The 52,314-nt window shown below is 61.1% G+C and carries 42 protein-coding genes and 1 tRNA gene (1 of these 43 cut by a window edge); 24 read left to right on the top strand and 19 right to left on the bottom strand.

Annotation, left to right across the window (positions count from 1 at the left end; genetic code table 11):
- On the bottom strand, positions 1–2,649 hold the 5' portion of the coding sequence (gene alaS / locus A2I95_RS01075; RefSeq protein WP_291726852.1) for an alanine--tRNA ligase. It extends 3 nt beyond the left edge of the window; the window shows 2,649 of its 2,652 coding nt (coding positions 1–2,649); its start codon is at positions 2,647–2,649; its stop codon lies beyond the left edge, outside the window.
- 156 nt (positions 2,650–2,805) lie between these two features.
- Positions 2,806–3,873, bottom strand: coding sequence for a recombinase RecA (gene recA / locus A2I95_RS01080; protein ID WP_291726854.1), 1,068 nt, complete (start codon positions 3,871–3,873; stop codon positions 2,806–2,808).
- Positions 3,874–4,066: 193 nt separating this feature from the next.
- On the opposite strand from recA, the gene A2I95_RS01085 reads away from it, so the two are divergent.
- Positions 4,067–4,666: a gamma-glutamyl kinase gene (locus tag A2I95_RS01085; RefSeq protein ID WP_291726856.1), complete on the top strand. Its 600-nt coding sequence runs from the start codon at positions 4,067–4,069 to the stop codon at positions 4,664–4,666.
- Between the two features lie 52 nt (positions 4,667–4,718).
- Here A2I95_RS01085 and A2I95_RS01090 read toward each other — a convergent pair whose 3' ends face one another.
- The 3 genes from A2I95_RS01090 to guaB form a co-directional block, all read right to left on the bottom strand.
- Positions 4,719–7,034 (bottom strand): ATP-binding protein, encoded by a 2,316-nt coding sequence (locus A2I95_RS01090; protein WP_291726859.1) that lies wholly within the window; start codon positions 7,032–7,034, stop codon positions 4,719–4,721.
- 92 nt (positions 7,035–7,126) lie between these two features.
- Positions 7,127–8,302, bottom strand: coding sequence for an RsmB/NOP family class I SAM-dependent RNA methyltransferase (locus A2I95_RS01095; protein ID WP_291726860.1), 1,176 nt, complete (start codon positions 8,300–8,302; stop codon positions 7,127–7,129).
- A gap of 36 nt (positions 8,303–8,338) precedes the next feature.
- Positions 8,339–9,787 carry an IMP dehydrogenase gene (gene guaB / locus A2I95_RS01100; RefSeq protein ID WP_291726863.1) on the bottom strand — a complete coding sequence of 483 codons (1,449 nt, stop codon included), beginning with the start codon at positions 9,785–9,787 and terminating at the stop codon, positions 8,339–8,341.
- A 186-nt stretch (positions 9,788–9,973) separates the two neighbouring features.
- Between guaB and A2I95_RS01105 the strand changes: the two genes are divergently transcribed.
- The 4 genes from A2I95_RS01105 (at position 9,974) to A2I95_RS01120 (ending at position 14,819) form a co-directional block, all read left to right on the top strand.
- Positions 9,974–11,140: a CaiB/BaiF CoA-transferase family protein gene (locus tag A2I95_RS01105; RefSeq protein ID WP_291726865.1), complete on the top strand. Its 1,167-nt coding sequence runs from the start codon at positions 9,974–9,976 to the stop codon at positions 11,138–11,140.
- 145 nt (positions 11,141–11,285) lie between these two features.
- Complete coding sequence (locus A2I95_RS01110; protein ID WP_291726868.1) at positions 11,286–13,334, top strand: ASKHA domain-containing protein; 2,049 nt, start codon at positions 11,286–11,288, stop codon at positions 13,332–13,334.
- A gap of 72 nt (positions 13,335–13,406) precedes the next feature.
- Positions 13,407–13,480: transfer RNA gene (locus tag A2I95_RS01115), tRNA-Gly, on the top strand.
- An 856-nt stretch (positions 13,481–14,336) separates the two neighbouring features.
- Positions 14,337–14,819: a hypothetical protein gene (locus tag A2I95_RS01120; protein WP_291726871.1), complete on the top strand. Its 483-nt coding sequence runs from the start codon at positions 14,337–14,339 to the stop codon at positions 14,817–14,819.
- 45 nt (positions 14,820–14,864) lie between these two features.
- Here A2I95_RS01120 and pgi read toward each other — a convergent pair whose 3' ends face one another.
- The 3 genes from pgi to zwf are packed head-to-tail and all read right to left on the bottom strand — an operon-like array spanning position 14,865 to position 18,633.
- Entirely contained in the window at positions 14,865–16,472 is a 1,608-nt protein-coding gene (pgi, locus tag A2I95_RS01125; RefSeq protein ID WP_291726875.1) for a glucose-6-phosphate isomerase, read from the bottom strand.
- Positions 16,473–16,489: 17 nt separating this feature from the next.
- A complete protein-coding gene (gene pgl, locus A2I95_RS01130) occupies positions 16,490–17,161 on the bottom strand; it encodes a 6-phosphogluconolactonase (protein ID WP_291726877.1) in 672 nt (223 codons plus the stop codon).
- Positions 17,158–18,633, bottom strand: coding sequence for a glucose-6-phosphate dehydrogenase (gene zwf / locus A2I95_RS01135; RefSeq protein ID WP_291726879.1), 1,476 nt, complete (start codon positions 18,631–18,633; stop codon positions 17,158–17,160). The genes pgl and zwf overlap by 4 nt, the downstream gene beginning before the upstream one ends.
- 140 nt (positions 18,634–18,773) lie before the next feature.
- Between zwf and A2I95_RS01140 the strand changes: the two genes are divergently transcribed.
- A complete protein-coding gene (locus tag A2I95_RS01140; protein WP_291726881.1) occupies positions 18,774–19,727 on the top strand; it encodes a radical SAM protein in 954 nt (317 codons plus the stop codon).
- A gap of 25 nt (positions 19,728–19,752) precedes the next feature.
- Here A2I95_RS01140 and A2I95_RS01145 read toward each other — a convergent pair whose 3' ends face one another.
- Both A2I95_RS01145 and A2I95_RS01150 read right to left on the bottom strand, forming a co-directional pair.
- A complete protein-coding gene (locus A2I95_RS01145; RefSeq protein ID WP_291726883.1) occupies positions 19,753–20,883 on the bottom strand; it encodes a hypothetical protein in 1,131 nt (376 codons plus the stop codon).
- 163 nt (positions 20,884–21,046) lie between these two features.
- Entirely contained in the window at positions 21,047–21,316 is a 270-nt protein-coding gene (locus A2I95_RS01150; RefSeq protein ID WP_024090192.1) for an usg protein, read from the bottom strand.
- A 223-nt stretch (positions 21,317–21,539) separates the two neighbouring features.
- Here A2I95_RS01150 and gyrA point away from each other — a divergent pair, with 223 nt between their 5' ends.
- Positions 21,540–24,251 carry a DNA gyrase subunit A gene (gyrA, locus tag A2I95_RS01155; RefSeq protein WP_291726968.1) on the top strand — a complete coding sequence of 904 codons (2,712 nt, stop codon included), beginning with the start codon at positions 21,540–21,542 and terminating at the stop codon, positions 24,249–24,251.
- A gap of 127 nt (positions 24,252–24,378) precedes the next feature.
- On the top strand, positions 24,379–24,729 hold the full coding sequence (locus A2I95_RS01160; protein ID WP_259992323.1) for a DUF6614 family protein: 351 nt from the start codon (positions 24,379–24,381) through the stop codon (positions 24,727–24,729).
- 195 nt (positions 24,730–24,924) lie between these two features.
- Here A2I95_RS01160 and A2I95_RS01165 read toward each other — a convergent pair whose 3' ends face one another.
- Genes A2I95_RS01165 through A2I95_RS01175 form a run of 3 tightly spaced genes read right to left on the bottom strand, consistent with a single transcriptional unit; the run spans position 24,925 to position 28,357 of the window.
- Entirely contained in the window at positions 24,925–26,394 is a 1,470-nt protein-coding gene (locus A2I95_RS01165) for a carboxypeptidase M32 (RefSeq protein ID WP_291726892.1), read from the bottom strand.
- 4 nt (positions 26,395–26,398) lie between these two features.
- Positions 26,399–27,544: a heme A synthase gene (ctaA, locus tag A2I95_RS01170; protein WP_291726896.1), complete on the bottom strand. Its 1,146-nt coding sequence runs from the start codon at positions 27,542–27,544 to the stop codon at positions 26,399–26,401.
- Between the two features lie 60 nt (positions 27,545–27,604).
- Complete coding sequence (locus A2I95_RS01175) at positions 27,605–28,357, bottom strand: RNA methyltransferase (RefSeq protein ID WP_291726898.1); 753 nt, start codon at positions 28,355–28,357, stop codon at positions 27,605–27,607.
- Positions 28,358–28,523: 166 nt separating this feature from the next.
- Here A2I95_RS01175 and A2I95_RS01180 point away from each other — a divergent pair, with 166 nt between their 5' ends.
- Positions 28,524–29,156, top strand: coding sequence for a thiamine phosphate synthase (locus A2I95_RS01180; RefSeq protein ID WP_291726900.1), 633 nt, complete (start codon positions 28,524–28,526; stop codon positions 29,154–29,156).
- Between the two features lie 15 nt (positions 29,157–29,171).
- On the opposite strand, the gene A2I95_RS01185 is transcribed toward A2I95_RS01180, so the two are convergent.
- Positions 29,172–30,323 carry a HupE/UreJ family protein gene (locus A2I95_RS01185; protein WP_291726903.1) on the bottom strand — a complete coding sequence of 384 codons (1,152 nt, stop codon included), beginning with the start codon at positions 30,321–30,323 and terminating at the stop codon, positions 29,172–29,174.
- Here A2I95_RS01185 and A2I95_RS01190 point away from each other — a divergent pair.
- The 4 genes from A2I95_RS01190 to A2I95_RS01205 all read left to right on the top strand — a co-directional run bounded on the left by A2I95_RS01190 (position 30,322) and on the right by A2I95_RS01205 (position 33,783).
- A complete protein-coding gene (locus A2I95_RS01190; protein ID WP_291726906.1) occupies positions 30,322–31,131 on the top strand; it encodes a DUF4198 domain-containing protein in 810 nt (269 codons plus the stop codon). The two genes, A2I95_RS01185 and A2I95_RS01190, sit on opposite strands and share 2 nt — an antisense overlap.
- Before the next feature lie 41 nt (positions 31,132–31,172).
- Positions 31,173–32,081, top strand: coding sequence for a PfkB family carbohydrate kinase (locus tag A2I95_RS01195; RefSeq protein ID WP_291726908.1), 909 nt, complete (start codon positions 31,173–31,175; stop codon positions 32,079–32,081).
- Entirely contained in the window at positions 32,078–32,992 is a 915-nt protein-coding gene (locus tag A2I95_RS01200) for a pseudouridine-5'-phosphate glycosidase (protein WP_291726910.1), read from the top strand. The genes A2I95_RS01195 and A2I95_RS01200 overlap by 4 nt, the downstream gene beginning before the upstream one ends.
- An 80-nt stretch (positions 32,993–33,072) precedes the next feature.
- Entirely contained in the window at positions 33,073–33,783 is a 711-nt protein-coding gene (locus A2I95_RS01205; RefSeq protein ID WP_291726913.1) for a DUF502 domain-containing protein, read from the top strand.
- A 1-nt stretch (position 33,784) separates the two neighbouring features.
- Here the strand turns inward: A2I95_RS01205 and A2I95_RS01210 are convergent, their stop codons facing one another.
- Together A2I95_RS01210 and A2I95_RS01215 are read right to left on the bottom strand one after the other, a co-directional pair.
- Entirely contained in the window at positions 33,785–34,813 is a 1,029-nt protein-coding gene (locus A2I95_RS01210) for a patatin-like phospholipase family protein (RefSeq protein WP_291726915.1), read from the bottom strand.
- Between the two features lie 102 nt (positions 34,814–34,915).
- On the bottom strand, positions 34,916–35,689 hold the full coding sequence (locus A2I95_RS01215) for a 3-hydroxybutyrate dehydrogenase (RefSeq protein WP_291726917.1): 774 nt from the start codon (positions 35,687–35,689) through the stop codon (positions 34,916–34,918).
- Positions 35,690–36,115: 426 nt separating this feature from the next.
- Here A2I95_RS01215 and A2I95_RS01220 point away from each other — a divergent pair, with 426 nt between their 5' ends.
- The 5 genes from A2I95_RS01220 to A2I95_RS01240 all read left to right on the top strand — a co-directional run bounded on the left by A2I95_RS01220 (position 36,116) and on the right by A2I95_RS01240 (position 40,250).
- Positions 36,116–37,831 carry an extracellular solute-binding protein gene (locus A2I95_RS01220; RefSeq protein ID WP_291726920.1) on the top strand — a complete coding sequence of 572 codons (1,716 nt, stop codon included), beginning with the start codon at positions 36,116–36,118 and terminating at the stop codon, positions 37,829–37,831.
- A 70-nt stretch (positions 37,832–37,901) separates the two neighbouring features.
- Positions 37,902–38,738 carry a helix-turn-helix domain-containing protein gene (locus tag A2I95_RS01225; protein WP_291726923.1) on the top strand — a complete coding sequence of 279 codons (837 nt, stop codon included), beginning with the start codon at positions 37,902–37,904 and terminating at the stop codon, positions 38,736–38,738.
- A 22-nt stretch (positions 38,739–38,760) separates the two neighbouring features.
- Positions 38,761–39,237: an arsenate reductase ArsC gene (locus A2I95_RS01230; protein ID WP_291726925.1), complete on the top strand. Its 477-nt coding sequence runs from the start codon at positions 38,761–38,763 to the stop codon at positions 39,235–39,237.
- Positions 39,234–39,890, top strand: a complete 657-nt coding sequence (locus tag A2I95_RS01235) for an MIP/aquaporin family protein (protein WP_291726926.1) — start codon at positions 39,234–39,236, stop codon at positions 39,888–39,890. The genes A2I95_RS01230 and A2I95_RS01235 overlap by 4 nt, the downstream gene beginning before the upstream one ends.
- Before the next feature lie 129 nt (positions 39,891–40,019).
- Entirely contained in the window at positions 40,020–40,250 is a 231-nt protein-coding gene (locus tag A2I95_RS01240) for a hypothetical protein (protein WP_024090210.1), read from the top strand.
- 29 nt (positions 40,251–40,279) lie between these two features.
- On the opposite strand, the gene A2I95_RS01245 is transcribed toward A2I95_RS01240, so the two are convergent.
- A complete protein-coding gene (locus A2I95_RS01245) occupies positions 40,280–40,903 on the bottom strand; it encodes an XRE family transcriptional regulator (protein ID WP_291726929.1) in 624 nt (207 codons plus the stop codon).
- A 64-nt stretch (positions 40,904–40,967) separates the two neighbouring features.
- Here A2I95_RS01245 and A2I95_RS01250 point away from each other — a divergent pair, with 64 nt between their 5' ends.
- The 4 genes from A2I95_RS01250 (at position 40,968) to A2I95_RS01265 (ending at position 46,256) form a co-directional block, all read left to right on the top strand.
- Complete coding sequence (locus tag A2I95_RS01250) at positions 40,968–42,473, top strand: class I adenylate-forming enzyme family protein (protein ID WP_291726932.1); 1,506 nt, start codon at positions 40,968–40,970, stop codon at positions 42,471–42,473.
- Positions 42,470–43,135, top strand: a complete 666-nt coding sequence (locus A2I95_RS01255; protein WP_291726934.1) for a DsbA family oxidoreductase — start codon at positions 42,470–42,472, stop codon at positions 43,133–43,135. The genes A2I95_RS01250 and A2I95_RS01255 overlap by 4 nt, the downstream gene beginning before the upstream one ends.
- A gap of 152 nt (positions 43,136–43,287) precedes the next feature.
- Entirely contained in the window at positions 43,288–44,523 is a 1,236-nt protein-coding gene (locus A2I95_RS01260) for a multidrug effflux MFS transporter (RefSeq protein WP_291726937.1), read from the top strand.
- 59 nt (positions 44,524–44,582) lie between these two features.
- A complete protein-coding gene (locus tag A2I95_RS01265; protein WP_291726939.1) occupies positions 44,583–46,256 on the top strand; it encodes a tetratricopeptide repeat protein in 1,674 nt (557 codons plus the stop codon).
- A gap of 57 nt (positions 46,257–46,313) precedes the next feature.
- On the opposite strand, the gene mfd is transcribed toward A2I95_RS01265, so the two are convergent.
- Together mfd and A2I95_RS01275 are read right to left on the bottom strand one after the other, a co-directional pair.
- On the bottom strand, positions 46,314–49,778 hold the full coding sequence (gene mfd, locus A2I95_RS01270; RefSeq protein ID WP_291726942.1) for a transcription-repair coupling factor: 3,465 nt from the start codon (positions 49,776–49,778) through the stop codon (positions 46,314–46,316).
- A 44-nt stretch (positions 49,779–49,822) separates the two neighbouring features.
- On the bottom strand, positions 49,823–50,344 hold the full coding sequence (locus A2I95_RS01275; protein ID WP_291726945.1) for a component of SufBCD complex: 522 nt from the start codon (positions 50,342–50,344) through the stop codon (positions 49,823–49,825).
- 183 nt (positions 50,345–50,527) lie between these two features.
- Between A2I95_RS01275 and hemB the strand changes: the two genes are divergently transcribed.
- Both hemB and A2I95_RS01285 read left to right on the top strand, forming a co-directional pair.
- On the top strand, positions 50,528–51,526 hold the full coding sequence (hemB, locus tag A2I95_RS01280) for a porphobilinogen synthase (RefSeq protein WP_291726971.1): 999 nt from the start codon (positions 50,528–50,530) through the stop codon (positions 51,524–51,526).
- A 151-nt stretch (positions 51,527–51,677) separates the two neighbouring features.
- A complete protein-coding gene (locus A2I95_RS01285; protein ID WP_291726948.1) occupies positions 51,678–52,253 on the top strand; it encodes a YSC84-related protein in 576 nt (191 codons plus the stop codon).
- Positions 52,254–52,314: the final 61 nt, after the last annotated feature.

Genomic DNA, 52,314 nt, shown 5'->3' on the forward strand with positions numbered 1-52,314 from the left:
ACCGGCCAGCACGGCTTCGGCTGCCTTGATCGCCTCGTCGGCGCCGGAGAAATCCTTGCCGCCGCCTTGGGCCATATCCGGACGGCCGCCGCCGCCTTTGCCGCCCACAGCCGGAACAGCCGCCTTCAGCACGTCCACAGCTGAGATTTCACCGGTCAGATCGTCGGTCACACCCGCGGCCACAGCAACCTTGCCGTCCTCCTCGGCAATCAGCAGGATCACACCGGAGCCGATGTTCTGCTTATGCACATCAATCAGGCCGCGCAGGTCCTTGCCCGACACCCCCTTCAGTGCCTGGGCCAGGAACTTCTTGCCGTTGACGTCCTTGGCATCGGCACCGTTCCCGGAACCGCCGCCCATCGCAACCTGCTGCTTGAGATTTGAAATCTCGTTCTGCAGAGCCTTGCGCTCGTCCATCATCGCCTTCAGACGGTCCATAACATCCGCAGGCTGTGCCTTCAGAGCGGTTGCAATTTCGGCCATCCGGCCTGCTTCGCGCTCCAAATGCTCAAACGCCGCGGCCCCCGTCAGCGCCTCGATCCGGCGCACGCCAGCCGAAGACGCGCTGTCGCCAAGGATCACAAAGGTGCCAATGTCGCCGGTCTGCTTCACATGGGTGCCACCGCACAACTCGATCGAATAGGTGTCGCCATCGTGGCCCTTGCCGGTTTCCGCCCGACCCATCGAGACCACTCGCACTTCGTCCCCGTATTTCTCGCCGAACAGCGCCTGCGCGCCCAGGTCCCGTGCATCACCCGGTGTCATGATCCGGGTCGATACGGGAGTATTTTGACGAATGAAATCATTTACTTCCGCGCCGACCTTCGTCAGCTCAGCAACGCTCATCGCCTTGTTATGGCTGAAGTCAAAACGCAAACGGTCATCAGCGTTGAGCGATCCTTTCTGGGCCACATGCTCCCCCAGCGCGTTGCGCAGCGCCTCATGCAGCAGATGAGTGGCAGAGTGGTTGGCCCGGATCCGGCTGCGGCGCGCATGATCGACCTCCATCGCGGCACCAAGGCCGACGGAAATTTCGCCTTCGGTCACTTCGGCAATGTGCAGGAACAGCCCTTCCACCTTTTTGGTGTCGGTGATACGGGCTGCGCCGCCTTCGACAGTCAGCACGCCGCTGTCGCCAACCTGGCCGCCGCTTTCACCGTAAAACGGCGTCTGGTTCAGGATGATCTGAACCGTTTCGCCCTTGCCCGCCGATTGAACCTGCGCGCCATCCTTGACGATTGCTGCAACCTGGCCTTCGGCTTTCTCGGTTTCGTAGCCCAAGAACTCGGTCGGTCCGGCTGTATCAAGAATGTCGAAGTAGACCTTCACATCTGCCGCTTCGCCCAGACCGATGCCGCCAGCGCGGGATTTCTCCTTTTGCGCCTTCATGGCCGCATCAAACCCGTCGGTGTCGACCTCGATCTCCTTGGCACGCAGCGCGTCCTGCGTCAGATCAAGCGGGAAACCAAAAGTGTCGTAGAGTTTGAAGGCAGTTTCACCGGGCAGGACATCGCCCTTGCCCAGATCGCCCGAGGCATCGTCCAGCAGCTTCAGGCCACGGTCCAATGTCCTGAGGAAACGGGTTTCTTCCTGCTCGAACGTCTCTTCGATCAGCGCCTGGCCCTGGCCGAGCTCCGGATAGGCCGCACCCATCTTCTGAACCAGCGCCGGCACCAGTTTATGCATCACCGGATCGGTGGCCCCCAGCAGCGACGCGTGGCGCATCGCCCGGCGCATAATCCGGCGCAGAACATAGCCGCGGCCTTCGTTCGAGGGCAGCACGCCCTCGGCAATCAGGAAAGAGCACGAACGCAGGTGATCCGCGATCACCCGGTGATGCACGTTCTGATCCCCGAACGGCTCCGAATTGGTCACATTGGCGGAAGCTTCGATCAGCGACTTGAACAGATCGGTTTCATAGTTGTCATGGGTGCCCTGCAGCAGCGCCGCAATCCGCTCCAGCCCCATGCCAGTATCAATCGACTGCATTTCCAGATCGACCATCGAGCCGTCGGCGAACTTCTCATTCTGCATGAAAACGAGGTTCCAGATCTCGATGAACCGGTCACCGTCTTCCTCAGGCGAACCCGGAGGGCCGCCCCAGATGTGATCGCCGTGGTCATAGAAGATCTCGGTGCAGGGGCCGCAAGGGCCGGTATCGCCCATCTGCCAGAAATTGTCTGAGGTCGCGATCCGGATGATCCGGTCCTCCGGCACTCCGATCTTTTTCCAGATCTCAAAGGCTTCGTCGTCGGTGTGATAGACGGTGGTGTAAAGCCGGTCTTTGGGAACGTCGAGTTCCTTGGTGATCAGCTCCCAGGCAAAGGGGATTGCCTCGTGCTTGAAATAATCGCCAAAGGAGAAATTGCCGAGCATCTCGAAGAACGTGTGATGGCGCGCGGTGTAACCCACGTTGTCGAGGTCGTTATGTTTGCCGCCGGCCCGCACGCATTTCTGCGAGGAGGTCGCGCGTTTGTAATCGCGGGTCTCAACCCCGGTAAAACAGTTCTTGAACTGCACCATGCCTGAGTTGGTGAACATCAGGGTCGGGTCGTTGCGCGGCACCAGCGGGCTGGAGTCCACCACTTCGTGCCCCTGTTTGGAAAAGTAGTTCAGAAAGGTTGAGCGGATATCGTTGAGCGTCGGCATATGCGGGATCTCTTGCGGGCTTAAAATAAGCGTTCCGGGCAGGTGTACCGCCCCGCCGGCGCGCTGTCCACAGCGCGAAGCGGCGTCTCCCATGAAAAAGGGCGCAGCTTGCGCCACGCCCTAGCATTTCTAAGATCTGATCAGATTATCCGGCGCTTAGGCCTCAAGGATATCGTCTGCGCCGCTCACATCGGGGCGGTCGAACTCCAGCCCGTGCGAGGCGCGGATCTTATCTTCGATGTCAAAGGCAATCGCCGGGTTGTCCCGCAGGAAGGTTTTAGCGTTTTCACGTCCCTGCCCGATCCGCTCATCGCCGTAGGAGAACCAGGCACCGGATTTGTTGACGACACCGGCCGCCACGCCCAGATCCAGCAGTTCCCCCATCTTCGAGATGCCTTCGCCATACATGATGTCGAATTCCACCTGCTTGAACGGCGGCGCCACCTTGTTCTTCACCACTTTGACGCGGGTTGAGTTGCCGACCACTTCGTCCCGGTCTTTGATCGCACCGATGCGGCGGATGTCCAGGCGGACGGAGGAATAGAACTTCAGCGCGTTGCCGCCGGTGGTGGTTTCGGGCGAGCCGAACATCACGCCGATCTTCATGCGGATCTGGTTGATGAAGATCACCATGCATTTGGAGCGGCTGATCGAGCCGGTCAGCTTGCGCATTGCCTGGCTCATCAGCCGGGCCTGCACGCCAACACTGCTGTCGCCCATGTCGCCCTCAAGCTCGGACTTCGGCGTCAAGGCCGCAACCGAGTCCACGACCACCATGTTGACGGCCCCCGAACGCACCAGCGTGTCGGTGATTTCCAGCGCCTGTTCGCCGGTATCGGGCTGCGAAATCAGCAGCTCGTCCAGGTCGACACCCAGCTTGGCCGCATATTGCGGATCCAGCGCGTGCTCGGCGTCGACAAAGGCGCAGACACCGCCCTTTTTCTGCTGTTCCGCAATGCAATGCAGCGTCAGCGTTGTCTTGCCCGAGCTTTCCGGACCGTAGATTTCGATGATCCGCCCCATCGGCAAGCCGCCGATCCCCAGCGCAATGTCCAGGCCCAGCGATCCGGTCGAGCTGGCCTCGATCTCCTGCAGGGCCGTGCCATCGCCGAGCTTCATGATGGAGCCCTTGCCGAACTGCCGCTCAATCTGGGCAAGCGCGCTGTCGAGCGCCTTTTGCTTGTCACCGCTTACTTTATTTTTCATGGTCAAAAGATCCGCCATAGTCCCTTGTCCCTTTCTATGTGTCACACACCGGGGCGTGCGGCAATCACTGCTTTGTTCACCTCTTGTTCCTTATGAGATCAAAAAGAGAACATTGCAACAGAAAACTCTGTGTACCCACAACAAACTCTGGGTGTTAAAGAAAGATTGATGGTTAATCCGCAGCAAGAAATTTTACCGGGCAGTTAACGGAATGATGATATTTTTCAAAGAACGGCTGGTGCTTCTCTCGGTTCCCAAGACCGGCACCACAGCCTTTCAGGCGGCGTTGCGCAACCGGGCGGATCTGGTGATCTCCGACCCGCCGGAGCTGAAACATGCACCGCTGTACCGCTACAACCGGTGGATCCGGCCAATGTTTGAGAAGGTCTGCGGCGCCGAGTTGGAGGTGGCCGCAGTGATGCGCGAGCCGGTCAGCTGGCTTGGCAGCTGGTACAGGTACCGGCAGCGGCCGGCACTGGATGGCAATCCGAATTCAACCAAGGATGTCAGCTTTGACGACTTCCTGCACGCCTATTGCAAAGGCAAGCCGCCCGCCTTTGCCAATGTCGGCAGCCAAGCGAAATTCCTGGAGGCACAGCCAAATGGCTGCAAGGTCCGCCATCTGTTCCGCTATGAGGATCAGGACGCATTGAAGCAGTTCCTGGAGTTTCGCCTGGACGTGGAAATCCGGCTGGAGCGCAAAAATGTCAGCCCTCAGGCAAGTCTGACACTAAGCCCGGAAGCCCAGAACCATGTCCGGCGAAAGCGTGCTGCGGAATTTGAACTTTACGATTCTATTCCAGCCCGTTGACCATAAAAAGCCGCCGGAACCGGCGGCTTTTACAGATCTGAATTTCTCAACCTTAATGCAGTTGCGCGTGAACCGTTTCGGTCAATTGGTTGAGCGAGAACGGCTTGGGCAGGAAGACCGAATTCGGCACCTCCGGGTCAGCCTCGCCAAAGGCCCCTTCGGCATAACCTGAAACAAACACCACCCGGGTATCAGGACGCTCTTTCAGTGCTTGGCGCACCCAGCTGGGCCCATCCATGCCGGGCATCACCACATCGGTGACAAACACATCCACAGTCAGGCCGGGATCTTCCAGCGTGCGCAGTGCGTCCTCGGCGGATTCTGCTTCCAGGACTGTATAGCCCCGCATCCTGAGAGCCCGGGAGGCAAAGGCCCGCACCGGAGCCTCATCCTCGACCAGCAGCACCACGCCCTCGCCATGCTGGGCGGCAACAGCCTTCTCCGCGGTCTCCGCCGGCTTTTCGGTGGCCTGCTGGTCGGCCTGCTGTTTGTAGACCGGAAAGAACAGGGTGAACTGCGTGCCGTGCCCCTTGACCGAGTCGACGAAGATGTAGCCGCCGGTCTGCTTAATGATGCCATAGGCCGTGGACAGGCCCAAACCCGTTCCCTCGCCCGTGCGTTTGGTGGTGTAGAAAGGCTCAAACACTTTTTGCAGCTTGTCCGGAGCGATTCCGACGCCTTCGTCGGACACTTTCACGGTAACCCAATCGCCAGCCGGAACTGTGGCGCGGTTCCGTTCCAGCGGTTTGTCCAGCGAGATGACTTCCGTCTCGACCCGGATCTCGCCGCCCTGCGGCATCGCATCGCGCGCGTTCACCACCAGATTCATCAGCACCTGTTCCAGCTGCCGCTTATCAGCCCGGATCGACTTCATCACCGGATCATGGCTGAGGGTCAGCGTAACCTTTTCGCCCACCAGCCGGTTCAACAGGTGGGTCAGGTCCGACAGTGTATCCCGCACATCCAGGGTTTCGGGCTGCAGGGTCTGTTTGCGCGAAAACGCCAGCAGCTGGCTGACCAGCGAGGCCGCCCGGTTGGCGTTCTCGTGGATCTGGATCAGATCGCCATAGTCCTGATCGCCCTGATCATGACGCAGCAGCAGCAAATCGCAGTGGCCGGAAATCGCGGTCAGCAGGTTGTTAAAGTCATGCGCAACGCCGCCTGCCAGCTGTCCAATTGCTTGCATCTTCTGGCTTTGCACAAACTGAGCCTCCAGCGTCTTCAACTCGGTCGCGTCATTCAGAACAGCGATCAGCATCGGAGTGCCCTCTTCCACCACCCGGGTGAGGGTAACCTGTACAAAGACTTCCTTGTCAGCACGCGACAGGCGCAGGAATTCAGACTTGTTCGGCGCCAGCCCATCGGCTGTATCATGCAGCCAGTCAGACATCGGGCGGCCTAGCCCTTCCATCAGTTGGCCAAGTTTCAGATTGGCACAGCTATCGACCCCCAAAAGACGCAGGGCCATGCGGTTGCTGGTCAGAATTTCACCTGTGGGAGCAACCTTGAGGAACGGAACCGGCAGCGCTTCCAACCCGGCTTGGGCGGAGTCGAAACTGCCTTCATCCACCTCCATCAGAAACAGCTCGCTGCGGCCCTGGGTTCGGTTCTTCTCGCTGACCAGCACCTGAACCGGGCCGGTCTTGGTGCTGAGCGTGTTGATCTGCCCGGGCATAACCGGCAGTGCCGGGAACAAGCGGTCGGTGGATTTGACCCGTTCGCCGATCAGGCCGCGGGCCGCCTCGTTCATAAACAAAACGGCGCCAGTGCGGCCAACCGTGATCATCGGCACCGGCATCGTTTCCGCACCACGCCCGTTGCCGCCGCGATTCAGGATATCCTCGACCCGCCACAAAAAGCTGCCGCCATTCATCTGGTGAACCGCCAGCCGCACATGGCCGCGGCGGGTCACAATATCCTCGCGTGCGGCCCCATCAACACGGGCCCGGCTTTGCAGCCGGTACAAGACCGCCGATGGGTTGGCCAGGATCGACCGCAAGGTTCCTGCCAATGTGTCGCGGCTGCCGTCCTGGAACCGTTTTACAGCGGCCCCGTTGCAGGCATGGATCACTCCGTCGTCGTCCGTGACAAAACTGGGCGTTGCATCTTTTTCGATAAAGCCGGTCAGCAGGTCCGCCGCCATCGACCGCGCATTCAGCCGCATCCGGGTTTGAATGACCATCAGCACCGCCACAGCTGTCAGTGTCAGCCCCACCATGACGAAGCCGCGGCCCATCCAATCCGGCAGCGGCACCAGCCAGGGGCCGGACATCAGCATCAGCGCCAGCAGCAGTGTCGCGGCCAGCCGGAGGTGCTCGGGTGCATAAACGCGAAGTTCCGGAACGGAAGTTTCTTGGCGACCGGACATTACGGCTCCATGGACAATGCAAAGTGACGCCATAACGCGGCGGTTTTGGTTAAAACCACGTTAAGAAACACAAAGGTTTCCCCGCGGCGACCCTAACAACCGCCCTTTGCGCGCGTCAACACGGCAACAAAGAAACCATCGGTGCCGTTCTGCACGTGCCAGCTTTGCTGCGCCGCCAGTGACCAGCCCCGGTTCTCTTGCAAAAACCTTTGAACCTGCCCGGTGTTTTCGCCGTTCAGCATCGAGCAGGTGGCATAGGCCAGGGTCCCGCCAGGCGCCGTCAGGCCTGCCGCGGCGTGTAAGATTTCTGCCTGCACCCGGTGCAGAGCCTGCAGGTTTTCAGGCGTCAGCCGCCATTTGCCTTCGGGCGCCCGCCGCCAGGACCCGGACCCTGAACAGGGGGCATCGCACAGCACCAGGTCAAACGGCCCGCTGCGCTCCAGGTCCGCAGTCATCAGGTGCTGAACCTGCGCACCCGCCCGGGCCGCGCGTTCGGGCAGGTCTTTCATCCGCTTGGGGTCGGCATCATGGGCAAAAAGCTGCAAGTCCGCCTGTGCGGCCATGGCCAATGTCTTGCCGCCGCCGCCGGCGCAGTAATCCAGCACCTTCATTCCGTCTTGCAACGGCAAAAGCGCGGTTACAGCCTGGCTCGCCGCGTCCTGCAATTCGACTAGACCGTCCTGATAAACCTTCGTGTTGCGCAGCTTGCGGGCGCCTGCGGTCACTTCCAGCGCTGTGGCAGCCGCCGGGTGCGGCCGGGTTTCGATGCCCTCTGCGGTAAGCGCCTCTTGCGCCCGCGCAAGCGTGCTGCGGGCAGTATTCACCCGCAAATGAACCGGCGCACGTTCGCGCAGGGCAAGTGCTGCGGCTTCCGCCTCTTCCCCAAGGCTGCTGCTGAATTCAGGCCACAACCAATCGGGAACATCCAATGCCTCCGCCCCTTCCGGCGGGGGCGGCAGCAGACGTTCCGCCGCGGTCAGAGGTGCAGGCCCGTACCCCTGTCCGCCAAAGACTCCGTCCGGATCCTGTCCCGCTTCGCGCAGCGCGCCCAGAATCAGCCCCCGCCCGCTGCGCGCGCCGCCAAGGGCTGCGTGCGACCGCAGGCACCGCACCGCGGTAAACACATGGTCACGCACCGCGGCCCGGTCTTTTGATCCGGCAAACCGGCTCCGGCGTCCCCAGGAGGTCAGCGCCTTTTCCGCGGGTTCGCCTTCCAGAAACTGGTCGAGAACCTCAATGGCCGCCTGCAGGCGGGCGGCGGGGGTCATGCCCCTGCCCTTTGAATGCACACGGCCATCATCTGTTTATCCTGCCCGGTAGTTCGGGGCTTCGCGGGTGATCTGCACGTCATGCACATGGCTTTCCTTCAGCCCGGCGCCGGTAATGCGGACAAAATTGCAGTTCCTGCGCATCTCGTCCACAGTCGCACAGCCGGTATAGCCCATTGCAGCACGCAGACCGCCGACCAACTGGTGAACCACCGGCCCGGCGCCGCCTTTGTAAGGCACTTGGCCTTCAATACCTTCCGGCACCAGCTTGTCGCTGGCGGCGTCTTTCTGGAAATACCGGTCGGCTGAGCCGCGTGCCATAGCCCCCATCGAGCCCATGCCGCGGTAGGATTTAAACGAGCGGCCCTGATAGAGGATCACCTCGCCCGGGGATTCATCTGTACCGGCGATCATCGATCCAACCATGGCACAGGAGGCACCCGCTGCAATTGCCTTGGCAAAATCGCCCGAGAATTTGATGCCGCCATCAGCGATCACTGGAATGTCTCCAGCCGCATTTGCGCAATCCATGATCGCGGTCAGCTGCGGCACGCCGACACCCGCCACCATGCGGGTGGTGCAGATAGAGCCCGGGCCAATGCCGACCTTGACGGCATCCGCACCTGCGTCGATCAGCGCGCGGGTGGCTTCCGCGGTCGCAACGTTGCCGGCAATCACCTGCACCGTGCCATACTGCGCCTTGATCCGCTTCACCGCGTCGATCACGCCCGCGGAATGGCCATGGGCCGTATCCACAACAACGATATCGACACCTGCGTCGATCAGCGCTTCGGAACGGGCAAAGCCGCTGTCGCCGACCGAGCTGGCGGCGGCAACCCGCAGGCGGCCCAGCTCATCCATGCAGGCGGTCGGGTGCAGCACGGCCTGTTCGGTGTCTTTGAGGGTCAGAAGCCCCGTCAGCCTGCCATCTTTGTCAGAGACCAGCAGTTTTTCGATCCGGCGTGCCTTCATCAGCGATTTGGCTTCTTCCAGATCGGCCGGCTCCTGCAGCATCGCCAGATTGTCAGAGGTCATCATCACCGACACCGGCGTGCTGTCGTCAGAGGCAAAGCGCATGTCGCGATTGGTGACGATACCGACCACGCGGCCCGAACCGTCCACCACCGGGAAGCCCGTCACCCGGTAACGTTCCTGCAGCGCCTTGGCGTCGGCCAGGGTCTGGTCTGCGGTCAGGGTAATGGGATTATAGACGATACCCGAGATAAAGCGTTTGACCCGGCGCACTTCGCGGGCCTGCTCTTCCACGTTCAGGTTCTTGTGGATCACCCCCATGCCGCCGGCCTGGGCCATGGCAATCGCCATGCGGGACTCGGTCACCGTGTCCATGGCCGAGCTTAAAAGCGGGATGTTCAGCGATACCGATTGCGTCACCCGGGTGCGCGTGTCAGCGGTATTGGGCAGCACGCTCGACGCGCCTGGCACCAGTAGAACATCATCAAAGGTGAGAGCCTCACGAATCTGCATTGGTCATCCTCATGCATAACCCCGTTTGGCGGTGACCCTATGGCACAGAACCAACCAAGGGGAAAGAGGCAGCGGGCAAGAATTCCTGCAGTGCAGCAATCTCTTTCGCGTGGTTCTGATCTGGGTCAATGCGTGCTGGCCTGCATAGCCTATCAGAAAACCTGCAAGGATGATGCAGGAATTGTCATGGCCGCCCCACTGGAAAACATCACTGTTCTGGACCTCACCCATGTTTTGGCCGGTCCCTATTGCTCAATGATCCTGTCGGATCTTGGCGCCAAAATCATCAAGGTGGAACGCCCCGGATCAGGTGATGACACCCGCGCCTTCCCGCCGTTCAAGGACGGTGAAAGCGCATATTTTGCCACTATCAACCACGGTAAAAAAAGCATTGCGCTGGATCTGAAATCACCTGAGGACCGCGTTGTCTTCGAGCGGCTGCTGGCACAGGCTGATGTACTGCTGGAGAACTACCGCCCTGGCGTGATGCGGCGGCTGGGCTACGGCTGGGAGGATCTGCACGCCAGATACCCGCGGCTGATCTATGGCGCTGTGTCGGGCTTTGGCCACTCCGGGCCGGACGCCCTGAAACCCGCATATGACATGGTGGTCCAGGCCCGCGGCGGCGTGATGTCGATCACCGGGGAAAAGGGCCGGGATCCGGTGCGCGTCGGCGCCTCGATCGGCGATATCGTGGCGGGTATGTTCCTGGGGCACGGCGTTCTGGCGGCGCTGCTGGACGTGCAGAAGACCGGCCAGGGCCGGTTTATCGATGTCGCCATGCTGGACAGCCAACTGGCGTTGCTGGAACACGCCATTGCCATCACGTCGGTTACCGGACAAGCCCCCCAGCCCTCTGGTGCCCGGCATCCCTCGATCACTCCGTTCGAAACTTTCCACGCATCAGACGGGCTGTTTGTGATTGCTGCCGGCAATGACGCGCTGTTTGTCCGGCTCTGCGACGCTCTGCGGTTGCCCTTATCAAGCGACCCGCGTTTTGCCACCAATCCGGCGCGCTGCGACAACGCCCGCCTTCTGAAACGCTTGATCGAAGCTGTGACACTTGGGAACACCAAGGATCACTGGATCGGAATTCTGACCGGGGCCGGCATTCCAACAGGGCCGATCCAAACAGTGGATCAGGTGATGAAGGACCCGCAGATCCTGGCCCGCAACATGGTCGTCGAGGTTCTAGGCGAAAACGGTCAATCCGCAAAATTGTCAGCAGGCAATCCGATCAAGATGAGCGGCCTGCCGGACCCTGAAACCCGCGCCCCTGCCCCTCAACTGGATGGCGACCGGGCAGAGATTCTGGCGTGGCTGAAAGAGGTTGAGGCACAAGCCGCCCTCTGACTGACGGCCTGCTAAAAACCGCATCCCAAAGTCACCAAATCTGGAAAAATGGCGCCAGCAGACGGGAAAATGCCGCCCATTGCCTTTCGCCTGCCGCAAAAGCCCATATGCTCCGCCTAAATTGCGGAATGAGAAGGCTACAGGCATGACTGACGAACCCCTCGTTGTGTTTACCCCATCCGGCAAACGCGGGCGTTTCCCCGCGGGCACGCCGATCCTTACCGCCGCCCGGCAGCTTGGGGTCGACCTCGACTCGGTCTGCGGCGGCCGCGGGATCTGCTCGAAATGCCAGATCACCCCGTCCTACGGCGAGTTTTCCAAGCATGGCGTGACCGCCGAGGAAGGCGCGCTCAGCGAATGGAACAAGGTTGAACAGCGCTACAAGGACAAGCGCGGCCTGATCGACGGCCGCCGCCTGGGCTGCCAGGCCACGGTGCAGGGCGACATCGTCATCGACGTGCCGCCGGAAAGCCAGGTCCACCGCCAGGTGGTGCGCAAACGCGCCGAGGCCCGCGATATCATTATGAACCCCTCTACCCGGCTCTACTACGTCGAGGTGGAAGAGCCGGACATGCACAAACCCACAGGCGATATGGAACGGCTGATCGAAGCGCTGGATGCCCAGTGGGACCTCAAAGGCGTCAAGACCGATCTGCATATCCTGCATGCGTTGCAGCCTGCCCTGCGCAAAGGCGGCTGGAAGGTCACTGTGGCCGTGCATCTGGGCGACGAAAGCCACCCGCCGAAAATCATGCATATCTGGCCAGGCTTCTATGAGGGCACTGTGTATGGCCTGGCAGTCGATCTTGGCTCTACCACAATTGCCGCGCATCTGTGCGATTTGAAAACCGGCGAGGTTGTCGCCTCCTCCGGCATCATGAACCCGCAGATCCGCTTTGGCGAAGATTTGATGAGCCGGGTGTCCTATTCGATGATGAACAAGGGCGGCGATCAGGAAATGACCCGCGCGGTGCGCGAAGGCATGAACGCACTGTTCACCCAGATTGCGTCTGAGGCGGAAATCGACAAGGCGCTGATCGTCGATGCCGTGTTTGTCTGCAACCCGGTGATGCACCACCTGTTCTTAGGGATAGACCCGTTCGAGCTGGGCCAAGCGCCTTTTGCGCTGGCGACCTCCAATTCGCTCGCCCTGCGTGCTGTGGAACTCGATCTGAACATCCACCCGGCCGCCCGCGTCTATCTGTTGCCGTGTATCGCCGGTCACGTCGGCGCCGACGCCGCCGCGGTGGCACTGTCCGAAGCGCCCGATAAGTCCGAAGATCTGGTGCTGGTTGTCGATGTCGGCACCAACGCCGAGATCCTGCTGGGCAACAAGGAAAAGGTGCTGGCCTGTTCCTCGCCCACCGGCCCCGCATTCGAGGGCGCGCAGATCTCCAGCGGCCAGCGCGCCGCGCCTGGCGCCATCGAACGCGTCGAGATCAATCCGGAAACCAAGGAGCCTCGGTTCCGGGTGATCGGTTCGGAAATCTGGTCGGACGAGGACGGCTTTGCCGACGCAATCGCCAGCACCGGCATCACCGGTATCTGCGGCTCCGGCATTATCGAAGCGATTGCCGAGATGCGTCTGGCCGGGGTGCTGGATGCCTCTGGCCTGATCGGTTCAGCTGAACAGACCGGCACGGCCCGCTGCATCCAGGACGGGCGTACCAACGCTTACATGCTGTGGGACGGCTCTGCCGACGGCGGCCCGACCATCACCGTCACCAATCCGGACATCCGCGCGATCCAGATGGCCAAGGCAGCGCTCTACTCCGGTGCGCGCCTTCTGATGGACAAGTTCGGCGTTGAAACGGTGGACCGGGTGGTTCTGGCCGGTGCTTTTGGCGCGCATATCTCGGCCAAGCACGCGATGGTTCTGGGCATGATCCCCGACTGCGTGCTGGACAAGGTAACGTCGGCAGGCAACGCCGCCGGCACCGGTGCCCGCATTGCGCTGTTGAACACCGAAGCGCGCGGCGAAATCGAGGAAACCGTCCGCAACATCGAGAAGATTGAAACCGCTGTTGAGCCGCGCTTTCAGGAGCATTTCGTGAACGCGTCGGCCATTCCGAACTCGGCTGAGCCGTTCCCGATCCTTGGCACCGTGGTGACCCTGCCGCAGGTGAACTTCAACACCGGCGGCGGCGATGGAGAAGGCGCTGGCGGAGGCCGCCGCCGCCGCCGCCGCGGCTGACCTTTCCACAATAAAATACGCTGCGGTGCCCTTGACCTTAGTGGCGCCGCGGCATAATCCTTCGCCCAACGAGCGGGTATGGTGAAATGGTATCATGCGAGCTTCCCAAGCTTAAGGCGCGGGTTCGATTCCCGCTACCCGCTCCAAATTATTCCTCTCTTCTCCGTCTTTCAGGATAAGACCATGCAGCAAGGATCAAGCAGTCTTTGATGCCAAGAGAGGTATGGTATTCTCCTATTCTGACGACGGGAGCGTGATCCCCGGCGAGCTCCCCTCACCGTTTTGACGCTCCGCCCTCCCCGGCACTCAGCCAGATCAGGGGCGCCTGCAGGCATTTCATCAAAAATGCAGCGAGCAGGCAATTGAACGCTGAAAGCGTCAGATAACCCAGGAAGAAGGAAAACGGTGGTATTGCAACAGGCGCGCGCCTGTTCGCAGAGGGAGCAAGCAAACGAATTCGGCCAGAAGAACCGTCAGTTCTGACATTTGAAAGCGACAATTCCCCGTAAAAGGCAAAATTCTGGCCCTACCCTTAAATTGCCTCTTAACCAATGGGGCAGCGGCTCGCAGGTAACAAGTGTTTGTTTAATCAGCTTTGCGGGCCGCACCGCCTCATTCTGGACGACGGCCCCGGCGCTTGCCAGCTTCCAAGGCGTGGCATTCTTGCCTGGCGGGATGATATAGCCGAGGCGCACCGGGCTGCAATCGCCTCGTGGCGTTTCCGGGTGTCATAGGCGCTGCCTGTCGTGATGCTGCCGATCCTCTGATCGACTGGGCTCTGGCCGAAGATCTCTGGCAACATGTGCGCTTCCGCTGCGCAGGAGGCTGCTGAGAGAGGCCGGTGTTGCAGCCGCATTTCCGGTCGCGCGCACGCGCCGGAAACCGAAATGCCAGGATGGCCCTGACCCATTCCAGCCATCACAGCGTGGTTTCGCAAAATTGTGTTAACCTGACACAGTCCGTCTGTGCAGTGCAGGCGAACCGTTTTGAGAGGGGACCAGTATGATACGTCATTGTTTATTGATGGCACTGTTTTGCGCCTTCAGCGCAGGAGACGGAATTGCCGGCACGACCTGGGACCAGGCAGGTGCTGGAACAGGAATATCGACCAGCTCTGTAACCGAAATTGCCGACGGGCACATGGTGATGCAAATCAACAGTTCTTATGAAAACGTGGAAATGACGGATACCGGCCACCCGATGAACGGTGCGGCAGGGCCGTGTTTCGGCGCGGTTGAAATTGCGTCCGGCAGCGTTGGCGGCGGTGGCATATGCGTCTTTACCGGCAGCACCGGTGACAAGGTTGTGCTGCATTGGACTGCTGAAGCAATGGATCCGTCCGGCGCCCTGACCGGCAGCTGGCAACTGACTGGCGGCACTGGGCACTGGTCGGATGCCGAGGGCGGCGGCGGCTTCTCGTCATTGACAGACCCGGAAACCGGGAAATTCGTCAATACCATCACCAGCAGCGTGACACTGCCCTGAATTGGCGGCGGGGCTTGATCTGCCCCGCCTGCACTAACGCCTGCCTCAGGTCTCGGATTTGCGCACGAAGTCCAGCAAAGCACGGGTAGACCCGTCCTTGCCCGCGTCATCTTTCTTCCCCGCCAGCAGCGGTATTAAGGAATCTGCCAGTTCCTTGCCCAGTTCCACGCCCCACTGGTCAAAGGAATTGATGCCAAGGATCACGCCCTCAACGAACACACGGTGTTCATAAAGCGCGATGATCTGGCCCAGCACATACGGTGTCAGCTGCGGGTAGATCAGCGTGGTCGAGGGCCGGTTGCCCGGAAAAACCCGGTGGCGGGCCTGGCGTTCAAGCTCAGCGCCCTCATACCCGGCAGCCCGCATCAGCGCGCAGGCCTCCTCCAGGCTGCGCCCGCGCATCAGCGCCTCGGATTGGGCCAGGCAGTTAACCACCAGAAGCCGGTGATGCGGTTCCAGCTCCGGTTCATGGCCCTTGGCTGCGACCAGGAATTCTGCAGGCACGACGGACGTGCCCTGATGCAGCAGCTGATAAAAAGCATGCTGCCCGTTGGTGCCGGGTTCGCCCCAAACGATAGGCCCTGAAGGATACGGCAAAGGCGAGCCATCCATCGCAACAGATTTGCCGTTTGATTCCATCTCCAGCTGCTGCAGATAAGCCGGCAGGCGCCGCAGCCGCTGGTCGTACGGCAGCACGGCGCGGGTCGGATGGCCGCAGACCTGGTTGTGCCAAATGCCGGTCAAAGCCAGCATCACCGGCATGTTCTGTTCCCAGGGGGCTGTGCGGAAATGGTCGTCCATCGCCTTGCCGCCAGCCAGGAATTCGCGAAAGCGGTCCGGGCCGACTGCCAGCATCAGGCTCAACCCGATGGGGCCCCAGACCGAATAGCGCCCGCCGACCCAATCCTCAAACCCGAACACATGCTCCCGCGGGATCCCGAAGGCGGCGGTTTCCTCTTCGGACGTCGACAGTGCCAGGAATTGACGCGCAGGTTCACCGCCACCTGCCTCAATCCAGCGCCGCGCGGTCGCGGCGTTTGTCATGGTTTCAACGGTGGTAAAGGTCTTGGACGCGACAATCACCAAAGTTGTTTTTGGATCAATCCGTTGCAAGATGTCGTGAATATGCGCGCCATCCACGTTGGACACGAAATGGCAGCGCGGCCCGTCGTGATACGGTGCCAGTGCCAGTGCCGCCATAACCGGCCCCAGGTCAGACCCGCCGATACCAATGTTCACCACATCAGTAAAATGCCCGCCCGGACCCGCAAGTTTGCCTGAACGCACGCGTCGCGCCAAACGCTCCATCCGCCCAAGTGTCGCACGCAGCGGTGCGCGGATGTCTTCGCCCTCAACATTCAGTTCAGGACCATCGGGGTCCCGCAGGGCTGTATGCAGCACCGCACGCTGCTCAGTTTCGTTGATCTCTTTGCCTTCGAACATGGCATCACGCCGCCCGGCAACATTCTGCTGGCTGCACAATGCCGTCAGCGCCGTGCGCACTTTGGCGGTGATCTGTGTCTTGGAGTAGTCGAACAAAAGTGTTTCAAACCGCACGCTGAACGCGTCGGCGCGGTTCGGATCGTTATCAAACAACTCAGAAATACTCTCGCCGCATTCGTGGGAACGCAGCGACTTCAAGTCCTTGAACATATCTATCTTTCCTGAATTCAAGGCGCCCAATGCACGGATACCTCGGACATTACGGCCTGGATCGGCGCAGTTTCCGGCGGCAATGCCAGCGCCAGTTCAAGCGCCCGGCGCTTGGCGTCGCCGAAAATCACCAAATGTTTGGCTATGGCGGAATCAAGCACTCTTGCTGTCAGGCTGATGCGCACTTCGGGCTGGCTGTCAGGCCGCATCACGATAAGCGCAGGCGCATCCGGGGCCAGTGCATCTTCGATCCCGTCGGCGCCGGGAAACAGCGAAGCCGTGTGCATGTCCTCGCCCATGCCCAAGAGCAGGACGGAGAGAGGCAACTGCGGCACGATCTGGCTTTCAAGTTCCGCCAGCACCTCTTCGGGCTGCCGGTCCGGCACATGAAACGGCAAGAATTGCGCCGCAGCTGCCCGGTTCTGCAGCAGCCGTGCGCGGATCATGCTGGCATTGGAACGCGGGCTGTCTGCGGGCACCCAGCGCTCATCAGTGGCCATGACCTGTACCCGGTCCCAGTCAATGTCGGCTGCGCAAAGGTCGTCAAAGATCATCCCCGGCGTGGTCCCGCCGGCCACCGCAAAGGAAGCTGCATCATGTGTGAGCAAGTGGGTTTTCAGATCGCCTGCAATTTCATTGGCGACTTCAATCGCCAACATATCCTGGTCGGGGTATTCGTTGAATTTCATGGGTTTATCCCTCTCCATTCACGCCCGTCGCGGCGCATCAGCAAATCGGCATCGCCGGGTCCGGTGCTGCCGCTTTCATAGGGTTTAGGCACATCGCCCCGGGACTTCCAGCCCGCAATCAGCGGATCTGTCCAGGCCCAGGCCGCCTCGACCTCGTCCCCCCTCATAAACAACGTCTGGTTGCCGCGCACAACATCCATGATCAGCCGTTCATAAGCATCCGGCGGATCACCGCCTTCCGGCCCAAGTGCTTCGGCAAAACTCATGTCCAGCGGTACATCCACTAGCCGCATTCCGCCCTGCCCCGGTTCCTTGATTGTCACGCTGAGGGTGATACCCTCATTCGGCTGCAGGCGGATTTTCAGGTGGTTGGCGTGACGCCCGGCCTCGGCTCCGAAGATCGAATGCGGCGCGTCCTTGAACATCACGTTGATAACCGAGGACCGGTTCACCAGCCGTTTGCCCGTGCGCAAATAAAACGGCGTGCCCGCCCACCGCCAATTGCTGATATGGGCCTTCAGCGCCACATAGCTCTCGGTCGTGCTGCGCGGGTTGCCGACCAGTCCGCGGTACGAGGGATGCGGGTCTGACGGGTCCAGGCGCGCCTGATACTGGCCGCGCACGATGTGATGCGGCTCCACCGGGTCCAGTGCGCGGATCACTTTCAGCTTTTCATCACGCACCGCATCGGGATCGAATTTGGCCGGCGGCTCCATCGCGATCAGGCACAAGAGCTGCATCAGGTGGTTCTGCATCATGTCACGCATGGCGCCTGCGCGTTCATAGTATTCTTCGCGGCCTTCGACACCGACAGTTTCAGCCACGGTGATCTGGATGTGATCGACATACTGGCTGTTCCACAATGGCTCAAACAGCATATTCCCGAACCGAACGGCCATCAGGTTCTGCACCGTTTCCTTGCCCAGGTAATGGTCGATCCGGTAAATCTGGCTTTCATCGAAATGACTGGCCAGCGTCCGGTTCAGCTCCCGCGCGGAGACAAGATCCCGGCCAAAAGGTTTTTCCACAACAATCCGCGTATCCGCATTGGCCAGCCCATGGCCGTGCAGCCGCTCTGCAAGCGGTCCGAACAGCCCCGGCCCCACCGAGAAATAGAACATGCGGACAGGCGCCTCATCTGCAGGCCGCAACTGGCGGCTCAGCTCCTTCCAGCCCTCTTCCCCCCGCGCGTCCAGCGCAACATAGCTGATCCGCTCCAGAAACGCCTCCAGCGCTCCGCCGCCGCAGGCCTTGGGACCCGCGTGCGCATGCACCGCTTCGGCAACGATTGCGCGGTATTCGGCACTGGACATGCCAGTGCGCGCAGCGCCGATGATCTGCTCTGCCCCGGTCAGCTGGCCAGCGCAATGACGGCGGAACAGTGCCGGCAGGATCTTGCGCCGCGCAAGATCGCCAGTGCCGCCAAAAATCACCAGGTCAAACGGGGCGACCGGTATCACACGCGAAACCATTCCTGTACTTCCTGTCTACGCCGGTGCAGGCGCGGCACACTGCCGCTCACATCCCTGTCATGTGCCTGCCCGGCTGCTTTCATTTCCTGCCCAGTATAAGGTAGCTTCCCGCGAAAGGAACTGCCCCAAAGGACATCCGCATGAAAGACCTGCAAAAACCCGTTGCAAACCTAGGCAAGTTTCAAGACGCCTTTGTGACGGCCAATGGTCAGCAACGCGCTTCGGTGCCGCTCAGCAACCCCGAAACCCTTTGGTTCAACACAGGCACACTGTGCAATATCGAATGCACAAACTGCTATATTCTGAGTTCCCCCACCAATGACGCATTGGTCTATCTGACCGAGGCCGAAGTGCAAAGCTATCTCAGCCAGATCGGGGAACGCAATTGGCCAATCCGAGAAATCGGCTTTACCGGCGGCGAGCCGTTCATGAACCCCGAAATGATCGCCATGGCCCGGGCGGCGCTGGAGCGCGGGTTTGACGTGCTGATCCTGACCAATGCCATGCGCCCGATGATGCGCAAGACTGTGAAATCCGGATTACTGGCCTTGCAGGAAGAGTTCGGAAACAAGCTGACACTTCGCATCTCGGTCGATCACCACTGCGAATCCCTGCACGACAAGGAACGCGGCGCCGGCAGCTTTGCCAAAACCATCGAAGGCATGGAATGGCTGCGCGATAATGGCATGCGGATGGCCGTGGCGGGCCGCACCGTATGGGAAGAAAGCGATGCAGAGGCCCGCAACGGCTATGCCGCGCTGTTTGCCGCGCATGGCTTTGCCATTGATGCGCACGACCCGGGTCAAACTGTTTTGTTTCCTGAAATGGACGAAACCGTGGAAGTGCCCGAAATCACCACTGCCTGCTGGGATATCCTGGGCAAATCCCCGGGTAGCGTCATGTGCGCCTCGTCGCGCATGGTCGTTAAACGCAAAGGCGCCAAGGCACCAGCCGTGCTGGCCTGCACACTGCTGCCTTACGCACCTGAGTTCGAGTTGGGCGAAACCCTCGCCGAGGCCGAACGCCCGGTTCAGCTGAACCACCCGCATTGCGCCAAGTTCTGCGTTCTGGGAGGCGCCAGCTGCTCGGCCTAGCGCCCCCTCCTTCTTTTGGCAGGTCTTAGTAGTCCCAGCTGCCGACAGTGAAATTGCCGGCTGTCAATTCAACATCCGTTGTGAATTCGACCAGGACGTTACTGCCGTAATAAAGCTTGTCCGCCTCGTTATCCATGAACAGCCTGTCTTCTTCCGAAGCCTCCCATTCCCCCCTGTCGAACAAGACGTCTGTGTTTCGCGGGATCTCCAGGCTGGACTCCTGCCGGTCGAACACAAAGACATCTTTGGCTGCCGAAAAATCCTCGACAATTGCGACTGTCGAATAGGCGTCAAGCTCCACAAATACGCGATCCTTGCCGCCGCCGGTTTTGATGCTGTCCGCAGCATTCGCAAAACTGCCGGTCAGGATGTAGATGTCATCTGATCCGCCGCCTGCCTTCAGGGTTTCCGAATGCATGCCCTCCAGTACAATCGTGTCGGCCCCTCCGCCGGTTTTAATAACCGCGTCCAGCCCGGCCGGAGAGGTGACTGTCGAGCCATTGATGACAACCGTGTCTTTGCCCCTGCCGGTTTTCACCGTGATATCTGCGATAACGCCCCAATTGCTGTTGAACTCGAAATAATCCTTGCCACTGCCAGTGTTCACTATCAGGTCTGTAACGTCGGCGTTAGCGGTGTAAAGCACGCTGTCCGCGCCAGAGAATGTGTTGACGCGGAGACCTGTGTCAATCGCATCTTTAAGCTGGGTAATCCTCAGCGTGTCATCCTTTGCCCCGCCTTGGACCGTAAAGTTGCCATCCCCGGAGACTTCCTGCAAAAATATATCATAATACCAATGCTCAACCGAGATAACGCTGGTTTCAATTGCATCCAGATCCAGGATGGAACCGCCTGTCACCTCAGCGGTCAACTGGGACTTCACAGTGTCATAACCGCTGCCCCCATCAAAGCTGAGCTGGCTGTATTTACTGAAGTTGTCGCTTTCGCTGGTCACGCTGAAGGTCAAAAGATCCAGCGTGTCATCTCCGCTGCCGCCGAAGAAACGGTCAGTCATATCCGGAATGTTCACACCATCCCGATCGTGATGATACAGCGTGAAATCATCGTCGCCGCCCCGGCCGTAAAAGCTCTCCCGGATCGTCGCGGACGCCACATAGATGTTTTCGAACTGGTTTCCAAAAAAGTTCGTGCGCATAAATCCCTGCCTGCTTTCAGTGCGCCCCGGGTCTGTAAGGGTATGCCGTGGACCGGCCCCGCCCGGGTGCTTCAAACACGCATAGGATTAGGACGCCCCCTGCATACACGCAACGGCAAAGACTGCGCGACGGTCTTGCAATCACACTAAAATGCAAGCTGTTTCAATGCAGCTGAAACTCCCCGACCACGTTGCGCCATTCTCCCGGGCCAATCATCTTGCGGTGATTGAAGCGGACGGAATGCAGCGGGCCGTCAATTTCGCGCTGCCAGAATTCGATGAATTCGAACAGCCGCGGATGGTCCGGGGCAAGGTCGTACTCCTGCCATACAAAGGTGTTCAGAACGTGGATGTAGTCGGGCATACAATAGGTGAATTCCGCCGTGGTCAGCCCGTATCCTTTCAGCATCAGCTCGGTTTCAGTGGTCTCCATTTACAGCCTCCAAAATTTGCCCCCTCATACTGATGCTAGGCTGCTATTGGTTAATTTCCCCAAAAACAGTGTGTTACCACTGTGTGAACGGCCTGATTTCCGCTTTCCCGGCTGTTTGCTTGCGCCCCATATACGGTATCTGATAGGGTGCAAACACAATATATAGAGCCAGAAGAAAGAGCGGGCAGCCAACGTGAGCGATACGCCGGAAACTCCTGAAAACATGGACGAAAATCTGCCGAAACGGCCAGCCTATGACGGCCCCACGGTATCCATTGAATCCGAAATGCGCACGTCCTACCTGGACTATGCGATGTCGGTCATCGTCAGCCGTGCCATCCCGGACCTGCGGGACGGTCTGAAACCGGTTCACCGGCGCATTCTTTATGCAATGCACGAATCCGGCAACACCCATGACAAGTCCTACCGAAAATCGGCCCGCCCGGTCGGCGACGTGATGGGTAAATACCATCCGCACGGCGACTCTGCGATCTATGACGCGCTGGTGCGGATGGCGCAGGACTTCTCGATGTCGCTGCCGCTCTTGGACGGCCAGGGCAACTTTGGTTCGATGGACGGCGATAACCCCGCAGCCATGCGGTACACCGAAGTGCGGATGGATAAACCAGCGGCCTTCCTGCTGTCTGACATCGACAAAGAAACCGTCGATTTTCAAGACAACTACGACGGCAAGGACCGCGAGCCGACCGTTCTCCCTGCGCGTTTTCCGAACATGCTGGTCAATGGTGCCGGCGGTATTGCGGTCGGCATGGCCACCAACATCCCGCCGCACAACCTGGGCGAAGTGATCGACGCGACACTGGCGCTGATCGACGATCCGGACCTGACCAGCGAGCAGCTGATCGACTACGTGCCCGGCCCGGACTTTCCGACCGGCGGTGTGATGCTGGGCCGTTCCGGGGCGCGCAAGGCCTATCTGGAGGGCCGCGGCAGTGTGGTCATCCGTGCAAAGACCCGCACCGAGGAGATCAGGAAAGACCGCTATGCCATTGTTGTGGATGAAATTCCCTATCAGGTGAACAAGGCCGCGATGATCGAAAAGATCGCCGAACAGGTGCGCGAGAAGAAGATCGAAGGCGTCGCCCACGTGCAGGACGAATCCGACCGCAACGGCGTGCGCGTTGTGGTCGAGCTGAAGCGCGATGCCACGCCCGAAGTGGTGTTGAACCAGCTGTTCCGCTTCACCCCGATGCAGACATATTTCGGCTGCAACATGCTGGCGCTGAACGGCGGGCGGCCGGAACAGCTGACGCTGCGCCGGTTCCTGACCTCCTTCATCGATTTCCGCGAAGACGTGGTGGCCCGCCGCACAGCGTATCTGCTGCGCAAGGCCCGGGAACGCAGCCACATCCTGTGCGGCCTGGCGGTTGCGGTCACTAACATCGATGAAATCGTCGCCACCATCCGGCAATCTGCCGATGCGGCCGAAGCGCGCGAAAAGCTGATGACCCGGCGCTGGCCGGCCCAGCCGATCCTGGAATACATCGCGCTCATTGACGATCCGACCCATACCGCCAATGATGATGGCACCTATAACCTGTCGGAAACCCAGGCCCGCGCGATCCTGGAGCTGCGGCTGCAGCGCCTGACCCAGATCGGTGTGAAAGAAGTCACGGACGAGCTGGAAGAACTGGCCCGCAAGATCAAGGAATACCTGGAAATCCTGTCTTCGCGTGAACGCATCATGGGCATTATCGGCGACGAGCTGCGCGAAGTGCGCAACAGCTTTGCCGTGCCGCGCCGTACCGAGATCGTCGACTGGTCCGGTGACATGGAGGACGAGGACCTGATCGAACGCGAGGACATGGTGGTGACCGTGACCTCCGGCGGCTATATCAAGCGTACTCCGCTGGCCGACTTCCGCTCGCAAAAACGCGGCGGCAAAGGTGTGTCGGGGATGCAGACCAAGGAAGAGGATGTGATCACCACCCTCTTTGTGGCCAACACCCATACCCAGCTGTTGTTCTTCACCACCGACGGCATGGTCTACAAGCTCAAGACCTGGCGCCTGCCGCAGTCCGGACGCACCGGCAAAGGCAAGGCCATCGTCAACATCCTGCCGATCCCGACAGGGGTATCCATTGCCGCGATCATGCCGGTCGATGTACCGGACGAGGAATGGGAAAACCTGCAGGTGGTCTTTGCCACCAGCGGCGGTGACGCGCGCCGCAACCGGCTGTCGGATTTCACCAATGTCCGCCGCAACGGCAAGATCGCCATGAAACTGCCCGAGGACGGGTCGGTTCAGCTGGTAAACGTGCGGATCTGTTCGGAAGATGATGACGTGATGCTGTTCACCGACTCGGGCCGCGCGATCCGCTTCCGCTCCACCGATGTGCGGGTGTTCAATTCCCGCGAATCCACCGGTGTGCGCGGCATCCGCCTCAGCGGCGAGGACCGTGTGGTCTCCATGTCCGTGATCCGGCATTCGAAATACACGCCGGAACAGCGCACCGCCTATCTCAAGATGCGCCGGGCGATGGCCGGCCTGACCGACGACGCCGAGACCACGGACGAAGATGCGGTCGAGGATCCGAATTTCTCGACCGAGCTTTATGCAGAAATGTCGGCGGCGGAAAACCTGATCCTGACAATCACCGCGGGCGGTTCGGGCAAGCTGTCCTCCTCGCATGATTATCCGGTGCGCGGCCGTGGCGGCATGGGTGTCACCGCGATGGACAAGGCTATGCGCGGCGGCGAGATCGTTGCCTCCTTCCCGGTGGAGATGGATGACCAGATCATGCTGGCCACCTCCAAGGGCCAGTCGATCCGGGTGCCGGTGGACGGGATCTCCTTCCGGTCCCGCTCGGCCGGCGGTGTCCGGGTGTTCAATACCGGCAAGGGTGAGGAAGTTGTCTCTGTCGCCTGGATTGCCGAAAACGGCGAAGAGGAAGACGGCGGCGGCGAAGAATAGCCCCGCCACCCAGCCTGAACAAAGCAGCGCCGCCCTGGCCCCCTGGGCGGCGTTCTTATGTTTAACCGCTGCCTAATCTTTCTGTGCCAGACTATCGCTTGAGTTGTTTATTCCAAGGGATCGCCCCATGAACCTCTATCAATGCTCCATCGATCTGCATCACGAAGCCAAAGCGCTGAGCTTTGCCAGCGCAGTTGACCAATGGATGAGCTATCTGCAGGAGCGCGGCGTGATCCTGGGCTGGCGCCTGCTGCGGCGCAAGCTGAACCTCGCCAGCGACAAGTGCCGCGATTTTCTTCTGGAAATCGAATTCAAGGACATGACCCAGCTGGATCAGGCCTTCCGTGTTCTGGGCGAGCACGACGAGGAGGTCGAGAAACTCTACTCACATGTAACGGCCCTGATCGCCACGTCGGAGACCGGCCTTTACCGTCCCTTCCCGGATCCTGAACGGGCAGAACGGATGGCCCTGATCTGAGCGTTTACGCCTCAGATCAGGGTTGGCGCCAAAACAAAGCTGGCAAAAATCAGATAAGCTACGGCTGTATGCATCGGTTTACTCTCTTACTCACATCCCCAAGAGAGTCTGAGAATATCCTTAAAATACGGCATTTCCGGGGCAGCAGATTTTCCGCTGCCCATTGAAGGGTTCGGGCTTGGAACAGCCCGGTATTCAGAGATCGTAGATCGTGCTGAACTTCTCTTCCAGATAGGCCAGCAGCGGCTGATGCCCCGGCTCCATTCCCGCCGCATGAATGATCGTATCCTGCGGGCTGCGCAATCCGCCATGCTGCTGCAGGTTCTCCTTCAGCCAGGTTGTTGCCCCCCCGGTTTCACCCTCAGCAAGTTGTGCATCCAGCCCCGGCACATCCCTGCGCAGCGCCTGATACAGGCAGCCGGCATAGACATTGCCCAAGCTATAAGTTGGAAAGTAGCCGAACAGACCCACCGACCAATGCACATCCTGCAAACAGCCGTTTGAGGGCTTGTCGACGGCATAGCCGAAATCAGCCTCAAACCGGTCATTCCAGGCTGCTTCCAGATCCTTCACCGCCAGATCGCCGCTCATCAATGCGCGTTCCAAGCCAAAGCGCAGCATGATGTGCAGGTTATACTGCAACTCATCCGCCTCGGTACGGATGTAGCCTTTGTGCACGGCATTCACGGTTGCATAAAATTCATCAGGATCCGAAATTCCGAAACCGCCAAAGGCCTGTGTCATCTCCTCAAACAGCCAGCCGGTGAAGGCGCGGCTGCGGCCGATCTGGTTTTCATAGATCCGGCTCTGGCTTTCGTGCACGCCCATCGACACGCCGCTGCCCAGCGGGGTCAGCAGGTAATCGTGGCTGATGTTCTGCTCATAAGCACCGTGGCCGACCTCATGAATGGTCGAATAAAAGCAGTTGAAGGGGTCGGTCTCGCTCGTGCGCGTAGTGATTCGCACATCCAGCCCGGAGCCGGAGCTGAAGGGATGCACCGCCTTGTCCACCCGGCCATGCGCCATGTCATAACCGAATACCTTGGCAATCTTACGCGTCAGTTTCATCTGCGCGGCTTCGTCAAAAGTGCCTTGCAGTGCTTTTGGTGCGGGTTTTTCCAGCACTTTGGCGCGCAGTTCCACCAGTCCCGGGCGCATGGCATCAAAGATTTCAGCGATCCCCGCCCCGGTCATGCCCTGTTCATAATCCTCGACCATGGCATCGTAAACGTCACCACCCGCCGCCAGCGCCAGACCTTCCTCGCGCTTCAGAGCAACGACTTCCTCCAGCACCGGGATAAAGGCAGCGACATCCTCATCCGCGCGCGCGGCGGCCCATTTGCCCTGCGCCTCTGAGGTTACTTGCGCGATCTTCTTGGCCAGATCAGCGGGCACTTTGACCGTGCGCTCATAACTGCGGCGGATTTCACGCAGCTGGGCTTCGCCCGCTTCATTCGGTGCAACCGCCTGCTCCAGCCACTCCGCCACCCGGGGGTCGCTGCGGCGGGCGTGCAGCACAGCCTCGATCGCGGCCATCTCCTCGCCCCGCTGAGGCGCTGCCCCGCGCGGCATCATGGTTTCCTGATCCCAGCCCAGCCGGCCTGCAATCTGCCCTAGCGCCTGGGTGTCGCGCTGGAAGGCCATCAGTTCGTCAAATGCGCTCATAGGGTCAATGATCCTTGATCGAGGTTGCAATGGGATAGGCGGACAGGAAACGGGCGCGCAAGATCAGCACCCAAAGGCCGATTGCAATCAGCTGATGGGCGATCGCGGCGTGCAGCGGTGCGGCATAGACCACAGTAATGATGCCCAAGAGAACCTGCACGGACAGCGCCGCAAAAACCGCGTTAAAGGCAAAGCGGGTGCGGCCATGGGCAGACCCGCGCCCGCGCAGCCAGGCCACGACGCCAAAGGCGAACAGCAGATAGCCTGCCACCCGGTGGATGAACTGCACCAGGCCCGGGTTTTCAAAGAAGTTCTTCCAGACCGGTTCAATCATGAAGGGCTGCGGCGGGATCACCTGCCCGCCCATCAGCGGCCAGTCGGTATAGGAGCGGCCCGCGTCGATGCCCGCGACCAACGCGCCCAGCAGGATCTGCAGAAAGGCGAAATGCATGAGGCCGGTCGAAAGGCTGAACAGTTTTGCCTCCTTGGCGCGGCGTGCCTGCATCAGCTCGCGCTCCTCGCGGCCCAGCATCAGCACGTACCAGGCAATGAAGCCGAGGATCACAAACGCAAGCCCCAGATGCACAGCGAGGCGGTAGGAGGCAACGGCGGTCATGCCTTCGCCCTGTGTCACACCAGAGGCGACCATCCACCAGCCGATAGCACCCTGCACGCCGCCTAGAACACCAGGCAGCGCCAAACGACCTGCCCAGCCGGCCGGGATCTTGCGCGCAATCAGGAAGCCAAGGAAGCCAAGCGCCCAGACCAGACCAATGAAGCGGCCCAGTTGCCGGTGGCCCCATTCCCACCAGTAAATCGATTTAAAATCAGCCAGTTCCATCCATTGATTCTGGATGCGCCACTGGTCGATTTCCTTGTATTTATTGAACTCAGCCTGCCACTCACCCTCGGACATCGGCGGGATCGCCCCGGTCACGGGGCGCCATTCGGTGATCGACAACCCGCTGTCGGTGAGACGGGTCAGCCCGCCCACAACGATCATCGCCACCACCAAGGCAAACAGCACCATCAGCCAGGCGCGGATCGCCTTGCGGGCACCGCCGCGGCCGCGGTCGATCAGTCCCGGCTGCACCGCGGGCGCATCCGTCTTCTCGCCCTCAACCTCTTCGAAAATGCTGCGCTTGCTCATGCTTGCCTCTTTGTCTCTGCTGCCAAGCTAGGGGCCGGTTATTCAAAGGTCCAGAGCGGCTTACTCGCCGCCGCGCTCTTTCCAGCGGACCATCTGGCGCATGATGCCGTGCAGCATCTGCACGTCGGAACGGGTCATCCGCATCCGGCTCCACAGATTGCGCAGGTTGGTTTTCATGCTGTCGGCCTTTTCCGGCGGGAAGAAGAAACCGGCTTCGTCCAGCCGTTCCTCGTAGTGCTCCACCAGCTTCTCGACTTCAACGCCGCTTGCCCAGTCGCCCTTGCGGCCCAGATCGGTGGTTTCATGCAGCACCTCGCCCGATTGGCGCATCCATTCATAGCCGGTCAGCAGCACGCATTGGCCCAGGTTCAAGGAAGCGTAAAGCGGGTTCACCGGCACAGAAATGATGGCGTTGGCCTTGGCGATGTCCTCGTTCTCCAGGCCCGCACGCTCGGGGCCGAACATCACCGCGACCTTCTCCCCCGCCGCGATCTTATCAGCCGCGATCTGCATGGCGCGCTCGGGGCTGTAGACCGGCTTGGTCAGGCCGCGCTGGCGGGCGGTGGTCGCAAACACATAGGTGCAATCGCCCAGCGCCTCTGGCACGTCCGCACACAGCTGCGCCTCATCCAGCAGGCGGCCGGCACCCGACGACATCGCCACTGCCTTGGGGTTCGGCCAGCCGTCGCGCGGCGCCACGATGCGCATCCGGTCCAAGCCGAAGTTCCACATCGCCCGCGCGGCGGCGCCGATATTCTCGCCCATCTGCGGGCGGACAAGGACAAAGGCGGGCTGAGGCGTATCGGTGGGCATCGTGTTCTCCGGCAAAATCGGCACTGCTGTACTGCCCGCACGGCTGCGGGGCAAGGTCCAGCGCGGGTTCGGGCTGCAAATACCGGGGCTTCACCGCCGCAAATCCTTGCGTCCTGCCGGAAATCGGCTAAACACCGTCCAATCGCCTGAACAATGGAGCACCGCCATGGGAAGCCCTGCTGACGCACCCGAGCAGCCGCAGATCTACCTGATCTCCCCGCCGAGTTTCGAGCTGGGCAAATTCCCCGCTCAGCTGGCGCGGGTGCTGGACGCGGTCGACGTGGCCTGCGTGCGCCTGGATCTGGCCAGCCGCGATGAGGACACACTGAGCCGTGCGGGTGATGCGCTGCGTGAGGTCACCATGGAGCGCGACGTGGCGCTGGTGATTTCCGACCACCAGATCCTGGCGGAACGGTTGGGACTGGACGGCGTGCATCTGACAGACGCCTCCAAATCGGTCCGCACTGCGCGCAAGGCGCTGGGGCCGGATGCGATTGTGGGCTGTTTCTGCGGCGCGTCGCAGCATGACGGTATGGTGGCAGGTGAAGCGGGCGTGGACTACGTGAGCTTTGGCCCCGTGGGCACCTCCGGTCTGGGCGATGGCGCAAAGGCCGAGGCCGATCTTTTTCAGTGGTGGTCGCAAATGATCGAGGTGCCGGTGGTGGCCGAAGGCGGCCTGACCGAGGATCTGGTGCGCGGCATCGCGCCTTACACGGACTTCTTTGGCATTGGCGATGAAATCTGGCACGCTGAGGATCCGCTTGCCCAGACTAAAACTCTGATGCGAGCGATGGGCTGACCCATCAGCGGCAGGTTACAGAAACACCCGCTCCACAAACCAATACCCCCCTATCAGTGCGATTGTGACCGAAGCCGGGATTGCCACCCGGCCGCGGTATTTCGGATGCCGCCCGAACCACAGGCGCACGCCTGTGTAAGCCGCGGCGATCACCGCAAGCTGCCCCAGTTCCACGCCGACATTAAAACCGATCAGGGCCGGCAGGAACTGGCTGGACGGCAGGCCGAACGCGCCCAAAACACTGGCAAAGCCCAGCCCGTGCAGCAGCCCGAAGCCGAAGATCACGAAGGTCCGCCAGCTGTGCAGCTTGCGGGCAAAGATGTTTTCCACCGCGACGAACACAATCGACAGCGCAATCAGCGGCTCGACAATGGCCGGGTTCACATTGACCATGCCCAGCGCGCCCAGCGCCAGGGTTATGGTGTGGGCGACGGTGAACACGCTCACCTGTAGAAGCAGCGGCTTCACCCGCGGGCTGAGGAAGAACAGCCCCAGCACAAACAGGATATGGTCCAGCCCCTTGGGCAGAATATGGGTAAAACCGACGGGGATGTACTCCATGAAGGCTTCAACCGGCGTCTTGGCCGCACCGCCCTGGAGCGGGATCGGGGGTGAGGTCTCTCCGCCCTGCAGATAGCCGGTATAGGGCTCCTCCACCCCGTTCTGCCGCAGCACCACCCCGCCAGACCCCTTGGGCCAGGCAATCCGCAGGCTATCTGCGCCCGCAGGGATCCCACCGGTCAGTTCAAGAGAGGACGCCCGCGGCAGGCTTGCGTCGCCAACGTCTGGAATGGAAATGCCGGAAACGCGCAGCTCTACCGGGCCGCCTGCCTGCAGAGAAAAGGTCTCCAGCCACTCCTCGGCAAAGAGCTGAACCATCGGCGTCAGCTCCTGAGCCTCCAGGGCGCGCAGCTCGTCATAATCGGCGGCCCGGGCGGTTTCATTTGTGTCGGACAGCCCGTCCAAATTGATCCCGGCGACGAAGGCCTCAACGTTCAGCCGCAGTCCCAGCGTAATCTGCCCGTCTTCCACCGTGAAATCGGCAATCACCGGGGTGACCTCGTGCGCGCGGGCCGGGGCAGCCCCTATTGCAACCGCACAGAACAGCAGCGCAAATAGAAACCGCAGCCAAGTCACACTGCGCCCGACAGCCAAGGACATTTTCATGCAATACCGCCTGTTCTGCTCAATTTTCTGTGCCGGGCTGAATTTGGGAGCTGCCCCGCTGTTATCCCACGAGTTTTGGATTGAGCCGGAAAAATATCAAGTGAATTCGGGGGACCCCGTGGTGGCAAGGCTGCGCAACGGGCAGGAATTCAACGGCGCCGAGCAGCCCTATCTGGATCACCGGATCGCCAGGTTCGAGGTCATACGGAACGGATCAGCTGCCCCTTATAAGGGGCGGATGGGCGATATGCCCGCATTCAGCGCCGATGAAACTGACGACGGTCTGGCCGTGATCATCCACCAGACGCAGCCGCAAACGCTGACATATGACACCTGGGAAGGTTTTCAGGCCTTCATTGACCACAAGGGTTTTGCCGGCATCCCCGGTCAGCATACCGCACGCGGTCTCCCCGGCGCTGGCTTTTCCGAGCAATACACCCGCTATGCTAAGGCTTTGGTGTCCATCGGCAGCGGTGCCGGGTCCGATCGGGCCACAGGGCTGGAGACCGAGATCGTTGCCCTCGTCAATCCCTATACTGATGACCTGGAAACAGGCCTTCCGGTTCAGGTGCTGTACCAGGGAAGCCCGCGCCCGCAGGCGCAGGTCGAAGTCTTTGCAAAAGCTCCGGACGGCAGTGTCACCATAAGTACCCAACTGACAGACGTGAGGGGAGAGACCATCGTTTCACTGGCTCCCGGGCATAGCTACCTGCTGGACGCCGTGGTCCTGCGCCCTGCCCCGAAAGGCAAAGATTATGTGTGGGAAAGCCATTGGGCCGCCTTGACCTTTGCGGTGCCTGAAAAGTGAAGCCGCTTGCAGAGGCCAGTCAAAGGCGGCAATAGGTCATTATGACACAAGCCTCTCATTCCCGGACACCCGCTATCCTGTGCATCGGATCGGTCCTGTGGGACATCATCGGCCGTTGCAGAACGGAAATGCAGCGCGGCTCGGACATGCCGGGGCGCATCACCCGGCTGCCCGGCGGCGTGGCCATGAACATCGCCATGACCCTCTCGCGTTTCGGGATGCAGCCCGCATTGCTGACAGCCGTGGGCCGCGACCCCGAGGGCGACGAGCTGATCCACGCCTGCGGCCATTTCGGCCTGATCACGGACTTCATTTACCGCTCAGAGGATCTGCCCACCGACCGCTACATGGCGGTGGAGGGCGCCAACGGGCTGATTGCCGCCATTGCCGACGCCCATTCGCTGGAGGCCGCGGGAGACAAGATCCTGCGCCCGCTGTCCGACGGTTCGCTGGGTTCCGAGGACGCCCCATACACGGGTCAGGTCGCGCTGGACGGAAACCTGACGCTGTCGTTGCTGGATGACATCGTGGCCAGCCCCGCCTTTGCCAAGGCAGACTTGCGGGTGGCCCCGGCCTCCCCCGGCAAAGCAGAACGCCTGCGCCCCTTCCTCAGCCGTACCCGCGGCACGCTTTATGTGAACCTCGAAGAGGCCGGCATCCTGTGCCAGGCCGAGTTCACAGACAGCGAGGCCGCCGCCAAGGCCATGCTGGACCGCGGCGCCGCGCGGGTGCTGGTCACCGATGGCGGCTCCTCTGCCACCGTGGCCGATGCCCAAGGCGTCATCACCCTTGTTCCGCCCCGTGTGACCGTCGCCCGGGTGACCGGCGCAGGCGATACCTTCATGGCCGCCCATATCGTTGCCGAAGCACGAGGCGAAGACCGCAAGACCGCTTTGGCCTCCGCCCTCAAGGCCGCGGCCACTTATGTTTCAGGAGAACCCCCGCTGTGATCGAAATCCGCTATTCATCCGAGGTCCAAGCCGCCAAGGCAGACGGCCGCGCCATTGTTGCGCTGGAAAGCACCATCATTACCCACGGCATGCCCTACCCGCAGAATGTCGAGGTCGCCGCCCAGGTGGAGCAGGACATCCGCGATGCCGGTGCTGTGCCGGCCACCATGGCAGTCATGAAGGGCGTGCTGCATGTGGGGCTGGAGCCAGACCAGTTGCAATCGCTGGGTCAGGCGCAGGGCGTCGCCAAGATCTCCCGAGCCGACATGCCCGCCTGTATTGCAACCGGCGGAACCGGCGCCACCACGGTTGCGGCCACTATGATCGCCGCGCGTCTGGCCGGGATCGACGTCTTTGCCACCGGCGGCATCGGCGGCGTGCATAAAGGTGCGGAAACCACATTCGACATCTCCGCCGACCTGATGGAACTGGCGCAAACCCCGGTCACCGTGGTGGCGGCAGGCGCCAAGGCCATTCTCGACGTGCCCAAGACGCTGGAAGTGCTGGAAACCCAGGGCGTGCCGGTCATTGCCTATGGCCAGGACAGCTTCCCGGCCTTCTGGTCTGCCCAGTCCGACCTGAAGGCACCCCTGCGTATGGACGAGCCCGCCGAGATCGCCCGCGCCCACGCCACCCGGCAGGCAATGTGCCTGCCCGGCGGCCAGCTGATCGCCAACCCGATCCCTTCGGATGCGGAAATCGCGGCGGAAGAACTGGCCCCGGTGATCGCGCAAGCCCAGTCCGAGGCGGATGAACAAGGCATCTCGGGCAAGGATGTGACCCCCTTCCTGCTGCGCCGCATCTTTGAGCTGACCGAGGGCCATTCGCTCACCGCCAATATCGCCCTAGTGCGCAACAACGCCCGTCTGGCGGCAAAGATCGCACAGGAACTGAACAAACTGGCACAATGACTTGATTTTCCGGGCGGATGCCATTGCTCCGCCCGCAATCAGTGCCTAGGTTCCACTCGAAATTTCTGTAAAGAAGCACCATGACCACGCCCTTCGACGAAGAACCTCACCGCCGCCGCGGACTGTTTGCCAGCCTGCGCGCTTCCTTCTTTACCGGGATCGTCGTCATTGCGCCGGTAAGCCTGACTATCTGGCTGTTGTGGTCGGTGATGGGCTGGATCGACAGCGTGGTGCTGCCGCTGGTGCCGCACACAGTCCGTCCGGAACAGTATATCGGCATCAACCTGCGCGGTGTCGGGCTGATCATCTTCCTGTTGTTCACAATCGTTGTCGGCTGGATTGCCAAGGGTATCCTTGGCCGGTCGCTGATCGGTTTTGCAGAAAGCCTGGTAGACCGCATGCCGGTGGTCCGCACTGTTTATTCGGGCATCAAGCAGATTTCCGAAACCGTCTTTGCCCAGTCGGAACGCAGTTTTGAAAAGGCCTGCCTGGTGCAATACCCGCGCAAGGGCATCTGGGCGATCGGCTTCATTTCAACCAACGCCAAGGGCGAGATTGCCAAACGGGCAGAAACCAGCGGCAGCCTGGTCAGTGTGTTTCTTCCGACCACACCAAACCCGACATCCGGCTTTCTTCTGTTCGTCCCCGAAGAAGATGTGATCGAACTGGACATGTCGGTGGAAGATTCTGCCAAGCTGGTGATCTCGGCAGGTCTCGTCTATCCGAACCCCAAGGATCCTTCAAAACCGCTGGAAAACGGCAAGAAGCCAGCGCTGAAAGAAAGCGCCTGACCTAGCTGAACATCGCCGGCAGGTCCGTGGAAGAGCGCACGCCAAGGTTCGCCCCGTCCTGCACCAGGAAGGTCTCCGCCGCATCGCGCCCTGCCTGTTTCAGCCGCGCCAGGATCTGCGGCACAGGAAACAGTTTGGTGGTGACAGAAAGCTGCGTCATCAGATCATCATCGGCAATCATGTGAACCCTAACCTGCTTCATCCGCCCGGGCTCAAGCGTGCCATCCTCCAGCAGCCGCTGCACAAAATTGATAGCACGCAGCTCCCGCAGCAGTGACGAGTTAAAACTGATCTCATTCACCCGGTTGCGGATCTGCTGCGGCGTCTTCGGAATTTCCCCGCGCTCCAGCGGATTGATGTTCACAATCACCACATCCCCCGGCAACTCCGCACGGAACAACGGAAACAGCGCCGGATTGCCGGTAAACCCGCCATCCCAATAGGCCTCCATCCGGCCGGTCTCCGGATCCTCAATTTCCACAGCTTGAAACATATCCGGCAGGCAGGCCGAGGCGAGAATGGCATCGGAGCTGATCCCGGCGCCCTCAAAGATCCGGATCTTGCCTGTGCGCACACAGGTTGCGCAGACAAACAGATCCGGCCCGGCCCCGGCGCAGACCTCATCAAAGCAGAATTGATCGACGACATCCTGCAGCGGGTTCTTGTAAAACGGTCCGTAGTGATAGGGGGAAATCATCTGGCTCATGGTTTCCAGCGGCGAGAACGGCATCGCAGCCTCCACCGCGCCGGTCCAGGCCACCGCATCAAACCGGGTCAGCCAATGGGCAAAGCGCATGTCGCCCACGGCCCCCATCTGCGCCCACAAATTGTCCAGCGCTGCCTTGGCACCCGCGCGCCCGCCCTGAACCAAGCCGGACTTGAAAGCTGCACCATTCAAAGCACCAGCCGAGGTGCCGGTGATCCCGGCTACCTCAACACCTTCATCCTCCAGCAGCCGGTCCAGCACACCCCAGGTAAACGCGCCATGCGCGCCGCCGCCCTGCAGGGCCAGATTAATGCGTTTCACCAAAATACACCTGCCCGTTTCACCTTTGTGAAAATACTCCGGGGGTGAATTGCCCCGGACGGGGCAAGAGGGGGCCGGCCCCCTCCCGCCGCTTCCACGCAGCGCCTAGAGCGCCGTCCAGCCGCCGTCGACACTCAGCGTGGTACCGGTGATCTGCGCCGCTGCGTCCGAACACAGGAACACCGTGGTGCCGCCCAGCTGTTCCACAGTGGCAAATTCGCGGCTTGGCTGGCGCTCCAGCATCACTTTTTTGATCACCTCTTCCCGGCCCATGTTGTATTTCTCCATGGTGTCCGGGATCTGCGCCTCGACCAGCGGTGTCAGCACATAGCCCGGGCAGATCGCATTGCAGGTGATGGGATCTTCCGCGGTTTCCAGCGCCACCGTTTTGGTCATGCCCACCACCCCGTGTTTGGCCGCCACATAGGCCGCCTTGAACGGCGAGGCCGTCAGCCCGTGCGCCGAGGCGATATTGACGATCCGCCCCCAGCCAGACGCGCGCATTCCAGGCAAGGCCGCCGCCATGGTGTGGAAGTTCGAGGTCATGTTGATCGCGATGATCGCGTCCCATTTGTCCTGCGGGAAGGCATCGATCGGCGCGACATGCTGAATGCCTGCATTGTTGACCAGAATATCGCAGGCGCCGGCCTGCTCAATCAGCGACCGGCATTCCGACCCTTTGGACATATCGGCCTGAATGTACTGAGCGTTGACGCTGAATTCACGGGCGAGCTCTGCTGCCAGCGCGTGATCCTCGTCCCGGTCGGTGAACGAATTCAGCACCACATCGGCCCCTGCCCGCGCCAGTTCGCGTGCAACCCCCAGGCCAATGCCCGAATTCGATCCGGTGATAACGGCGGTCTTGCCTTGCAATGTCATCGGCAGCTTTCCCTCGGCTGAATAAAACTGCCGCCACTGTGCCATGCTGCAGATGCAAAAGAAACGCGTAAACCTACGGATCGCCCCTTGCAACGCAGGGGCATATCCCCTCAGAGACAGCACGGAAGTGTCCAAAAAAAAACGCCCGCACAAGGCGGGCGTTAGTTATTGAGGCAGGTTTCATACAGGCAAGAAACCTATCGAGCAGTGATCTCTTTATAAGCAATTTCCGGCTTTCGTCCAAGCTAAAAGTTTGAAAAGACGAAAAAGCGCACGTAGCGTGCAGAGGCAAGAAAATAAGGGCAGAGCGGGATTGTTGTGAAACTGCGAAAAGAAAATTTCCTGAATCTCCGTGCAGCACTGGCCGGAATCACCTTGGCTTTTGCTGCGAATTTTGCGCAGGCAGAATCGGGTCATGGCATAGCTATGTATGGCGCGCCCGCCCTGCCACCGGATTTTGTGTCTTTACCCTATGCCAACCCGAATGCCCCCAAAGGCGGCAAGGTGGTTTTCGGCAATACCGGCGGCTTTGACTCGCTGAACCCGTTCACCCTTAAGGGGACCGTGCCGTGGCAGCTGAGGTTCTGGGGATACGAGAGCCTGATGGGCCGCTCCTGGGATGAGCCGTTCACGCTTTACGGTCTTTTAGCCGAATCGATTGAGGTGCCCGAGGACCGCTCCTGGGTCGAATTCACCCTTCGGGAGGAGGCGCGATTCTCCGATGGCAGCCCGGTGACCGTCGAGGATGTGATCTGGTCCTATGAAACATTGGGCACCAAAGGGCACCCGCGCTACCGCGGTTTCTGGACCAAGGTGACGCGGATTGAACAGACCGGACCGCGCAGCCTGCGCCTGACGTTCAATACCGAAGACCGGGAGCTGGCGCTGATCGCCGGAATGCGCCCGATCCTTAAGAAAGCGCAGTGGCAAGACAAGGAGTTTGGCACCGATCGGCTGCCGGGCGCCCCGATTGGCACCGGCGCTTATGTGGTCAGAAAGGTCGAACCCGGAAGATTCGTGACCATGGCCAGAAACCCGGACTATTGGGGCAAGGATTTGCCCTTTCGCCGTGGCACTCTGAACTTTGACGAATTGCGTCTGGACTTCTTTGGCGATGCAACCGTGCTGTTTGAGGCTTTCAAGGCCGGTGAGCTGAGCGCGGTGCGCGAATTCAACGCCGACAAATGGGACAGCGTCTACAGTTTCCCGGCGGTGACCCGCGGCGATGTGGTCAAAAGCGAAATCCCGCATCAGCGCCCCTCGGGCATGACCGGGCTGGTGATGAACAGCCGCCGTGCGCCTTTGGATGACTGGCGGGTGCGCGAGGCACTGCTTTTGGCGTTCAATTTCGAATACATCAACGGCACGGTGACCGGCGGCGTTCAGCCCCGGATCACTTCCTATTTCTCCGGGTCCGGGCTTGGCATGTTGCCTGGTGCGGCAGCCGGCAAGGTCCGTACCCTGCTGGAACCTTTTGCAGATACGCTGCTGCCCGGCACTCTGGAGGGGTACACCCTGCCCCAGGGCGACGGCAGCAAGCGCAACCGCGGCAATCTGCGCAAGGCGATGAAACTGCTGGAGGACGCGGACTGGACCGTCGTTGATGGTGTTTTGCGCAACAGTGAAGGCATGCCGCTGGAACTGACTGTTCTGATCCGCCAGGGCGATGGCGAGATGAAGACAGTCGCTGAGATTTACGCCCGCGCACTGGAACGGCTGGGCATCACGCTGAGCGCGGAAACTGTCGATAACGCGCAGTATGCGGAACGCGAGAACGCCTATGATTTCGACCTTACCCGCTACCGCCGGGAGTTGTCGCTGAGCCCCGGAAACGAGCAGCGTTATTACTGGGGCAGCGACGGCGTCAGCCAGCCCGGCAGCCGCAACCTGATGGGCATGGACAGCCCCGCTGCCGAAGCGATGATTGACGCGATGCTGACGGCCAAGGACCCCGAGGATTTCACCGCTGCCGTGCGGGCTTTGGACCGGGTTTTGACCGCAGGCCGCTATGTCATTCCCTTCTGGAGGTTCGATGCGGGACGGATTGCCCACGTCAAGGAAATGCGGTTCCCGGAAAACCTGCCGATCTACGGCGACCGGACCGGGTTCATGCCGGATGTCTGGTGGTATCAACCCGACTGATGCGCTGACCTGCGGCAGTCGCAGGCCGGGGCAGTTGACTTGCGATTTTTAATTCTGTATTTCACGAATTATGGAATTAGAAATCACAGACAAACTCAGCGCCCTGGCACATCCGAACCGGCTGGCCCTGTTCCGCCTGCTGATGCGGCGGTATCCGGACGCTGTTCCGGCGGGTGAGATCGCCTCGGCGCTGGATTTCAAGCCCAACACCGCCTCAGCCTATCTGTCAGTTCTGAAACAGGCCGGGCTGATCAGCCAGCAGCGGACTGGCACCTCTCTTATGTACACCGCTGATCTGCCAGGCTTACGCGGCATGTTTGATGATCTGCTGTCCGGCTGCTGCCGGAACCGGCCCGATATCTGTATCCCTGTCACGAGTGAACAAAAGATCATGCCAACGACCGAGCGTCCGTTTAACGTCCTATTCATCTGCACCGGGAATTCCGCCCGGTCGCTGCTGGCAGAAGCCATCCTGAACCGATCCGGCGGCGGCAAATTCCGCGCCTACTCAGCAGGCACCAGCCCGTCTTCACCTGGCCCGCGCCCCGAAGTAATCTCTCTGCTGCAGGCCAAAGGCTATGACACCAGCGCCTTGCGCTCCAAGGATCTGGATGAATTCTCCGTGGCAGATGCGCCTGGCATGGATTTCATCTTCACCGTCTGCGACCACGCCGCCAACGAGGAATGCCCGGCCTGGCCCGGCCAGCCGATGAGCGCCCATTGGGGGCTGGCAGATCCGGTCAAGGCGACAGGCACTGATGCCGAGCGGCGCCTGGCCTTCCAGCAGGCCTATGGGCTGCTGCGCAATCGGATCAAAGCCTTTACAGCGCTGCCCTTTGGCACACTCGACCGCATGTCGCTTCAGCATCAGGTTGACGGCATCGGCCGCGTGAATTCTTCCGACTAACCCTATAGAACGGTCAAAACCCATGAACATTCTTGTCCTCTGCACGGGCAACTCCGCCCGCTCCATCCTGCTGGAGTCGATCTTCAACACCCTAGGCACTGGCCGCATCCGTGCGTTTTCTGCAGGCTCCAACCCCACCGGCAAGGTGCATCCGCAATCACTGGAGCTGCTGAAAGAACTCGGCCATGGCACCGCGGGCGCCCGCTCCAAAAGCTGGGATGAGTTTGCTGCTGAAGACGCACCGGAAATGGACATGGTGATCACCGTTTGCGCCTCAGCCGCAGGCGAAACATGCCCGATCTGGCCCGGTGCACCGGTTCGTGCGCATTGGGGCGTCGCAGATCCGGCTGCCGCGGACCAATCCGAATGGGACACCGCCTTTCGCGCGGCTTATGCCACGCTGGAAAAGCGCGCCAAGGCGCTGCTGGAATTGCCGTTCGACTCCATGAATGCGACCGAACTGACGCAGCAGCTCAAGCGGATTGGAGAGATCGTATGACCGGACAGAAACTTCTGGCCGAAGGGCTGGGCACCGCGATGCTGCTGATTGGCGTGGTCGGCTCCGGCATCATGGCCGAGACTTTGGCGGACGGAAACATCGCCCTGGCCCTGCTGGCCAATGCGATTGCCACCGGCTGCATGCTCTATGCGATCATCAATACCCTGGGTCCCATTTCCGGTGCCCATTTCAACCCGGCGGTGACCCTTGCCTTTGCCCTGCGCGGCGAACATGAATGGCGCGCGGTGGCGCCTTACATTCTGGTCCAGATCGGCGGCGGTATTCTGGGGGTCTGGGCATGCCATGCAATGTTCGATCTTGCGATTCTGCAAAGCTCTGGAACCATGCACCGTACCGGAACCGCGCAGTGGTTTTCCGAAATCCTGGCCACATTCGGCCTGCTGTTCGTGATTTTCGGCGGGCTGCGGTCGCGTCCCGACACGGTGCCCGCTCTGGTTGGCATCTACATCACAGGCGCCTATTGGTTCACCTCCTCGACTAGCTTTGCCAACCCGGCGGTGACCATCGCGCGCGGGTTCAGCGACACCTTCGCAGGCATCTATCCCGGCCACATTCCGATGTTCATCGTGATGCAGCTGATCGCGGTGGGTGCTGGCCACATTGTCCTGCGCAGGCTGTTTGCAAAAACCTGAACACCAGCAGAATCCCGCTTAACACGGCGGCCCTGGGCAGATGCCCTGGGGCTGTCGTTACCAAACAGCCGAAAAGATGCTAGCATGAGGGTCCAACAACCATAATCCGTTTGTCAGGGAGGCCCCCCAATGCCTGTACAGACAGCAGCTGCCAGCTGGATTGACAGGATGCCCCGCATCAAACAGCGCTTTCCGCATCTGAAGGCCAGCAACGCGCCGTCACTCGTGGATGACCGGGACAGATTTGTTGCCTATCTGGCCCGTACCCATCACCTCACCTTGAACGAAGCCAGGGAGGAGGTGGACGATTTCCTCTATATCGAAAGCCTGCTGAGAGAACTGGACGGGCGGCCGCACTAGAAGCCCAGCCCCTGCGCCAGGTCTCAACATCAAGCCAGTGAAGTCACCCAGAGGATCATCGCATCTTCGGGGCTGACCGAGATGACATTGTGCCCCATGGCCGCGTCATAATAGGCGCTGTCGCCGCGGCGCATCTCGATCGGCTCATAAAATTCCGTATAGAGCTTGACCACGCCGGTCAGCACATAGAGGAATTCCTCGCCGTCATGGCGCACCCAGCCGTCAAATTCCTCCATCGACCGCGCCCGCACCCGCGCCCGGTAGGGCAGCATCTGCTTGCGTGACAGACCGTCCGCCAGCAGCTCGTGCTCATAGGTCGCGGTGGCATGGGCCGACCCGTCGCCGGACTTGGTCACCGTCATGCGGCCGTTCACCTGGTCCCGCTGCGGCGGGGTGAACAGCTGCGGCACCGAGATCTGCAGCCCCACGGCCAGCTTCTTCAACGCCTCGTAAGTCGGTGACATCTGGCCGTTTTCGATCTTGGACAGGGTCGAGCGCGCCAGCCCGGCCTGGTTGGCCGCATGCTCCAGCGTCCAGTCCCGCGCCTTGCGCAATTCGCGCACGCGGGCGCCCAGGTCCAAAGGTTCTGCGTCGTCTTCGCCGCCATTGGCGCGGGCGATGGTGATCAGGGATTTCGGGTCGCGGCCAGTCATAGCAACTCTATATGCCGCCGCCGCGCCGCTTGCAACGCAGGACGCTGCAGGCTAGCCAATTGCCATGCTGTCGATTTTTGATCAGGGGCCCTTCGCGCCCTGCCCCGCGCCTTTCAATCTCGCCGCCCACGTGCTGCGCCATGCCGGGCGGCTGGCTGCCAAAACTGCGCTGTCGGTTCTTGAGGGCGAAACCCGCGAAGATTGGAGCTACGCCCGTCTGGAGGCTGCCGTGCGCGGCACCGGAACCGGACTGCTGGCGGCGGGGCTGAAGCCTGGGGAAATCGTGCTGATGCGGCTCGGGAACACGGTGGAGTTCCCCATTGCCTATCTCGGCGCCATTGCCGCCGGGCTGGTGCCGGTGCCCACCTCGGCCCAGCTGACGGAGCCGGAAACCGCCCGGATCATCGCCGGTCTGAAACCGGCGGCGGTGTTGCGCGACCCGGCAGTGGCCTGTGCGAGTCACCCTTTGCAGATCAGTGCTGGCGAGCTGCTGAAGATGCAGGATCTGCCACCTTGTGAGTACGCCTTTGGAGGTCCTGACCAAATGGCCTATGTGGTCTACACGTCCGGCACCAGCGGAAATCCGCGTGCTGTTGCGCATGCCCACCGGGCAGTCTGGGCGCGGCAGATGATGGTGGAGGGCTGGTACAGTCTGACAGCGGAGGACCGGCTCCTGCATGCAGGCGCCTTCAACTGGACCTATACGCTCGGCACCGGGCTGATGGACCCTTGGGCTACCGGCGCCACGGCACTGATCCCGGCTCCCGGAACACCGCCCGAAAACCTGCCGGACCTGCTGCGCCGGCACCAGGCGACGATCTTTGCCGCAGCCCCCGGCGTTTACCGCAAGTTCCTGCGCGGCGGCCCGCTGGACCTGCCGGACCTGCGGCACGGGCTTTGCGCAGGTGAAAAGCTCTCACGCCACCTTCACGAGGTGTGGGAAGCCGCCACCGGCTGTGGACTATACGAAGCGTTCGGCATGTCGGAGTGTTCGACATTCATCTCCTCGTCACCGTCCTGTCCTGCGAAGGACGGCGCGCTGGGTCGGCCGCAGCCGGGCCGCAAGGTGGCCATTCTGGACGCGGACGGGCCGGTCCCGATGGGCGAAGAAGGCACCATCGCCATCCACTGCTCCGACCCCGGGCTGATGCTTGGCTATCTGAACGCACCGGAGGAAACCGCCGCCCGCTACCAGGGCGGCTGGTTCCTGACCGGTGATCAGGGCGCGATGGCTGCAGATGGCCAGATCCGCTACCTGGGCCGCTGCGACGACATGATGAATGTCGGCGGCTACCGGGTCTCTCCGATCGAGGTTGAGACCGCCCTGGCTGCCCATCCCGGCATCACTCAGGCCGGCGCCGCAGCGGTGGAGGTGAAGCCGGACACCTATGTCATCGCGGCCTTCTATACCGGTCCCGAAGAGTTGAACGCCGCAGAACTGCAGACCTTTGCATCCCAACGCCTGGCCCGTTACAAGCAGCCCCGCGCTTATGTCCATCTCGACGCGCTGCCTGCAGGCGCCAACGGAAAACTGCTGCGCCGCGCCTTGCCCGCCCTGTTCAAAGGATGACCCAAATGACCACCGTCAAGCTCGACATCCTGTCGGACCCGATCTGCCCCTGGTGCTATATCGGCAAGACCCATCTGGACAAGGCGCTGGCCGAGGTTCCGGATCATCCCTTTGTCATCGAATGGCATCCGTTTCAGCTGAACCCCGATATGCCGCGCGAGGGCATGGACCGGCGCGAGTACCTGGAGCGTAAGTTCGGCGGCAAGGACGGCGCGGTGAAGGCCTATGCCCCGGTGGTTGAGCACGCCGAAAAGGCCGGGCTGTCGATCAACTTCGAAGCCATGAAACGCACCCCCAACACACTGGATGCGCACCGGCTGATCCACTGGGCAGGGATCGAAGGCAAGCAGGCGCAGGTGGTGGATGCGTTGTTCAAAGCCTATTTCGCTGACGCCAAAGACATCGGAAACCACACGGTTCTCGCAGACGTTGCGAACGAGGCCGGAATGGACGCGGACGTCACCGCGCGCCTTCTGTCCGGCGACAGTGATGTGCAGGCCATCCAGGACCGCGATGCCCATTCCCGCAAAATGGGTGTGACTTCGGTCCCGACATTCATCGTCGCCAGCCAGCACGCCGTGCCCGGCGCCCAGCCGCCGGAACTGTGGAAGCAGGTGATCGAAGACATCCTGCAGCAGCTGAAAGCCGCAGAGGCCGAATGACCTCGCGGTAAACTGCTTAGCATCGCAACAATGCACAGTTTGCTGTGCAGCCGGGCGCTGGCCCGGATAAAAGATTCGTGATAGCGGAACCGGACAGCTCCCGGACCGGCCTTGTTCCCCGGAAACATCTGAAGAGCTGTTAGAGGTTTCAAATGTCACAATCCCAGGTTCACTCTCCGGCCCATGGCATGGCGAAAGCTGAATTCATTGCGCTGATCGCAATGATGTTTGCCACTATCGCCTTTTCCATCGATGCGATGCTGCCTGCCCTGCCCGAGATCGGCCAGGCGCTGAGCCCGGATGACATCAACCGTGCCCAATTGGTGCTGACCTCCTTTGTGCTGGGCATGGGCATCGGCACGTTCTTTACCGGCCCGCTGTCCGATGCCTTTGGCCGCAAGACCGTCATTGCAGGCGGTGCGGCCCTGTACATCGCTGCATCCGCCGTTGCCTGGCAGGCGCAATCGCTGGAGCTGCTGCTGGCCTCCCGCGTGGTCATGGGGCTGGGGGCCGCCGGGCCGCGGGTTGTTGGCATTGCCATCGTGCGGGATCTGTACTCGGGCCGGGAAATGGCCCGGATGATGTCGATTGCAATGATGATTTTCACTCTTGTGCCCGCCTTTGCACCGATGCTGGGCGCGGGCATCATCGCGTTTTCCAGCTGGCGCGGTATCTTTCTGGCCTTTGCCGTTTTTGCCATCCTCATTGTGATGTGGATGGGTCTGCGCCTGCCCGAAACCCTGGCGGTTGAGAACCGCCGCCCCTTCCGTCTGCCGCTGCTGCTGGGAGCCGTGAAAGAGATGTTCGCCCATCCTGCTGTGCGGCTGTCGATCCTGGTGCAGACCCTGTGCTTAGGCATGCTGTTCACCATGCTGACCATGGTGCAGCAGGTCTATGACGTGATCTTTGACCGCGCGGCCAGCTTTCCGTTCTGGTTTGGGTTTGTGGCCTTGATGGCAGGCACCGCCAGCCTGCTGAACGCAGCCATCGTTGTCCGCGTTGGGATGCGCCGGATCGTGACCTGGTCCCTGGCTGCACAGGTCTGCATTTCCGCGGCTATGCTGGTGCTCAGTAGTCAGGCGCTGCCGGAAACGCTGCTGTTCGGCCTGTTCGTTGCTTGGCAGACCAGCGTGTTCTTTTTGGCCGGCACAACGCTTGGCAACCTCAACGCCATCGCGATGGAGCCGATGGGCCATATCGCCGGCATGGCGGCCTCGGTGATCGGAGCGATTTCAACTGTTCTGGCCGCTGCCATTGCGGCACCGGTGGGCCTGTTGTTCGACGGATCATTGCTGCCGCTGGCCGCCGGGCTGCTGACAATGGCCGGCCTTGCCTTCTTGCTGATGCTGCAGATGGCGCGGGCAGAGGCGCAATTGCCCGCCGAATAACCATCTTGTCCGGATAGGTGCCACTGCCTAACCTCTCCAAATACTTAGGGAGGTTTTTCATGGGTTACGATTATGATCTCGGCAGCCATTCCTGCCCGGTAACGGCCACCTCGCCCGAGGCACAACAGTGGTTCGACCGCGGCCTGGTCTGGACCTACGGCTTCAACCATGACGAAGCCGTCAGATGTTTCAAGCAGACGCTGGAACATGATCCCGGCTGCGCCATGGCCCATTGGGGCGTGGCCTATGCAACCGGCCCGAATTACAATCTTCCCTGGAGTTTGCGGGATGATAAAGGCCGTGCAAAAGACCTGGCAGAGGCCTACGACGCCGCCCGATCCGCACTGGCTTGCATCGAGGGCTGCACCGAGGCCGAGCGGCATCTGATCCTTGCCCTCCAATCACGCTATCCCCAGCGCGAGGCAGCTGAAGACATGCACGCCTGGGATTATGCCTTCGCCGATGCCATGCGCGCGGCATTTGCCGCCTGCCCGGATCATTTGGACCTGCGCACGGTCTATGCCGAAAGCCTGATGAACCTGACGCCCTGGCAGATGTGGGATCTGAAAACCGGCCAACCTGCCAAAGGGGCTGCCACCCTTGAGGCGCAAGAGGTGTTGGAATGGGCAATGGAGCATACCGCAGCCGCGATGGACCACCCCGGCCTACTGCACCTCTATGTCCACCTGATGGAGATGTCGCCGACGCCTGAAAAGGCCCTGAAGGCCGCCGACGTCCTGCGAACATTGGTGCCGGATGCCGGCCATCTGGTGCACATGCCGACCCATATCGACGTGCTGTGCGGCGATTACCACAATGTGGTGCATTGGAACCAAAAGGCGATTGAGGCCGACCTGAAGTACTACCAGCGCGAAGGCGCCTTCAACATCTACACCGGCTACCGCCAGCACAATTACCACTTCGTCATCTTCGGCGCGATGTTCTTGGGCCAGATCGAACCGGCCTTGCAGGCCAATCAGGGTATTCTGGACACCACCCCGGAACAGATGCTGCGGATCGAAAGCCCGCCGATGGCAGATTACTTTGAAAGTTACATGGCCATGCACCCGCATATTCTCGTGCGGTTCGGCCGCTGGGAAGAGGCCATGGCGCTGAAACTGCCGGAAGACCCGGAGCTCTATTGCACACTGGCTGCCAATACCCATTACGCCCGCGCCATCGGTTTTGCCGCAACCGGACGCGTGGCAGAGGCCGAAGCCGAGGAACAGCTGTTCCTGGCTGCCAAAGCACGGGTGCCGGACACCCGCATGATGCACAACAACAGCGTGGCGGACCTGCTGGAGATCGCAACGGAAATGCTGCGCGGCGAGATTGAGTACCGCAAAGGAAAACATGACGTGGCCTTCGCCCATCTGCGCCGCTCGGCCGAGCTGGACGACAACCTGCCCTATGATGAGCCATGGGGCTGGATGCAGCCCACCCGCCACGCGCTGGGGGCGCTGCTGTTTGAGCAGGGGCGGATGGAAGAGGCCGAAGCGGTGTACCGCGCCGATCTGGGGCTTGACGGCACGCTGCCGCGCGCATCGGTCCATCCGGATAACATCTGGAGCTTGAAGGGATTACACGATTGCCTTAAGTCCCGCGGAGAACCTATTGAAATCCGGCACATTAAACAAAATCTGGATCTGGCGCTTTCCCGTGCTGACCGGGCGGTGGGCGCGTCCTGTTTCTGCGCACAGGCAGCGATGAAACCGGACAGCTGCAGCGGCTGAGCAAAATTTCTTCGAAGAAATTTGCCAAGGAAATTCGAATTTCCTTGGCTCCAAGTGTCAGGCTTTCGCTTTTGCCTTGGCCTTTTTCTTCTCTGCCACGACTTTCTCTGCCAGGTCGCGGGCAATGGCAAAGGCGCCCTTGATCTTGTCGCTGTCCTTTTTCCAGTCCCGGCGCACAACGATTTTGTTGTCCTTGACCTTGGCCAGACCATCCTGGCCCTGGATGAATTCCACCAGTCCCTGCGGCGAGGCAAATTTGTCGTTGTAGAACTGGATCGTCGCGCCCTTCGGCCCGCCATCCATCTTGGCGATCCCGGCCCGCTTGCACATCCCCTTGATGCGCACCACCAGCATCAGCGTGTTGACCTCCTTGGGCAGTTTCCCGAAACGGTCGATCAGTTCAGCGGCAAAGCCCTCCAGCTCCACTTTGGCCGACAGCGACGACAGGCGGCGGTAAAGGCCCAGGCGTACATCCAGATCCGGCACGTAGTCCTCGGGGATCAGCACCGGCACACCCAGATTGATCTGCGGCGCCCATTGCTCATCCGCATCAGACAGGCCCTCCATCTCGCCTGCCTTGATCTTGGCAATCGCCTCCTCCAGCATCGATTGGTACAGCTCATAGCCCACATCGCGCATCTGGCCGGACTGTTCCTCACCCAGCAGGTTCCCGGCGCCCCGGAGATCAAGGTCTTGAGAGGCCAAGGTAAAGCCGGCGCCCAGCGTATCGAGCGAGCCCAGCACCCGCAGGCGTTTCTCAGCTGCGGGCGTCAGCCGCTGGCGCGGCTTGGTGGTGAGGTAAGCATAGGCACGGGTTTTCGAACGCCCGACTCGGCCCCGGATCTGATAGAGCTGCGACAGGCCGAACATGTCGGCGCGATGCACCACCATCGTGTTGGCGGTCGGAATATCCAACCCGCTTTCCACAATCGTCGTCGCCAGCAGCACGTCGTATCTGCCGTCATAAAACGCATTCATCCGGTCATCGAGCTCCCCCGCCGCCATCTGCCCATGCGCCACCACATAGGTCAGCTCGGGCAGTTGAGCCTGCAGGAACGCTTCAACATCCGGCAGATCAGTGATCCGCGGCACCACATAGAAGCTTTGACCGCCACGGTAATGCTCGCGCAGCAGCGCCTCGCGGATGGTGACAGTATCGAATTCACTCACATAGGTGCGGATCGCCAGACGGTCCACCGGCGGAGTGCCGATGATCGACAGGTCCCGCACACCCGTCAGCGACAGCTGCAGTGTGCGCGGGATCGGCGTGGCCGTCAGCGTCAGCACATGGATGTCACTGCGCAGCTGCTTCAGCCGCTCCTTGTGGCCAACACCAAAGTGCTGCTCCTCGTCGATGATCAGCAGACCGAGGTTCTGGAACTTGATGTTTTTGGCCAGCACCGCGTGAGTGCCGATAACAATATCCACGGTTCCTTTGGTCAGCCCCTCGCGCGTTTGGCTTGCCTCCTTTGATGTAACAAAGCGAGACAACTGCTTGACATGCAATGGAAACCCGCGGAACCGTTCGGCAAAGGACGCGGCGTGCTGGCGTGCCAGCAGCGTGGTCGGTGCCACAACCGCCACCTGCAGGCCGGACATGGCCGCAACAAAGGCGGCGCGCATCGCCACCTCGGTCTTGCCAAAACCCACGTCGCCGCAGATCAGCCGGTCCATCGGCTGCCCGGAGTGCAGATCCTCCATCACGTCCTCGATGGCGCGCAGCTGGTCGTCGGTCTCCTGATACGGGAAGCGGGCGGAGAATTCTTCCCAGGCATGCGGCGGCGGGTCCATCACCGGCGCCTTGCGCAGGGCGCGCTCGGCAGCGATGCGGATCAGCTTGTCCGCCATCTCGCGGATGCGTTCCTTGAGCTTGGCCTTCTTGGCCTGCCAGGCGCCGCCGCCCAGCCGGTCCAGCAGGCCTTCGTCATGGCCGTATTTGGACAGCAGTTCAATGTTTTCGACCGGCAGGTACAGCTTGGACGCTTCGGCATATTCCAGCAGGATGCATTCATGCGCGGCACCTGCTGCCGTCACAACTTCCAGTCCTTTATATCGGCCGATGCCGTGGTCCACATGCACCACCAGATCACCGGGGCTGAGAGACTGGGTTTCGGTCAGGAAGTTCTCTGCCTTGCGGCGTTTCTTGGGCGCCCGGATCAGCCGGTCGCCCAGCACGTCCTGCTCCGAGATCACCGACATGTCTGGCGCCTGGAACCCGTGTTCCAGCGCCCAGACCGCCAGATGCAGACCGCTTTTGCCGATCCGCGTGCCATCCATCACCGGGACCGCCTCGGCCAGGCCCTCGTCCTCGATCAGCCCGGACAAGCGTTCCCGCGCACCTTCGGAGTAGGAGGCGATTAGCACTGGCCCCTCCAGCATCCGCGCCTTAATGTGGGATGCCAAAGCCCCGAAAAGACTGATGTTTTCCTGCTGCCGCTCCGGCGCGAAGTTACGACCGATACGCCCGCCCGCATCCACCGTGCCGGGGCCCGAGGCTTGCGGCAGCGGATGCAGTTGCACCACACGGTGCTCTGCTGATGCAGCTTCCCAGGCTGCGTCGTCCAGATACAGCAGGCCCGGCGGCGTTGGTTTATAGACGGTATCAATCCGCCCCTTTTGCGCCATCGCGTGCTTGCGGGTTTCGAACTGGTCCTCGATGGTGTCCCAGCGCGCCAGCCGCGCCGGTGTCACCTGATCATCCAGCGTCACCGTCGCCTGCGGCAGGTAGTCGAACAGGGTTTCCAGCCTTTCATGGAAGAACGGCAGCCAATGCTCGATGCCCTGATGCTTGCGGCCTGCGCTGACGGCTTCATAGAGCGGATCATCGGTTCCGGCGGCTCCGAATTCGATCCGGTAGTTCTGCCGGAACCGGGTGATCGCCGCCTCGTCCAGGATCACTTCGGAAACCGGCGCCAGCTCCACCACCTCCAGCTTCTCGGTAGTGCGTTGCGAGGCCGGATCGAACCGCCGCGCGCCATCCAGCACATCGCCGAACAGATCCAGCCGGACCGGGCCGCTTTCCCCCGGCGGGAAGATGTCGATGATACCGCCGCGCACCGCATAGTCGCCCGGCTCCATCACCGTCGGGCTTTGGGTGAACCCCATACGTACCAGGAAGTTGCGCAGCGCGCCTTCATCAATCCGGTGATCAACGCGGGCGGTAAAGGCCGCCTCGCGCAGCACATCGCGCGCAGGCACCCGCTGGCTGGCGGCGTTCAATGTGGTCAGCAGCACAAACTGCTTGGGCATCTGGTGCACCAGAGCCGCCAGCGTGGCCATCCGCGCAGCCGAGATATCGGCGTTCGGCGATACCCGGTCATAAGGCAGGCAATCCCAGCCGGGAAAGACAAACACCGGCATCTCAGGAGCGAAAAAGGCAAGTGCCGACCGCATTGCCTCCATCCGCTTGTCATCACGCGCCACATGCAGAACCGGCGCGCCGGATTTCTGCACTTCCTTCAGGATCAGCCGGGCATCAAACCCTTCGGGCGCACCGCCCATGGTGATTGCACGCTGTGCCATGCCTTATCCTTTCCGGGCGTCCTCAATCGGTCTCAGCCCGCCTGTTAAAATGCCCCGATGGTCAGGTTTTGATACATGCCCCAGAACGCGGTGACCACAATGGAGATGACCCCGACGACCTGCACATAGAGCCGGCAAAACGCCAATCTTTTGCGCAGAACCTCGCCCCTGGCACCTTCCTGCGAAATCCGGCGCGCGGTCAAAAAGCTGATCAGCCCGACCACGGCCATTGGAAACACCAGCAGGAATACCGCCTGGGCAATCTCCAGCAGAAACACAAAGCCAAGCACAGCCAGGCCGGACATCACAAAACAGGACAGCGCCACCATCCAAGGGCCGGAAACCTCAGCGATGTACAGCAAGCGGTTTACGTTGACACGGACAATATCCTCCAGGTCGCGTTCCGCCTGGCCGCCGTTTCGCTGGGCCCGCTGGACCATGTCATAAGGAACCCCAAGGATCCAATGGCTGGCCGTCGACCACAGTACGGCGAGCGCAATCCAGTACCACAGGTTGGAGAATGACCGCAGCTCAATCATCTCATAGATAATATGAAGCAGATCCACGCCAGCCCCCTGTTCAGCCCGCAGATCTTCGGGCTGGAATTTGTCAACCGGCCCTATATCAACCGGGAAGCGCGCGCAGGCAAGCCCTGCCTGCTGCACAAGTTTTCCGGCGCGGCGATTGTGCCTCTTGTTCCCGGTGCCGCTTCCATGCCACCCATGGGCAAGCAAAAACGAGAGACCGCCATGAAGCCCACCGTCGCGCCCTTTCCCGCCGCCCGCTTGCGCCGCACCCGTGCCAATCAGGCCATCCGCAATCTGGTGCAGGAAAACACTCTGACCCCGTCCGATTTCATCTGGCCGGTGTTTGTCCGCGAGGGGGAAGGCCAGGAAGAACCGATCAGCTCAATGCCCGGCGTGATGCGCCGCTCGGTCGACAGGATCGCCGAGGCCGCGGTTGAGGCGCAGGCGCTGGGGATCCCGGCAATCTGCCTGTTTCCCTACACCGATGCCGCGCTCAAGACCGAGGACTGCGCCGAAGCCTGGAACCCGGACAACCTCACCAACCGGGCGATCCGGGCGATCAAGGACGCGGCGCCGGATATCGCAGTGATGACCGACGTGGCGCTGGACCCTTATAACATCAACGGCCACGACGGTTACGTGGTGGACGGCGAGATCGTCAATGACGCAACTGTCGAGGCGCTGGTCAAGATGACCCTGGCCCAGGCCGATGCAGGTGCCGATATCATCGGACCCTCCGACATGATGGACGGGCGGATCGGTGCGATGCGCAGCGCGCTGGAAAAGGCCGGCCACCACAATGCGGCGATCCTGTCCTACTCGGCCAAATACGCCTCAGGCTACTATGGGCCCTTCCGCGATGCCGTTGGTGCCTCAGGTGCGCTGAAGGGCGACAAGAAGACCTATCAGATGGATCCGGCCAACAGCGACGAGGCGCTGCGGCTGATCGAACGCGACCTGATGGAAGGCGCCGACATGGTGATGGTCAAACCGGGGATTGCATACCTGGACATCTGCCACCGGGTGAAATCCGCCTTTGGCGTGCCGACCTATGCCTATCAGGTCTCGGGCGAATACGCGATGATCCAGGCCGCAGCGCAAAACGGCTGGATTGACGGCGAACAGGTGATGATGGAAAGCCTGATGGCCTTCAAACGGGCGGGCTGCAACGGCATTCTGACCTATTTCGCGCCCGCCGCTGCCAGGCTGCTGAACGGTTGACCCTGCCAAATGCCGCGGTTGCGGATCACTTCAGCGGGAAGCCGCCGCTGTCCGGCTGGCAGCGGATGACAGGCAGCGGTTTTCCGCGTATACATTTGCCCAGAGCCGGAGCATACCGGCCTTGGAGCAAATCATTACAGGCACCTGAGAAATGAGCAGTTTTTCCTCTTCCCGCATGACCCGCCGCGGTTTTGCCCTGACGGCCCTGGCCGGCGCCGGCGTCACCGCCGCCTGCGGCAACGGCGTCGGCAACAGCAACGGCGCCAAGATCGACGCCCGCGTCGACGCAACACTGAACCAGATGTACAGCCAGTACCCCAACACCCGCACCCTGGCCGAAAAGGCTACAGGCATGCTGGTGATGCCGCTGGTCACCGAAGCAGGCTTTGTCTTTGGCGGCGCCTTTGGCCGCGGCGCCCTGCAGATCAATGGTGTGACCGTGGACTACTACTCCACTGTCAAGGGCAATGCCGGCCTGCAGATCGGCGCCCAGCAATATGCCCATGTTCTGTTTTTCATGACCCAGGACGCGCTGGCCGGCTTCCGCCGCTCCACCGGCTGGGCTGCCGGGGCAGACGTGGAGTATGTGATCAAAGACGAAGGCAACGCGCTGACGGCCGACACAAACACCCTGACCTCACCTGTACTTGCGGTGGTTTTCGGACAGGCCGGCCTGCGCGTCGGCGCCACGCTGGAAGGCACCAAATACACCCGCATCATCCCCTGACAGGGCAACCGAGCGGCGGGGCGGGGCCCCCCCCCTCTTCTTGSTCCAAAAAAWCCCCCCC

Source organism: Leisingera sp. F5, assembly GCF_001593695.1.

Excerpts from the sequence above, each read along its gene's own strand:
- recA (WP_291726854.1), bottom strand. The coding sequence starts at position 3,873 with ATGGCGGATCTTTTGACCATGAAAAATAAAGTAAGCGGTGACAAGCAA.
- A2I95_RS01085 (WP_291726856.1), top strand. The coding sequence starts at position 4,067 with ATGATGATATTTTTCAAAGAACGGCTGGTGCTTCTCTCGGTTCCCAAG.
- A2I95_RS01090 (WP_291726859.1), bottom strand. The coding sequence starts at position 7,034 with ATGTCCGGTCGCCAAGAAACTTCCGTTCCGGAACTTCGCGTTTATGCA.
- A2I95_RS01095 (WP_291726860.1), bottom strand. The coding sequence starts at position 8,302 with ATGACCCCCGCCGCCCGCCTGCAGGCGGCCATTGAGGTTCTCGACCAG.
- guaB (WP_291726863.1), bottom strand. The coding sequence starts at position 9,787 with ATGCAGATTCGTGAGGCTCTCACCTTTGATGATGTTCTACTGGTGCCA.
- A2I95_RS01105 (WP_291726865.1), top strand. The coding sequence starts at position 9,974 with ATGGCCGCCCCACTGGAAAACATCACTGTTCTGGACCTCACCCATGTT.
- A2I95_RS01110 (WP_291726868.1), top strand. The coding sequence starts at position 11,286 with ATGACTGACGAACCCCTCGTTGTGTTTACCCCATCCGGCAAACGCGGG.
- A2I95_RS01120 (WP_291726871.1), top strand. The coding sequence starts at position 14,337 with ATGATACGTCATTGTTTATTGATGGCACTGTTTTGCGCCTTCAGCGCA.
- pgi (WP_291726875.1), bottom strand. The coding sequence starts at position 16,472 with ATGTTCAAGGACTTGAAGTCGCTGCGTTCCCACGAATGCGGCGAGAGT.
- pgl (WP_291726877.1), bottom strand. The coding sequence starts at position 17,161 with ATGAAATTCAACGAATACCCCGACCAGGATATGTTGGCGATTGAAGTC.
- zwf (WP_291726879.1), bottom strand. The coding sequence starts at position 18,633 with ATGGTTTCGCGTGTGATACCGGTCGCCCCGTTTGACCTGGTGATTTTT.
- A2I95_RS01140 (WP_291726881.1), top strand. The coding sequence starts at position 18,774 with ATGAAAGACCTGCAAAAACCCGTTGCAAACCTAGGCAAGTTTCAAGAC.
- A2I95_RS01145 (WP_291726883.1), bottom strand. The coding sequence starts at position 20,883 with ATGCGCACGAACTTTTTTGGAAACCAGTTCGAAAACATCTATGTGGCG.
- A2I95_RS01150 (WP_024090192.1), bottom strand. The coding sequence starts at position 21,316 with ATGGAGACCACTGAAACCGAGCTGATGCTGAAAGGATACGGGCTGACC.
- gyrA (WP_291726968.1), top strand. The coding sequence starts at position 21,540 with ATGGACGAAAATCTGCCGAAACGGCCAGCCTATGACGGCCCCACGGTA.
- A2I95_RS01160 (WP_259992323.1), top strand. The coding sequence starts at position 24,379 with ATGAACCTCTATCAATGCTCCATCGATCTGCATCACGAAGCCAAAGCG.
- A2I95_RS01165 (WP_291726892.1), bottom strand. The coding sequence starts at position 26,394 with ATGAGCGCATTTGACGAACTGATGGCCTTCCAGCGCGACACCCAGGCG.
- ctaA (WP_291726896.1), bottom strand. The coding sequence starts at position 27,544 with ATGAGCAAGCGCAGCATTTTCGAAGAGGTTGAGGGCGAGAAGACGGAT.
- A2I95_RS01175 (WP_291726898.1), bottom strand. The coding sequence starts at position 28,357 with ATGCCCACCGATACGCCTCAGCCCGCCTTTGTCCTTGTCCGCCCGCAG.
- A2I95_RS01180 (WP_291726900.1), top strand. The coding sequence starts at position 28,524 with ATGGGAAGCCCTGCTGACGCACCCGAGCAGCCGCAGATCTACCTGATC.
- A2I95_RS01190 (WP_291726906.1), top strand. The coding sequence starts at position 30,322 with ATGCAATACCGCCTGTTCTGCTCAATTTTCTGTGCCGGGCTGAATTTG.
- A2I95_RS01185 (WP_291726903.1), bottom strand. The coding sequence starts at position 30,323 with ATGAAAATGTCCTTGGCTGTCGGGCGCAGTGTGACTTGGCTGCGGTTT.
- A2I95_RS01195 (WP_291726908.1), top strand. The coding sequence starts at position 31,173 with ATGACACAAGCCTCTCATTCCCGGACACCCGCTATCCTGTGCATCGGA.
- A2I95_RS01205 (WP_291726913.1), top strand. The coding sequence starts at position 33,073 with ATGACCACGCCCTTCGACGAAGAACCTCACCGCCGCCGCGGACTGTTT.
- A2I95_RS01215 (WP_291726917.1), bottom strand. The coding sequence starts at position 35,689 with ATGACATTGCAAGGCAAGACCGCCGTTATCACCGGATCGAATTCGGGC.
- A2I95_RS01220 (WP_291726920.1), top strand. The coding sequence starts at position 36,116 with ATGTATGGCGCGCCCGCCCTGCCACCGGATTTTGTGTCTTTACCCTAT.
- A2I95_RS01225 (WP_291726923.1), top strand. The coding sequence starts at position 37,902 with ATGGAATTAGAAATCACAGACAAACTCAGCGCCCTGGCACATCCGAAC.
- A2I95_RS01230 (WP_291726925.1), top strand. The coding sequence starts at position 38,761 with ATGAACATTCTTGTCCTCTGCACGGGCAACTCCGCCCGCTCCATCCTG.
- A2I95_RS01235 (WP_291726926.1), top strand. The coding sequence starts at position 39,234 with ATGACCGGACAGAAACTTCTGGCCGAAGGGCTGGGCACCGCGATGCTG.
- A2I95_RS01240 (WP_024090210.1), top strand. The coding sequence starts at position 40,020 with ATGCCTGTACAGACAGCAGCTGCCAGCTGGATTGACAGGATGCCCCGC.
- A2I95_RS01245 (WP_291726929.1), bottom strand. The coding sequence starts at position 40,903 with ATGACTGGCCGCGACCCGAAATCCCTGATCACCATCGCCCGCGCCAAT.
- A2I95_RS01250 (WP_291726932.1), top strand. The coding sequence starts at position 40,968 with ATGCTGTCGATTTTTGATCAGGGGCCCTTCGCGCCCTGCCCCGCGCCT.
- A2I95_RS01255 (WP_291726934.1), top strand. The coding sequence starts at position 42,470 with ATGACCCAAATGACCACCGTCAAGCTCGACATCCTGTCGGACCCGATC.
- A2I95_RS01260 (WP_291726937.1), top strand. The coding sequence starts at position 43,288 with ATGTCACAATCCCAGGTTCACTCTCCGGCCCATGGCATGGCGAAAGCT.
- A2I95_RS01265 (WP_291726939.1), top strand. The coding sequence starts at position 44,583 with ATGGGTTACGATTATGATCTCGGCAGCCATTCCTGCCCGGTAACGGCC.
- mfd (WP_291726942.1), bottom strand. The coding sequence starts at position 49,778 with ATGGCACAGCGTGCAATCACCATGGGCGGTGCGCCCGAAGGGTTTGAT.
- hemB (WP_291726971.1), top strand. The coding sequence starts at position 50,528 with ATGAAGCCCACCGTCGCGCCCTTTCCCGCCGCCCGCTTGCGCCGCACC.
- A2I95_RS01285 (WP_291726948.1), top strand. The coding sequence starts at position 51,678 with ATGAGCAGTTTTTCCTCTTCCCGCATGACCCGCCGCGGTTTTGCCCTG.